Origin of the sequence: Streptomyces sp. Je 1-369 (assembly GCF_026810505.1) — a bacterium.
GTDB lineage: Bacteria > Actinomycetota > Actinomycetes > Streptomycetales > Streptomycetaceae > Streptomyces.
In genome coordinates this window covers 399,564-455,745 of the sequence record NZ_CP101750.1, presented here as the reverse complement: position 1 = coordinate 455,745, position 56,182 = coordinate 399,564, and the positions used below count along the sequence as shown (strand labels likewise).

Here is a 56,182-nt window from a genome sequence, read left to right as displayed (position 1 = left end):
GAACCGCAGGATGCGCGGCGCGAACGTACCCTCCGGCCCGGCGGCCCTGCCGACCGCCCAGACCGACTCCGTGCCCGGCACCGGCGCCAGTTGCAGCACCGAGGAGTCGCCCTCACCGGCCACCGCCGGTTCGCTGTACTCGGCGAAGGACTCCCCGTCCCAGGCGAGGAAGTCCGGCCCGGGCACGAGCGGAGGGTACGTGCCCGGCGGGCCCCACTTCTGCGAGCGGGCCACCGAGACCCAGCCCAGCTTGCCGGACGCGGACGGTGCCAGTGAGGTGATCGTGCCGAAGTTCGTGGGGACGGTCACCCTGCTCCACGACTCCCCGTCCCACCGGACCAGCAACGGCGGAATCGGCTTGCCGACCGGGCCGCCGACGAACCCGGCCGTGCCACCCGCCCACACCTCCGTCGGCGAGGTCGCGAGCACCGTGCCCACGCCCGCCCGCGGAAACCCGTCCACGACCGTCTGCTGCCACGCCTTGCCGTCCCAGTGCGACACGGTCGCCCCCGACCCGCTGGAGCCCGCCGCCCAGACGTCGTCAGCCGCCAGGATGTGCAGGCCGTACACCGCCCCGGGCGGCACCGGCAGGTCCCGCCAGCCGCCGCCGTCCCGGCGCAGCAGCACCTGCGCGCCCTCCCGCGAACCGAGCAGCCACGTCTCGCCGCCCCCGGCCACGACCTTGGTCAGCACGACACCGCGCGGCGCCCTGCTCTCGCGCCACTCCTTGCCGTCGAATCGGAGCAGCCGTGCGCCGCCCGCCGAGTCCCGCCCGACCGCCCAGGCCGCCGTCGCCGAGTTGGCGGCGATGGACAGCAGCTCACCCTGCCAGTCCACCCCGGGCAGGCCCTGGCGCTGCCAGGCGGTGCCGTCCCAGCGCAGCACCAGCGGGAACCCCGGCGCCTCACGGCCGACGGCGTCGGCGCCCACCGCCCACGCCCGGTCAGGGCCGAACGCCACGGCCTCGTTCAGGCCGGCCTGCGGACGCACCTGTGCCGGGACCGGCACGTGCTGCCAGGAGCGGAGCTCCGCCGCGGCCGATGACATGACGGCCACGCCGGTCATGGCGACGGCGAGGGCGGCGACAACGAGACGGCGGCCCAAGGGGAGTTGACGTCTGCCGGTCATGGTCGGCCTCCCAGCCGCTCGCTCATCGGATTCGGTTTCGAGCCGTAGATCTCCACGGTCCCGAAGGAGAGCAGTGAGGCCCCCGCCGTCGCCAGCGCCCGCGGTTTGACGTCGATGGCGTTCGTCCGTTCAGGGCCGTAGGAGAAGGTGATGCGACGGCCGTCCACCCGCGCGTACTTCGACTGGAACGCCCGGTCGCTGCGCACCGGCAGCCACAGCGCGCCGTCGGGGCCGCGCACCATGGCGGAGGTGTACGCATCGCCCAGCGCCGGGTACGTCGTGCGCCAGTCGTGCCCGTTCCAGGCCATGAGGTAGGTGCGGTTCACGCCGTCCGTGTACTGGCTGCCGACGATCGTCATCCTGCCGGACGGTTCGAGCAGCATCGTGTGGACGTTGCTGTTCGTCGGCAGCGGCACCTTCGCGTCCCGCCACTCCGTGCCGTCCCAGCGCAGAACGGTCGTCCCGGCTCCGGTGCTCGTGTCGGCCCACGCCCAGGCGTCGGTGGCCGTACGGGCGGTGATCCCCATCAGGAACAGCACGCCGTCCGGGGTGGGCTGCACTGTCCAGCGGACACCGTCGTAGTGCAGCACCTTCAGTCCGGTGCTGTCCTCGCCGACCACCCACGCGGCACCCGGTACGGCGACGAAGTCCTGGTACGTCCACAGGGTTTGGGGCAGCGGTACGGTGCTCCACCCGCCCGCCGCCGACCGGCGCAGAATCTCCCCGGCCCCGTCCCGCGTACGGAAGATCCACGTCTCCTCGCCGACGAACTGCACCTTCCCGAGGCGGCCTGGCTCACCGGCACCGGGGAACGTCGTGTCCCGGCTCCATGTCGCGCCGTCCCATCGGTACAGCATCGGGCGCGAGACGTCGGCGGCCTGCTCGGCCCCGGTCGCCCACGCCTCGCCCGGCCCGCGTGCGGCGAGATCGGACACGGACACGGGCGGGGCGGCCGCAGGCACCGGCAGCGCCGACCAGGCCGCGTGCGCCGCCGCGCCGGGCTCCACGGCCACGGCCGGCGACACGACCGCAGCCGGTGACACCACCGCGGCGCACGCGATCACCCCGCAGACGATGACCGTTCGGAGAGTGCGAAGAGTACGGAGACCATTCACGAGACCCCCAGGACGCGAAGGTCGCACAGCTTATTGGCATGCACACGCCCGTGGGTAGGCGGCATTCGGCCGACCCGCCGTCAGCGCAGAACAGCGGCACCCCGCGACTTCCCGCGGCATATGCGAACGCCGCGTCGGCGCAGGGGAATGCACACCCCGCCACCCGTGACCCGTGACCTCCCGTGCGGTGGCGCGTTCCCCAGTCGACCATCGCGACCAAGGAGCGGTACCGACGTGGAAGCAACTGAGCGTGTGACGGTTCTTTTGCAGAAGAACTTCGGGGTCCGTCTCGACGACGTGTCCTCGGACGCCCCCCTTTACCAACTGTCCATCGACTCCCTCGCGCTGGAGGAACTACTCCTGCAGATCGAGGACGAGTGCGCCATCGATCTGGCAGACAAGACCCTCTCCTCGCGCGACACCGTCGCCACGCTCATGGCTGTCGTACGCCAGAGGGCAGGGTCGGCATGACAGCACTGAACGCGAACCCGCATGCGAACGCGGCTGCGGCTGCGGCGGCGACACGGGAACCCGCCGCGGTCGCCGTCACCGGTGTCGGTCTGGTGACCGCCGCCGGCGTCGGCGTGAAGCACACCTGGCATCAGGTCACCAACGCCACCACGCCCCAAGGAGTGCGGCGGCCGGACTCGTTGCAGGACCTGCCCTGCGACTTCATGTACACCATCGACGACGGCGACCTCGACGTCGACGCCGTGCTCGGCGTGGCCAGTCACCGGCTCATGGACCGCTTCGCCCAGCTGGCCGTCGTCGCGGCCCGGGAGGCCGTGGCGGACGCAGGGCTCGGGCCCGACGTGTGGGACAGCGCTCGCGTCGCGGTGGTCGTCGGCTCCGCCCACGGCGGCCTGACCTTCTACGACGAGCAGCACCGCGTCCTCACCGAGCGCGGCCCCCGCCGGGTCTCCCCGAGGATGGCGCCGCTGACCGTCGTCAACGGGGCGGCGGGCAGCATCGCCCGGGACCTCGGCACCCGCGGGCCCAGCCTCGCGGTGGCCACGGCCTGCTCCTCCGGCACCGACGCGATCGGCACCGCCCTGCAGTTGCTGCGCGCGGGAGCCTGCGACATCGCCGTCGCGGGCGGCGCGGAGTCCATGGCCTCCCGGGCCGTCTTCGCCGGTACGTGCAACGCGAAGGCGCTGTCCACCCGTACGACGGACCCCGCCGCCGCCTGCCGTCCCTTCGACGTCGACAGGGACGGGTTCGTGGTGGGGGAGGGGGCCGGGATCCTCGTCCTCGAACGTGCGGAGCACGCCAGGGCCCGCGGCGCCAAGGCTCGTGCCACCGTCCGCGGGTACGGGGCGGCCACCTCCAGCGAGGCTTCCTCGCCCGTCGCCCCGAGCGAAGCAGGCATCGAGCTGGCGCTGCGCGCCGCGCTGACCGACGCGGACGTGGCTCCGCGCGACGTCGGCCACGTCAACGCCCACGGCACGTCCACCGTCATGAACGACCTCGTGGAAGCCGCCGTACTGCACCGCGTCCTGGGCGAGGGCCCGTTGGTGACCTCCACCAAGTCCATGACCGGACACACGCTGGGCGCCGCCGGCGGCATCGAGGCCGTGTTCACCGTCCTCGCTCTGGAGGAGCAGCTGGTGCCGGCCACCGTGAACCTCCGGACGCAGGACCCGCGCGTGCCGGTCGAAGTGGTGGCCGAGACCGCCAGGCCCGCCCGCCTGGACTGTGCCGTCAGTACGTCGCTCGGCTTCGGCGGGCACAACTCCGTACTCGTCCTCGCCCGAGACTGATCGCCCGAGACTGAACCGGAAAGAAGCATGATCGAGGAATACGTCCGCACAGTGACTGCCCACGGGGTGCCGTACACCTACCGTGTGCTGCGGCAGTCGGACCCCGCCACGGAGATGCTCGGCGAGCCGTCCGCCGAGCCCGTCATCGCGCTGGGCGGAGTGCTGGAGGGCCTGTACGACTGGGCGTATCTGGAGGGGGTCGTCCTGCCGAGGGCGAGCCTGGTCACCGTGGACCTGCCGGGCCTCGACCCCGCCGCGTTCCAGGGCGGGGACGGCCTCGACCTCCTCTGCGAAGGACTCGCGAGCATCGTCGAGGACCTCGGCGCCGCCCGCGTCAACCTGTACGGCTACTCGCTGGGCGCGGCCGTCGCGCTCCAGTACACGCAGGGCCACCCCGAGCGCGTCGCACGGCTGCTCCTCGGCGGCGTCCCCGGCGACGTCACCGAAGAGATCGGGACTCACCTGCGCACCGCCGTCGGCTGCGCCAGGGCCGGCGACGCCGACGGTTTCGCCGCCCTGATGGCCGACGGGCTGCTGTGCCTCGACGAGAGCCACCATGTCCACCGTCGCGAACTGACCCGCAGGTATCTGCGGCGCTTCATGCGCAACGCGGCACAGGTGCCGCGCAAGGTCGACCTGCTGGCCACCGCTCTGATCACCCGGCACCGCCCCCTGCACGGCGGCTTGTCCGGGGTTCCCACGCTGGTCTTCAGCGGCGACCACGATCACCTCAACCCGCCCGAGCGGCAATTGGTCTTCGCCGCGACGATCGAGGGCAGCAGGTTCGTCACGTTTCCCGACTGCGACCACATGCTGCCGTTGCAGCGCCCCGAGGTGGTCACGTCCCTCGTGGCCTCGTTCCTCCTGGACGAGCCGGCGGCCCACGCCTCCGGCTGAGGAACGTCTCCCACCGGTGTTGTTCCTAGAATGGCCAGGTGGAGGACATCGACGCGATCGCGGCGCTGCAGGATCCGGTGCGGCGTCGCCTGTACGAGTACGTGGCGGGGCAAGGCCGTGAGGTCGGGCGCAACGAGGCCGCGGAGGCGACCGGAGTGGCCCGCACGCTCGCGGCGCACCACCTGGACAAGCTGGCCGCTGCTGGGCTCCTGGAGAGCGGCAGCCGCCGCCTGACGGGCCGTTCGGGGCCGGGGGCGGGCCGCCCCGCCAAGGTCTACACGCGGTCGCGGGCCGAACGGTCCGTCTCGCTGCCCGCCCGCGACTACCGCACCGCCGCCGAACTGCTCGCCGAGGCCGCCGAAGAGGCCGGTCTGGACGCCGGGCTCTGCGCGGCGGCCCGCCGTCGGGGCGAGGCCCTGCGCGGCTCGGCCGAGCCCTGCGACGACCTCGACGCGGCCATGGAGCTGCTGGCCGCGCGCGGCTACGAGCCGCACATCGAAGGTTCGGAGGACGAGGCGGGCGGCGGGGCGGCGGCCCGCGTCGTCCGCATGCGCAACTGCCCCTTCCACGCTGTCGCCGAGCGCTTCCCGCCGTTGGTCTGCGGCATGAATCTCGCGCTGCTCGAAGGGCTGATCGGCGCGGACGGGGCCGTGCGCGCGCGGATGGACGCCCGGCCCGGGGAGTGCTGCGTGATCCTCGAACCTTCTAAAAACAATATTGATTGACATAGAAAAGCGGCTCGTGCTGGGATGAGGGCATGACCTCAGCCACGCCTGCCGCCCACCTCGCCGAGCTCAACCTCGCCAAGCTCCTGCACCCCCTGGACGACCCGCGCACGGCGTCGTTCGTCGAGCAGCTCAACCCCGTCAACGCCGCCGCCGACGGCGCGCCCGGATTCGTGTGGCGGCTCGTCGAGGAGGGGGCGCCCGACGCCACCGCGCTGCGTCCGGCGGGCGAGGACGTCATCGTCACCATGTCGGTCTGGGAGACCCCTGAGGCCCTGTGGGAATTCACGTACCGCAGCGGGCACTTGGAGGTGATGCGGCGGCGACGCGAATGGTTCGACCGGCACGTCGAGTCGGACCTGGTGCTGTGGTGGGTGCCCGCCGGACACGTCCCTACGGTGGACGAGGGGCTGGAGCGGCTGGCGCACTTGCAGGCGAACGGTCCTTCTCCGCGGGCGTTCACTTTCGCCTCCAGCTACACGGCGGCCGAGGCCGCCGAATCCCTGGAGGCCGCGGCCGTCCCGACCGCCTAGGGACCGGCGGGCCCGCTGTTCGCGCACTACCGGACGTAACGTCAAGGCACGGAAAAACCGTGGCAGTTGCACGGGCGCAGCTGCCACGCTCGACCCATGGTCTTGGGGGCGGGTTCCGTGGACGCGGTGAGCCGCGCCGTGCCGGAGGCGGCGGCGCGAGCGCGGACCGTGGCGGAGCTGGGCAGCGTACTGTCACAGCACCTCGGCAGGGTCCTGCCGCACGACGGATACCTGCTCTCCGGGTTCGACCCCGTCACGGGCGCGCGCTGCTTTCTCGCCTGCGAGAACAGCTACAGCAGCCGCGCACGGCGCCGGATGGACCGGGCGAACGCCCTCGGCCGGACCCGCAGGCCCGTCGCCGATCTCCTCCACGGCCCCTGCCCGGCCGTCGTGCTCGGCGCGGGAGCGCAGGATCCGTGCCCCGACACGCGTCGACTGCACGGCATCATGGCGGCCGACGACTACGGCAGCGAGCTGTGCATCGCCCTGTCCCGACGCGGCGTCGCCCGGGGCGCGTTGGTGCTGCTGCGGGAGCGGGGCGCCAGACCCTTCTCACCGTCGGAGACCGTACGCGCCGCGGAACTGGCGGAGCCGCTCGCCTCGGCCGTGACGCGGTACGTGACGGACAAACCGCTGCGACCCCGGGAAGTCCATCTGCCGCCGGCCATCGTCGTCATCGGCAAGAACGACGAGATCGCCGGGGCGACGCCGACAGGACGCGACGCGCTGCGCGGGATCCTGCCCGGCGTCTACCCGGCCAGTGACCAGGAGCTGTTCAGCTTCATCTGGCACATCACCTACACCGCCCGGCGCACGGGCATGCCCGCGATCACACGAGCCCCCACGCCTCTGGGCTGGTTCTCGCTCCAGGCGCACCCGCTCGACGGCGCGATGACGGGCGACGTCGTGGTCACCCTCCAGCCCGCCCCGGCCGCGGAACTGCTGCCCGCGCTCGCCCAGTGGTACGGCATCTCGCCCAGGGAACGGATGGTCGTCGAGCAGGCGCTTCGAGGACTCGCCGCCAAACAGATCGCACGCCGCCTCGACCTGTCACCGCACACCGTGAACGACCACTTCAAGGCGGTCTACCGCAAGACCGGCGTGACCGGCAGGGAGGAACTGATCGCCTGCCTGTGACGACGGAGAACAGGGCCGAGCAGTGGATGGGCGCGTGGTCCCCGGTTACGCCTTCCTCGGGGCGGTGGGGTCGGTGACCCGCGTGCGGTCGTTCGACTCGGCGTAGATCACCAGCGTCTGGTCGGGGCGTCCGGCCACGTGGAACGCCGTGTACGCGTACGTGATGACGTCGCGCCCCGGCGGCCGCAGTCGCTTGTGGCCGCCGCGGCGTTGCTCGACGTCGAACCGCGGCCACCACGCCCGCACTTCGGGGCTGCCGGTGTGCAGTTCCTCGATGAGCCGCGTGTACCGGGGGTCGCCCGGGTGGGCGCCGGTGAGGGTGCGGAGCCGGGCGAGCAGGCCCTGGGCCTCGGGTTCCCAGTCGACCAGGACTTCGCGGGCCGCGGGTTCCAGGAAGACCCAGCGCGCGAGGTTGGCCGGCCGGTCCGCGCCCGTGCGCAGGTGCGGGAACAGCTCCTCGGCCGCCGGGTTGTGGCTGAGTACGTCGTACGTGCCGTCGATGAGGTACGCCGGGTGCGGCTGGAGCAGCAGAGGGACGGCCGCGACCTCGGCAGCCAGTGATTCCGGCTCCGACGGCACGGTTGTGGGAGCGCGTCCGGCCAGCCGGAACAAGTGGTCGTGTTCGTGCGGGGCGAGGCGCAGGGCGTCGGCGATCGCGCCGAGTACCTGGTCCGAGACCCGGATGTCCCGGCCCTGCTCGAGATACGTGTACCAGGTGGCGCTCATCCCGGCGAGCAGGGCCAGCTCCTCCCGCCGGAGCCCGGGCGTGCGGCGCCGCCGCGTCGACGGCAGGCCCACCTCACGAGGCGTGACGCGCTCCCTGCGGCTGCGCAGGAACGCGGCGAGCTCCGTGCGTCGGTCCTGCGTCTCGCCCATGGGTACCACCTTTGATTCCAGGATAAGTCCGTTCTGGATACCAGATTAAGGGCCCCGCAGAGTGTGGGTGAACCGAACGAAGAACGGCACCACATGAGCGGAGTCCAGCGCATGACAGGCAGCATCAACGGCAAGGTCGTGGCCATCACCGGGGCGAGCAGCGGCATCGGCGAGGCGACCGCGCTGCTCCTGGCGGAGCGCGGGGCACGTCTCGTCCTGGGCGCACGCCGCACCGAACGGCTGGAGGAGCTGGCCGGGCGGATCACGGAAGCGGGCGGGGAAGCCGTCTGCCTGCGCACGGACGTGACCCGCGGCGACGACCTGCACGCCCTGGTCGCGCTCGCGCAGGAGCGGTTCGGTCGCCTCGACGTACTGGTGAGCAACGCGGGCGTCGGCACCGTCTCGCCGCTGGACGATCTCCGCACCGACGAGTGGGACCACATGGTCGACGTCAACATCAAGGGGCTGCTGCACGGCATCGGCGCGGCGCTGCCGGTCTTCCGCGCCCAGGGAGGCGGCCAGTTCGTCACGACCGCGTCGACGGCGGCGTACCGCGTCGTACCGTCGATGGCCGTGTACGCGGGGACGAAGGTCGCCGTCCGCGCCATCTGCGAGGGGCTCCGTCAGGAGGCCGGGCCCGCGCTGCGCGTGACCACCGTCTCGCCCGGGGTGACGGCCACCGGATTCGCCGACGCGTCGAGCAACGAGCGGGTCCGTGCGGACATCGCGCGGATGCGCGACGAGCTCGCGATCCCGCCGGTCGCGATCGCGCGGGCCATCGCGTTCGCCGTCGAGCAGCCCGCCGACGTCGACGTCAACGAGATCGTCGTACGGCCGACCGCGCAGAGCTGATCCGCGTGGGAATCGGCGGGTCAGGGCAGCGGCGGGGACGAGCCGGGTGTGACCAGCCCGCACTGGTAGGCCGCGGCGACCACCTGAGCCCTGTCCCGCATGCCGAGCTTCAGGAGGATCCGCCCGATGTGGGTCTTGACCGTCGCCTCGCCGATGAACAGGTGGGCCGCGATCTCCGCGTTGGAGAAGCCGTGCGCCACCAGGACGAGGACCTCGCGCTCCCGGCCGGTGAGCGCCGCCAGCTCCGCGGGAGCCGGTCTGATCCTCTCCGGCCGGGCGGCGAACTCGGCCAGCATGTCGGCGACCACCGCCGGGTCCAGCCAGCCGTCCCCCTCGGCGAGCGCACGGACCGCGCTCACGAGCTCGCCGGGCGCCGCGTCCTTGAGCAGAAAACCGGAGGCCCCGGCGCGCAACGCCTGATAGACGGCTTCACTGACGTTGTACGTCGTCAGGACCAGCACCCGGGCCTCGCCGGGAAAGGCGTCGGAGGTGATCTGCCGGGTCGCCTCGACACCGTCCGTACCGGGCATCCGTACGTCCATCACGACGACCGTGGGACGCAGCTCGGCGACGCGCGCCACCGCCTCCGCGCCGTCAGCGGCCTCGCCGACCACCTCGATGCCGTCCTCGCCGGTGAGCAGCATGGCGAGCGCGGAACGCACCATCGCCTGATCGTCGGCGATCAGTACCCGGATCACGCTCCGACCTCCTGCGGGGAGAGTTTCGCCGTCGGCAGCTCCGCGGCGACACGGAAGCCGTCGTCCCCGACCGGACCTGCTTCGAACGTGCCGCCGCACACCGCCACCCGCTCGCGCAGCCCCAGCAGGCCGTGACCGGTGGACAGGTCGGAGCGGGTGGCCGACGGGAAGCCCCGCCCGTCGTCCTCGACCGCGATCGCGAGCCGACCGTCCGCTCCGTGCCAGTCGAGGCGTACGACCGTGACCGCGCCGGGGCCCGCGTGCTTGGCCGCGTTGGTCAGGGCCTCCTGCACCAGCCGGTACGCGGTCAGGTCGACGTTCCTGGTGAGCGGGGCGGGGACGCCGGTGACGCGCAAGTGCGCGATCAGACCTGCCTGGCGCACCCCGTTCAGGAGCGGGTCCAGGTCGGCGAGGCCGAAGCCCGGCCCCTCGGCGGCGGCCCGCTCGCCTTCGGTGCGCAGCACCAGCAGCATGTGCCGCAGCTCGGCGACGGCGGTCTTGCCGCTCGACTCGATCTGGTCGAGCGCGTTCTCGACCCGGTCCGGGTCGGTCCGCAGCACATGGCGGGCCCCGCCCGCCTGCAGCACCATGACGGTGACCGCGTTGGCGACGACGTCGTGCAACTCCCGTGCCGTACGCGCCCGTTCGGACAGCACCGCCTCCTCCGCGCGGGCCACCGCGAGTCGGTCCCGGACCGCCGCGGCGCGCCCCGCACGCACCCAACGGCCGACCGCCCACACCTCCAGATTGAGCAGCCCGTAGAAGCAGGCGACCCCGAGCAGGGACGTGAGCTGCTCCGCATCGGGTACGTCGGCGAGCGCCGCCCGCACCGAGAGCGCGACCGGCACCGCCACGGAGACCAGCGCCAGCACGGCAGGCCGGGCGTTTCGCAGCGCCGCGACGGTGTAGAGCGCGGCGAGCAGGGCCAGGGTCGGGCTGTAGTCGAACGTCCCTGCGGCGGTGAGGAGTTCACCGCCGAGTGCGTGCGCCCACACGCAGCAGAACACCGCGCCGGGTGCTCGCCGCCGTACCGCGAGTGCCGCGTAGCCGAGGACCGCGTACCCGACCGTGAGCAGCCGGTCGGCCACTCCGACGTGGGGGAGTGCGAAGTCCGAGAAGAGAAACAGGTCGGGCAGCAGGAGGGCCGCGGCCAGCACCGCGTCCTGTACGACGGGCGCTGCCCGGTACAGCCTGCCGAGGACGGTTCCGGGGCCGGTCATCACGGTCCGGTCGGCGGGTGCGGCGTGTCGGGGTGCGGCGGGTGGGGCAGGCAGGTGCGGATGACGCGGCAGGGTCCGGCCGCGAGCGCGTCGAGCCGGTCCTCGCTCAGTGCCGTCAGGCTCGCCTTCCTGGGGCGGGTGGGCACCGGCGAGTCGTAGCCGAGCTCGCGCATCGCCGCCCACAGGTCGCCGTCCTCGGTGCGCAGCGCCTCGGCCAGCCGTTGCTGGGTGGCGGGCTCGGCACTGACCACATAGCGCGAGGGGCCGGAGAGCCGGACGACGCTGGCCAGCACGCCCGACGGGGGTTCGTCCTGGCCCTGCCCCAGGTCGAGGCCCTCGTCCCGGTCCTGGTCCTGGCCCTCGCCCTGGATGAGGTGCTCGATGTCGGCCACCCCGATCCGCTCCACGGGGCCACTTCCTTCGGGCACCGGCGAGATCACCGCGACCAGTGCCCCCGGCGGCTCGACGAGGAGCGGCGGCGGATCGGGGACGAGGAGCACGTCCCGGTCCACGAGGAGCGCTCGGGCGCCGATGGGTTCGAGGACGACGTCCGCGGCTTTGACCAGCGCGGTTGACGTATCCATGGGGTCGCTCGAGTCGCTCATGGGTCCATCAAACGTGCTCGTCTCCACGCAGAAACGTACACCCAGGGTCGTACACCGGTAATCCACTCCAGAGTGGACGCGATGGTAGTCCTGATGCGCGCATTCTCGTGGGTGTCGGAAACCCGTCCGACGAGGAGAAGGATCAGGGAGAAGGACATGGGATACCAGGTCAAGTTCTACCAGCTGCGGTGCATCGAGACCGAGGACGGCAGCGAGGACGAAACGTGGGTGGACTTCCGCGGCGGCCGCGTCTGGGGGCGCGGGGACATCAACAAGGGTGACGTCATCAACGTCAACAACGGGCCGTTCACCCTGTCCAACAGCGCGGCGGACGTCGTCTCCGTGTGGGAGGAGGACACCCTCGACCCCAACGACCACCTGGGCGACTTCCACATCAGCTCCGCCGTCTCGGGCCGCGGCGAGCAGGTCGCCGTGTTCCGCGGTGACGGCGCCCACTACACCCTCACCTACGAGGTGCGGCCGGACAACTGGTAGTCCCGCTCACCGCCGGGTGCGCCCCCCCCACGACGCACGAAAACGCGCCGCCGAAAGGGAAGGTCGGCGGCGCGCTTGCTCCTGCCCACCGCGGGAGGCCGACGCACGGTCTCCGCGGCGCGGGGTGTCAGGTCAGTCGTTGACGCAGGTGTTGCCGAAGGCCGGGTTCAGCAGGCCGACGACGTTGATGGTGTTGCCACACGCGTTGACCGGGATGTGGATCGGGGCCTGGATGGTGTTGCCCGAGATGACGCCCGGCGAGTTCTGGGCCGCGCCCTGCGCGCCGGCGTCGGCCGAAGCCAGACCCGCAGCGCCCATCACCAGGGCGCCGGTGCCCAGGACCACGCTCAGCGTCTTCTTCGTTGCGGACATGGTGGATCTCCTTGCAGTCGAATGTGCCTGAGGGCGCCCGGTCGGGTCACGACACGCCGTGCGCGACCGGAGCAGCACAACTCTGGGCGCCCGCGGTGATCAACGCGCGTTCCCCTTGTCGGACACGCGTCCTCGCCCGAATGCCGCAACGGCCGTCATGCGCCGCGTGATCCTCACCGCCGCCGAAGAGCCCGGCCGGATCACTCGCCCGCGGTCTCCCGGCACTCGACGTGGCCCCAGCCCTGTGCGTTCTTGGCGATCTTCTCGCCGGCGGCGTACGGCTTCTGGCAGTGGCAGCGGCCGGGGTACTTGGCCTTGATGACGGCGCCCGAGGACGCCTTACCCGAGCTCGCCCTCTTCGTACCGGCGGTGGCCTTGCGGGGTGCGCGGCTCGCGGGGGAGGAGGTCATGCGTTCCGCCCGCGGCTCCGGGATCTCCGTCGCGCCGTGGGCCGTGCCCGCGGGCTGCTGGCTCGTCGCGGCGTCGCTGGCCGCGACGTCCGCGATCGCGTTGAGGTGGTCGCCGTCCACGCGGTGCGCCGCCACGTGCCGGAACGTCACCTCGCGGCCCTGCAGCAGTGCGTCGATGCGTACGACGAGCTCCTTGTTGGCGACCGGCTTCTTCGCCGCGGTCTGCCACCCGTTGCGCTTCCAGGACGCGATCCACTTGGTGACCGCGTTCATCGCGTACTGGCTGTCCATCCGTACCTCGATCGGCACGGCGGGGTCGGTGGCCTCCAGGAGTTCCGCCAGCGCGGTCAGCTCGGCCACGTTGTTCGTGGAGTGGCCGAGCGGACCGGCTTCCCAGCGCTGCGGGTGGCCGTCCGCGTCGGCGACCACCCAGGCCCAGGCCGCGGGCCCGGGATTCTTCTTCGCCGCTCCGTCACAGGCGGCAATGATCAAGTCAGACATCCCCCGATCGTTTCATCCCGCGCCGACGGGCAGGAAACTGCAGGTCTCCGACGTCGCTGACACGGCCACCCGATGTCTTGTCGAGGAAATGCCGGGCACACGTACGTTCTGACCGAGCCGTGGCGGGGGGCGTGGTACTCCTGCGGTAGCCCTCGAGGAGAACGACACTCCATGAACGTGAACGATCACTCTCCCGTCGCCTGCGGCCGGCCCGGGCCCGGCGACCGGACCACCGTCGCCGACGGGGCCTGGCTCGCCGTCGCCTGCCAGCTCGCCACGGCGAGTCCGCCCTCGGAGTCGGAGCTCAGCGCGGGTGCCGTCGTCGTGGCCGACGACGGCACCGAACTCGCCCGCTCCTACTCCCGCGAGAGCGGCGCGCACCACCACGCCGAGGAAGGCGCCCTGGCCAAACTCCGGCCGGACGACCCGCGCCTGGCCGCGGCCACCCTCTACGCCTCGCTCGAACCGTGCGCGGAAGACGGCTCCGGGCGGCGCTCCTGCGCCCGGCTGGTCCGCGAAGCGGGGGTGCGCCGGGTGGTGGTCGCCCGGCGGCGGCCCGAGACGTCCGGCACCGGTCGCATCGAGGACGCCGGTGTCACCGTCATTGAATTGTCCGAGTACGCCGACGCTGCCAGATCCCCGAATTCTCATCTGATGTGATTGCCGGGTAGCCCGTCACTCGTCCTTCGCCTCCTTCTCCCAGACCTCTCAGAGCATGATGAGCAGACGCGTATTCGGCTTGAGTTTCCTGTTCACCGAACGACTCTGCACGTACACCTCCAACTTGGGATTGTTGCCCGCCTTGACGGAGACGGTTCCGTGAATACCCGTACCGAACAGAAGGCTGCGCGCCGCGTCGCCCGTATAAGCGCGGTCGGTGTCCTTCTCGACGACGATGACTTCCTTGTTCTGCTGTACCTGGGCCCGGGCACCCAACTGGTAATAGCAGGCGCCCCTTTCGTAGGCGACACCCGGATGCGAGTTGACGAAGGGGCGGATCTCTGCCTCCTTGTCGACCTTCAGGAGACGGTATTTGTCGGCCGGTATCGGTTCGAGGTTCGCGCGCACCTCGTCGACCGATATGTCCTGGCCGACGGCGAACAGGTTCTTCGTGCCGCGCACGCCCTGCTCCCGTCCGCGGAGGAAGCTGGTGGCGGCGGCGCGCACGGTGCCGATCGCGTCCTCGACGCCCTTCTGGGAGTCGGCGTCCCAGATGGCGATGTTGCCCGCCGGGAAGCCGTAGTTCTGCGCTGTACGCTTGGCCAGCGAGTTCGGGACGAGGATCGCGGACGTCCAGTGGCCGGGCAGCCCGCCCATCTTCGCCGTGATCCGGTCGAGCCACGGGCCGAGGATGCGCATGTCGCCGTCGTGGCGCCGGTCTCCGCCGGAGGCGTTCTCCTCGCCGTCCGTGACGACGATCTGGAGGAAGCTGTGCTCGCCGTACTCCTCCCAGATGTGCCCCAGGTCGTCCAGGGACTTCAGGGAAGCCTCGATGAGCGCCGTCGCTCCGTTCTTCACCCGGTACAGCCCACGCATGGACGGGAGATGCTTCACATCCATGTCCCAGACCAGGTTCTCCACCTTGTGGTCGAAGGAATAGAGGCTGATACGGGTCTCGTGACCGAGGCTGTCCGACTCGGCCTTCAGGCCCGCCACGAACTCGTCCACCACGCGAATGAGTTGGCTCTGGTGCGGCTGCATCGAACCGGAACAGTCCACTACCAGCGCGACGTGATTCACCTTGTGCTGAATCCTGTTTGCGGACACGTCAGTGTTCCCCCTCCGAGGTTCCCCGAGTGATGTTCCCCGAGTGATGTATTCACTCTATGTGGAGGCACTGACAACGGCCTTTGACGCTCAATCACCCACCCCGTCCGCGCAGCGCCGGGTGACCGCCCACAGGGCGAGACCGAGGCAGCTGAACGTCGCGCCGAGTGCACACACGGCACCCCAACCGCCCACCGTGTAGAGGGTGGTCGCCGCGATGGCGCCGGTGGCGCTGCCGATCGAGTAGAAGACCATGTAGCCGCCGATCAGCCGACTGCCCGCGTCGGGGCGCAGAGCGTAGATCAGGGTCTGGTTGGTGACGTGGACCGCCTGGACGGCGAGGTCGAGGAGGATCACCCCGACGATCAGGGCGGCGGGAGAGCTGCGAGTGAAGGCCAAGGGCACCCATGAGACGGCGAGCAGGGCCAGCGCCGTGCCGGTGGTCTGCCGGGAGAGTCCGCGGTCGTTGAGGCCCCCCGCCACCGACGCGGCCAGGGCGCCGGCGGCACCGATCAGTCCGAGCGCGCCGATCGCGCTGTGGGACAGGAAGTACGGCGCCTCGCTGAGCGGCAGCGCGACGCTGCTCCACAGGGTGCTGAAGGCGGCGAACACCAGCAGGCCGAACAGCGCGCGGAGCCGCAGCAGCCGCTCCCGGGCGAACAAGGTGACGGTGGACCGCAGAAGTTCGCCGTAGCGAAGGGACGTCCGCGGAGTGCCGCTGCCACGCGGGAGCACCAGGTGCAGGACCAGCGCGAGCAGGGCGGTGAGTATGGCCGAGGCGAGGTAGACGGAGCGCCAGCCCGCGAGATCGGCCATCACCCCGGACGCGGTGCGGGCCAGCAGGATTCCGACGACCACACCGCTGGTGACGAGACCGACGACCCGTCCGCGGTTCGCGGCGGGCGCCAGTGATGCCGCGAAGGCCACCAGGGTCTGCGTGACGACCGCGAGGAGCCCCGTGGCGGCCATGCCCGCGAGCAGCATTCCCGCCGTGCGGGCGGTGGCCACCACGGTCAACGCGCCGACCAGGAGCAGCAGTTGGAGCACGACGAGACGTCTGCGGTCGGCCGTGTCGCCCAGCGGCACGAGGAAGAAGAGCCCGAGGCCGTAGCCGACATGCGTGAGCGTGACGACGCTGCCGATGAGTGCCGGGCTCATGGCGAGGTCATGGCCCATGGTCACCAGGAGCGGCTGGGAGAAGTAGACGTTGGCCACGGCTGCCCCGCAGGCGACGGCGAAGAGGAGCACGATGCCGCGGGAGAGGGGGAGCGCGGCTTCTGGGGCCGTTTCGCATTCCGGGGCCGTTTCGAACTGTCGTCGCGTCACAGCCTGGCCGTCGCAGGGCATTCGCGTACACCTCCGCCTGTTTGTGCTCATGCTCACACCTGGTTGCAAGTTGCTACCAGATGGGGATGGTGACGGTAGCGGTCGCTGGTAGCATGTTGCAACTAGGGTGGAGAGCGGGAGGCGGACGCCATGGTGACCAGGACGCGTTTCGACGACAGTGAATGCCCGGTGGCCCGGTCGGTGGACGCCATCGGCGACTGGTGGTCGCTGCTGATCGTGCGGGACGCCTTCGACGGGAGCCGGCGCTTCGGTGAGTTCCAGCGCAGCCTCGGCGTGGCCAAGAACATCCTCACCGCGCGCCTGCGCACCCTCGTGGACGGCGGCGTCCTCGAATCCGTCCCCGCCTCGGACGGCAGCGCCTACCGCGAGTACGCCCTCACACCCAAGGGCAAGGCACTCTTCCCCGTCATCGTGGCGCTGCGGCAGTGGGGCGAGCAGAACTTCTTCGCGCCCGGTGAACCGCACTCTCAGCTGGTCGACCGCCGACAGGGGCAGAGTCTGCGCGCCCTGGAAGTGCTGTCCGCGGACGGGCGGCGACTGAGTCCCGACGACACGGCCGTCCACAAAGTCCCCGCCAGGACGTCAGCCCCATGACCGCTCGTCGCCCCGCTTCAGGAGTCACTCCCATGCCAGAGCTCGAAATCGATGCTGTCGTGTTCGACGTCCTCGGCACGCTGGTCGACGAACCCGCCGGGATCCACGCCGGCATCGGCGCCTTCGCCCCTTCGCTCGACGACTCCGAGGTCGAGCGGCTCCTGTCGCTGTGGCAGACGCATGTCGAGCGCGAGCAGCAACACGTGGTCGACGGCGTACGGCCCTACCTCACCAGCGACGCCCTCGACCTGGAAGCCGCGCAGCTCGTCGCCGCCGCCGCGCAGGTCGACGACGCGCATGCGGTGGCGGCACTCGCCGCGGCGGGACGCAGGCTCCCGCCGTGGCCCGACACGGTGGCAGGGCTGGCCCGGCTCGCCGAACGGTTTCCGCTGATGGGGCTCTCCAACGCGAGCAGGTCCGCGCTGCTGGAACTCAACGCGTACGCCGGACTGCGCTGGCACCAGGCGCTGTCCGCCGAGGACGCCCGGACCTACAAGCCCGACCCGGCGGTCTATCACCTGGCTGTCGCCGTTTCCGGGCGCCCGCCGGAGCGGCTGTTGATGGTCGCCACGCATGCGTGGGACTTGCGTGCCGCGCAGAGCCTCGGCCTGCGCACGGCTTACGTGGCACGCCCCGTCGGGGACCCGCCCACCTCCTCGGATACGTTCGACCTCTACGCCGATGACTTGCCCGATCTGATCAAGCAGCTCGACCGCCGTAGGGCGTAGGGCGTAGGGCGGGGAGATGGGCGGTAGGGGGTAGGGGGCTCAGCGGGTGAGCAGGTCGCGTATCGCCGCGCTGACCACGGTGGGCTCCTCCTCCGCCATGAAGTGGCCGCAGGACACGGTCCCGTGACGCAGGTCCGGGGCCCAGGCGCGCCACAGCGCGGCGGCGTCGAAGCCGAGCGCCGCGCCCCAGTCCTGCTGGAGCACGGAGACCGGCATGGCGAGCCGGTTGCCCGCGTCCCGGTCGACCTGGTCGTGCCGGACGTCGACGTGGGCCGAGGCGCGGTAGTCGGCGACGATGGACGGCACGGCTTCGCGGCACGCCATGAGGTAGGCGGCGCGTACGTCGGCGGGGATCGCCGCAGGATCGCGCGTCCAGATGTCGAGGAAGTGGCCGAAGAACGCGTCCGGGGCGCCGCCGATCAACTCCTCCGGCAGGCCGGGCGGTTGGGCCATCAGGTACAGGTGGAAGCCGACGGCGGCCGTGGTGCCGTGCATGACCTCCCACATGTCGAGGGTCGGCAGCACGTCGAGGGACAAGAGGTGCGTGACCGCTTCCGGGTGGTCGAGCCCGGCCCGTAGGGCGACGAGGGCGCCGCGGTCGTGCCCGGCCAGGGCGAACCGGTCGTGACCGAGGGCACGGGCCAGCGCGACGACGTCGGCCGCCATCGTGCGCTTGGAGTACGTTTCCCCGTCGAGGTCGGCCGGTTTGTCGCTGGCGCCGTATCCGCGCAGGTCGGGGCAGATCACGGTGTGCTCCTGGGCGAGGTCGGACGCGACGTGCCGCCACATGAGGTGCGTCTGCGGGAAGCCGTGCAGCAGCACGACGGGGCTGCCGGAGCCGCCGACGGCGACGTGGAGACGTACGCCGTCCGCGACAGGGACGTGCTGGTGATCGAAGCCGGGGACGGTCGGTGTCATGGTGAGCTCTCCGGGAGGATGGGGTGAAGCCGATGGGGCGAAGCTGATGGGGCGAGGCCGCTGGGGCGAAGCCGTGGCGGCGGACGCCTTCAGCCTGCCGCCGGTGAATCAGCAACCGATCAGTGAGCGGAAACGCACGGTCCGGACGGAATGGGCGGGACGGGCAGGACGAGTAGGACGGACAGGACGGGTGGAGTGGTGGTGACAGGAACGGAGTCTCCGGAACCGTCGGAACAGGTGCGGTTCGGGGTCCTTGGTCCCGTGGCGGCCTGGGGTTCCGGCGGTCCGCTCGCCCTCGCGGGGCCGCGGCAGCGGGCCGTCCTCGCCCGTCTGATCGTCGCCCGCCGCCACGTCGTGCCCGTCACGCGCCTCATCGACGACCTGTGGGACGACCCGCCGGAACGTGCCCTGGGGACGGTCCGGACGTTCGTCGCCGCGCTGCGCAAGGCCCTGGAACCCGACCGGCCGCACCGCGCACCAGCCCGCCTCCTCGTGACCGAGGGCCCGGGCTACGCGCTGCGCGCCGCGCCGGACGCCGTTGATGCCTGGCGGTTCGAAGCGGCCGTGAGTGAGGCCCGGCAGGTGCCGCCACCGGATGCGCTGCGCCGCCTCGACGAGGCGCTGGGGTGGTGGCGGGGTCCTGCCTACGCCGATTTCGCGGACGAGGAGTGGGCGCGTACGGAGCGTTCCCGGCTCGCCGAACTGCGCGCGCTGGCCGTCGAGCGGCGCGCCGAGGCCGCGCTCGCGTGCGGCGGGGCGGCCGATGTCGTGCCCGACCTCGACGCGCACGTGACCCGCCATCCGTGGCGTGAGGACGCTTGGCGGCTCCTGTCTCTCGCGCTGTACCGGGCGGGCCGGCAGGGCGACGCGCTCGCGACACTGCGCCGCGCCCGGGCCACGCTCGCCGATGAGCTGGGGCTCGACCCGGGCCCCGGCCTGCGCCGCCTGGAGGCGGACATCCTCGCGCAGGACGCGGCGCTGGATCCGGGGGAGGGGCGGCCGGAGGCAGTGAGCACGACGGCGGCGGCTACGGCGCTCTCGGCGTCCCGGCTCTGGAGCGAGGCGGCGGCGTCGTACGACCGCACCGTCGAGGCAGGCGCCCGCGCCCGTCTGGAGTCGACCGTCGGCCTCATCCGGAACCTCGCCGTGACCGGAGCCGGGGGACTGGAAGCCGCCCGGGGCCACCGCATGGCGGTGATCGAGGCCGCCGAGGAGCACGGCGACCCGGAGCTGACCGCCCGCGTGATCGGCGCCTTCGACGTACCGGCGATCTGGACGCGCGGCGACGACCCGGAACTCGCCCGGCAGATCGTCACCGCCGCGGAACGGACCCTCACGCACCTGCCGCACGACGCGTCCGACGCGACGCGCTGCCGTCTCCTCTCCACCGTCGCGGTGGAGACGCGCGGCGCAAGGACACCGCGCGGACCGCGGGCCGCGCGCGAGGCGGAACGGCTCGCCCGGCACCTCGACGACCCCGCGCTGCTCGCGTTCGCGCTCAACGGGACGTACATGCAGTCCTTCACCCGTGCAGGCCTGGCCCCGCGGCGCGATGCCATCGGCGCCGAACTCGTCGAACTCGCCGCGCGTCAGGGCCTGGTGACGTACGAAGTACTCGGCCACCTCATCCGCCTCCAGGCACGCGCCGGACTCGGCGACTTCCCGGGGGCCGACGCGCACGCGGCCGCCGCGACGCGACTCTCGGAGCGTCACGAACTGCCGCTGGTCGACGTCTTCACGCGGTGGTACGACGCCCTGCGAGCGGCGGCGTCCGGGGAAGTGGCACGTGCCGAGACCGCGCTGCGCGTCGCGGCCGCGCACCTGGACGAGGCCGGGATGCCGGGGATGCGTACGGGGCTGCTGCCACTCGCACTGGTGACCCTGCGCCTGGCGCACCTGCTGCCGCCCGAGGTCGACCTGTCCGCGGACTGGGGCCCGCACCGCCCCTGGGCCGAGGCGCTGGCCCTCGCGGAGACGGGGCGCCACGCCCAGGCGCACGCGGCACTGCGAGCCCTCCCCGAACCGCCGCCGGACCTGCTCTACGAGGCGCTGTGCTGTGTGGAGGCGGAGGCGGCACTGCGTTCGGGGGACCGGGCGGGGCTGGAGCGGGCCCGCTCGCGGCTGCTACCGGCCGCGGGGCAGCTGGCCGGTGCGAGCAGCGGGGTGCTCACGGCCGGGCCCGTGGACCGGTGGCTCGCCCGCGTCGCGGGCGCGCTTGCTTGACACATCGGGGAGGGCGGCCTCTGGCCGAGGCGTGAGGCTGAGGCGCGAGGCTGAGGCATGCGGATGAGGTGCGCGGCTGAGGTGCGGCAGGCGAAACGTTCTTGCCGTGCCCGGCCCCTCGTACCGACACTGTTCCCATGAACAGGGCGACGAGGGAACCACTGCCGGGAGGCGGGCTCGTCCTGGCCGTACCCGAGGCCGAGCCGGGCCCGCCATCGTCTCCGGCCCCAACCTCGTCCTCGTCTCCGTCCCCGCCCCCATCCCCATCTCCGTCCCCGCCCCCGCAACTTCGCTTCGAGCGGGTGACGCGCCGCCGCTGGACGCTGCTGCAGAACGAACGGCCGCTGATCCAGGCCCGGCTGGCGGGCGACGGATGCTGTCACGACCTCTACCTGCGCCGCCTGCCCGGCCACCGCTCCCCGCTGCCGCCCCTGTCCGCAGCGGCGATGCGGGCCGGGGGCGACTGGCCCCACCGGTACGCACGTTGGCTGGAGGATGCGGCGGAGTACGGTCCGCTCCGGCCCGGACGCTGGCGGTTGTCCCCGCGTACGACGTTCGCTCCCGGCATCTGGAGCTGCGACCTCGTCCAGGACTGGCCCGACGCGAAAATCGAGCTGCTCTGCGGGGGAGGCTGGCACGGCGTTCTGCCGCTGCGCCCGCTCCCGGCGCCGGACGCGCCGCGCGTCAAGGCCCTCCGCAAGCACGTCCGCGAGGGCAGCCTCGCGCCCGTGCTGCTGTGGTGGGTGTCCTTCCTGGACGGCTGGCTGCTCCTCGACGGTCACGACCGCGCGGCCGCCGCGCTGGCGGAGGGGACGGCCCCGGCCTGCGTGGAGCTGGTCCGCGTACCGGACGACGCCGACTGGCGGGCGACCGCAGCGGACATCACCCAGGGCCACGAGGAACGCATGGCGCGCCTGGACAAGCACCCCGCGACCCCGCACACCGCCCGCCAACGGCGGGCCATGGAACGGGGTTACGCCGACGCCCTCTCCACGCTCCCGTACGACGCGGCCGCCACGCCGCTGGACCCGAGGGACGCCTAGTTCACCTGCGGACGCGCCGCGGGGGTGAAGAAGTTGACGAGGTTGCCGTCGGGGTCGCGGAGGAGCAGGGAACGGTTGCCCCAGGGCATGGTGGTCGGACCGCTGACGAAGTCGGGGACCCAGTCGGTCAGGGCGTTGTGCAGTCGATCGACGTCGTCCACACGGAACTCGATGATCACGCTGTGGTTGTCGGCCGGGCGCGCGGACCCGGGGGCGAACAGCGGAACCGTGCGTGTGCCCGCTATCGCCAGGGTCGCGGTCGGGGTCCTGAGCTCGGCGAAGTCCTCGGTGGCCCAGGTGGCCGGGGTGCCGGTGGCTTTCTCGTAGAAGTCGACGAGACGTGCGACGTCGTCGGTGATGATGCGGACGGAGACGAAGTCGGTCGTTTCGGTCGTTTCTGTGGCGTGCATGCTGCTCTGCTCCTCGGCTGAGTGTTGCGTGGCGCCGCGCCGCGACGTGTCGTGCTGCGCTGCGGTCCGTGTGTGCTGCACGCTAGGACAAATAGTGGACAGAATCGGTCCTGTATTCGCGTTAGGGTGCGGATATGTCTCGACCGGTGGGCCGCGTGCTCACGCTCCTGGAACTTCTGCAGTCGGGCGGCACCCGCACGGTGGCCGAACTGGCCGACCGGCTCGGTGTCGACGGGCGGACCGTACGGCGCTACGTGGACCAGCTGACCGACCTCGACGTGCCGGTCGAATCCGTGCGCGGCCGCTACGGCGGATACCGCCTCGCCCCCGGCACGGCGCTGCCCCCACTGATGTTCAGCGACGACGAGGCGCTCGCTGTTCTGCTCGGGCTGGTCGCGGGACGCCGAGCGGGCCTCACGCCCGACGGCACGGCAGGCGAGACCGCGGCGGCCAAGATCCGGCGCGTGCTGCCCGTCCGCATCGCCCGCAGGCTCGACGTGGTCCTGGACTCCCTGGCCTTCACCGACGAGCCGGGCGCGTTTCCCGCGCCGGACGCGGAGGTGCTGCTCGCCCTCGCCGACGCGGTACGCCACCGTCGGGCCGTCGCGCTCCGGTACACGGACCGCAAGGGGCGGCGCGGTGACCGCACCCTGCACCCGTACGGGATCGTCGCCCACACGGGCCGGTGGTACGTCACCGGCAAGGACCCGGAGATCGACGAGTACCGGACCTTCCGGCTCGACCGCATCACGTCCGCACGGCCTCTGGCAGGCGGTTCGTACGAGGTACCGGACGGGTTCGATGCGGCGGACCGCGTGCTGACCGGGTTCGCCACGGCCGCGTACCGGTATGAGGTGACGCTGCGGATCCAGGGCACGGTCGAGCAGGTCCGGGCCCGCCTTCCCGCGAGCGTCGCGAGTCTGGAGGAGTGTGCTCCCGGCGACGACGAGGGTGACCGGGGAGGCGAGGGTGACGAGGGAGCCGAGGGCGAGGGGCGGGGCGGACGTGAATCCTGGCTGCGGGCCGAACTACGGGCGCAGAGCCTCGACTGGCTGCCTCCCGTGCTCGCGTCCCTCGACCGGCCGTTCGTCATCGAAGGCCCTGAAGAACTGCGCGGTCTCGTCGCAGAGTTCGCCGAACGCCTCGCCTCCTTCGCCCGCTCGGCCTGATCGCGGCGGTCGGTGGCGGTCCGCGGCGGTCCGTGGCGCTAGGCGCGCGTCGGCGGGACCGGTGTCAGGCGGTACGTATCCCCGTCGGACACCACGCGTCCGGCCGTCGGGTCGGGGAAGTGGGTGCCGAGGAGCAGCGTCTCCGTGTCGGCGAGCGAGGCGAGCAGGTCGCTGCGGGTGGCTTCGGCCTGTGCGGGGTCGATGTCGACGCAGCTTCCGAGGTGGGGGTGGGGGAGTTGTACGGGGTGGTGGAGCAGGTCACCCGTGATGAGGGCTGATCGGCCGTGGCTGCTCACCTGGACGGCGAGGTGTCCGGGGGTGTGGCCGGGGGAGGGCACGAGGCGCAGGCCGGGGGCGACTTCGGTGCCCTGGGCCGGGACGTCGACGAGGTCGAGCAGCCCCGCGTCCTCGATCGGGTACACGGAGTCGCGGAACATCTGCTGTCGCGGTTCGTCCATGTCGTACGCGGCCCAGAACTCCCGCTCGACGCGGGAGGTGACGTAGCGGGCGCGGGGGAAGGTGGGCACCCAGGACCCGTCCTCCTCACGGGTGTTCCAGCCGACGTGGTCGGTGTGCAGGTGGGTGAGGATGACGAGGTCGACCGAGTCGGGCGGGAAGCCCGCGTCGGTGAGGCGTTGCGGGTAGTCGGTGCGGAGGTCGTGCCAGGCCGGATTCGCGCGCGTCTTGCCGTTGCCGATGCCGGTGTCGACGAGCACGCGAAGTGTGCCCACGGTGAGCGCGAAGGTGTGGCTGTCGAGGTGCAGGGTGCCGGTGGCGTCGGCGAAGTCCGGTTGCAGCCACGGGTGTTGGGCTACCACGTCGGGCGTCGCGGTCGGGAGCAGCCAGGGGCCGGTCTCGGGCGGCAGGGGGATCTCGTCGACGCGGTGGATGGTGACGTCGCCGACCGTCCAGTGGGGGGCTTGGGTTCGGAGCGGGGGCGAGGTCCGGGTCTGCATGTGTGCTCCCTGGTGGGCGTTGACTGGTTAAGGCTAAGCGTTTGCGTTAAGTGAGCGTAGGCCCTACGTTGGGTCTAACGCAAACGCTTAGCTTTAAGTGCGAGTGCGGGGCTCGCCCGCCTCCCTCCGCTTCCCCGCCGAGAAAGGGACCCCCATGCCCGATACCGAACCGCCCCTCACCCCGCCCGAGGCCGCCCGATGGGCGGCACGTTCCGGACTTCCCCTGGCGAGTGACCGGGCCCAGGCGGTCGCGGCCACGGCCGACCACATCCACTCCGTCGTAGCCGTCCTGCGGGAACTGGACTTCGCCGACACCCCGCCCGCCGCTCACCGCGCGGCAGAGGAGACCCACGTAGACGTAACCCACGAAGGCGAAACCCACGAAGGCGAAAACCACGTAGAGGAGACCCGCAATGCAGCCGTATGAGTTGACCCTCGCCGCCGCGGCCGAGGAGATCCGCACGCGTCGGCTGTCCCCCGTCGAGCTCGTGGACTCGGTGCTCGACCGGATCGCCCGCACAGAACCCGCCCTCCAGGCCTACGTCACCGTGACGGCGGAGCGGGCGCGCGACGCGGCGCGAGCGGCCGAACGGGCAAGCGCAGCCGACGCCGCGAGCCGCACGTCTTCGCACGGCCCGCTGCACGGCATCCCCATGGCGCTGAAGGACCTGATCGACGTCGCCGGTGTCGCGACCACCGCGAGCTCCCGCGTCCGGGCGGAGCACCCCGCGGCCGCCGCCGACAGCACGGTCGCCGCACGCCTGGCCAAGGCGGGCACCGCCCTCGTGGGCAAGACCCACACCCACGAGTTCGCCTTCGGACTCACCACGCCCCAGACCCGCAACGCCTGGCACCCGGACCGTGTGGCGGGCGGTTCCAGTGGCGGTTCTGCCGTCGCCGTCGCGGCCGCAGCGGCGACCTTCGCCCTGGGGACCGACACCGGAGGGTCGATCCGCGTGCCGGCCGCGTTGAACGGCGTCGTCGGCCTCAAGCCCACGTACGGCCTCGTCCCCCGGCACGGCGTGACGTCCCTGTCCTGGTCGCTGGACCACGTGGGCCCCATCACGCGTACCGTCGAGGACGCCGCCCTGGTGATGTCCGTCCTCGCGGGGCATGACCCCCGCGACCCCGCCAGCCTGCCCACCCCGTCCTCCGTGGACTACCGGCCGCCGGCGGGCGCGGACCTGACGGGAGTACGGGTCGGCGTACCGCGCAACTACTACTTCGAGCACGTCGACCCCGAGGTCGAGACGGCGGTGCGCGGCGCCGTCGAGCAGCTCGAAGCCCTCGGCGCGACGCTCGTCGAGGTCGAGATCCCGATGACCCGGTACGTCCAGGCCACCCAATGGGGCCTGATGGTGCCCGAGGCCACCGCCTACCACGAGCAGACCCTGCGCTCGGCGCCCGAGCGGTACGGCGCCGACATCCGTGTCCTGCTGGAGGCCGGTGCGCTCATGTCCGCCGGCGACTATCTGCGTGCCCAGCGGGCCCGGACCCTCATGCGGCAGGCGTGGCTGCGCATGCTGGACGAGGTCGACGTGGTCGCCGCGCCGACCGTTCCCTTGACCGCGGTACATACGGACCAGGAGGTCATCGTCTGGCCCGACGGGACGAGCGAGAGCGTCTCCGACGCGTATGTCCGCCTGTCGGCCCCCGCGGACATCACCGGCGTTCCGGCGCTGTCCGTGCCGGTCGGCCGCGACGGCGCGGGGATGCCCATCGGCATGCAGCTGCTCGGACGGCCGCTCGCCGAGGCCACGGTGCTGCGGGTGGGGCACGCGTACGAGGAGGCGGTGCCCGCGCGTGGCTACGCTCCGGTGCCGGTTCCAGCGCCCCCGGCGATCCCGGCGGTCCCGGCCGTCCCGGCGGACCTGCGCGTGGACGCGCTTTAAGGTGATGTCGTGAGTCGTAGACCGATGGCGCGCCCCGGCGGGCGCAGTGCCCGCGTCCAGGAAGCGGTGCACACCGCCGTACGTGAACTCGCGGAGGAGGTGGGCCGCGACGCGCTGACCGTTCCCCTGATCGCGGCCCGCGCCGAGGTCACCCCCTCGACGGTCTACCGTCGATGGGGCGATCTCCAGGCGCTGCTGTCCGACGTGGCGGTCGAGCGGCTGCGTCCCGAGGCGCCGCCGGAGGATCTGGGGGACCTCAGGAACGATCTGCGGTCCTGGGCCGAGCAGTTCCTCGACGAGATGGGCTCGCCCGCCGGCCGCGCGTACATCCGCGACGCCCTGCTCGGCGACCCGGACGGCAGCAACGCGGGCCAGTGCTCCGCCTACGCGGCCGAACAGGTCGACGTCATCCTCGCCCGCGCGGCGGACCGCGGCGAGACCGGACCCGACGTCGAGACGGTCCTTGACCACGTCGTCGCGCCGATGATGTACCGCATCCTGTTCCGCCCGTCCGGACACGACGCGGCGTACGCGCGACAGCTGGTGAGCGGAGTGCTCGACGCGCCGACGTAGGTGACCGGACCCCTCACTCGTCCCCGTAACCCGGCCGCGCGCACGCCACCACCCCGTCCACCGCCACGAAGCGCGCCGTCAGCGTGTCGCCGTCGCCGCGGCCCACCACGGCCAGGAGCACCTCGACCGTGTGTTCCGTCTCGTCGCCGTAGGCGCCCTTGGGGACGGAGGCGCTGAGGGTGCGCACTTCGGCGATGTCGTAGCCGGCGCGGGCGCACTCCGCGAACAGGTCGGGCAGCAGGCCCGGGCGTTGCAGGTAGGTGATGCGGTAGTGGACGGGGACCGAGCGCAGGAGTGAGAGGCGCCGGGCCAGGGGGCGGACCGCGTACGCGACGAGGAAGTACGAGGCGGTGGCGAGCACCGCGAGCAGGGGCAGACCGGCTGCCGCCGCCGAGCCGACGGCGGCCGTCAGCCAGATGGTGGCCGCCGTGGTCAGGCCCTGCACGGAGCCCCGGTGTACGAAGATGACCCCGGCGCCGATGAAGCCGAGACCGGAGACGATCTGCGCGGCCACCCGGGACGGGTCGAGGGTGACGGTGCCCGACTGCAGCACGTCGGTGAACCCGTACTTGCTGACCAGCGTGAACAGGGCGGCGCCCACGCCGACGGTGGTGTAGGTCCGCAGGCCCGCGGCCTTCTGCCGGATCTCGCGCTCCAGGCCGATCGCGGCGGACAGGCCGAAGGCCACGGCGAACTCGGCCAGCTGCACCCAGCCCTGGCCACTCGGTTCCATCACTCGTCCTCACCCCGGCCGTACGGTCTTCCGACCTTCCTCGTGCCCACTGTTGCCGATGGGACACACCTCCGCGATCGGGGCGGCGTCGAGCGGGATCGTCGCGAACCGGCCATAGTCCGGACCGGACGGCTCCGCCAACGCCTGCTCCGAGTCCCGGAGGTGGCGGTGTCTGCGTACGTAATTACCCTCTGTCGCGCATTGATGTACGTGTCCGTCATGGCGTCCCCCGTGTCACAGGTGACGCTCAGGTCCCATCCGTCTCGTGCGTCATGTCGGAACTCGGGCCTCCCCTTGTGGTCGTGCCGAGGGTCCGCCTTGCGCTCCCTCCGCCGCGCTTTTCGGACAGCGGATCCCGCACCTTGTAGCCCGCTCGCGGCGCTGGCTACGATCCCGCTCTCGTTTCACTCCCATCCCAGTTTCTTCACATCTCTTCACGGCTGCTTCATGTGCATGGAGGAAATGCGTGGAGTCGTTACCCCTCTCTTCCGCAGGCACCTCCGCCCGCGACTTCCGGCTCTTCTGGTGGGCCAACGCGGCCGACGCGCTCGGCACCCAGGCATCCGGTGTCGTACTCCCACTGCTGCTCCTCTCGCTCGGCCACTCCGCGCAGACCGCGGGGCTCGTCGCCGGCCTTTCGCTGGCCGCCGGAATCCTGCTCGGACCGCTCGCCGCCGTCCCCGCCGACCGCGGCGCCCGCAAGACGATCATGTTCTGGTCCGCCGCGGTCTCCGCGCTCGCCATGGGCTCCGTCGCCCTGGTGCTCGCCCTCGGACACCTCACGCTCACGCACCTCCTCGGCGCCGTCCTCGTCGAACGCTTCGCCACCGCCACCCACGACGCCGCCTCACGCGGCACGGTCGCCCTGGTCTGCCCGCCCGACGACCAACCCCGCGCCTTGGCCCGGCTCGCCGCCGCCGACCAGGGCGCCCTCATCCTCGGGCCCGCCATCGGAGGCGCCGCCTACCAGCTGTCGCGTGCGCTGCCGTTCCTGGCCGACGCCGTCTCGTACGCCGTCGCGGCCTGCTGCGTACGCGGCATGCGGGCCGAGCTGAAGGCCCCGGCGGAGCAGCCCATCGGGGGAGGGCTGCTCCGCGAGGCGGCCGCCGGGCTGCGCCTCGTGCGCCGCGAACCGCTGCTCCGCCTCGTCCTGGTGTGGATCGCCCTCGTCAACGGCGTCGCCGTCGCGCTCTACTACGCCGCCGTCTTCGCCCTGGAACGCTCCGGCTCGGGCGCCCTCCCGCTGGGCGTCGTCCTCGCGGTCTCCGGCGCCGCCGGTCTCGCCGGGGCGCTCGCCGCGCCCCGGGTCGCCGTACGGGTCGGCGCCGCCCGGGTCCTCGTCGGCGTGACCTGGCTGCTCGTACCGCTCACCGCGGCCCTCGCCACCGCCGCGGGGCCCTGGACGTACGGCCTGCTGCTCGGCGCGGTCTGCCTGCTCGTGCCGCTGCCCGCCGTCGTCCTCCAGGCGCGCGCCCTCCTCGTGACGGAACCCTCGGTGCAGGCGCGCGTCGGCGCGGTCCTCGCGACGGCGTCCGGTGGCGCCGCCGCCCTCGCCCCCGTCCTCGCGGGACTGTGCGCGGACCGGGTCGGCACCGCCGCCCCCGCACTGGGCTGCGCCGCCCTGCTGACCCTGCTCGCCGTGCACACCACCCGCCGCGCCGCCCTCGCGGAGGCCGCCGCGTGAGCCGCTTCCAGGTCTACCGCGCCGCACTGCCCGAGGTGTGCGCCGCCGACCCGCGCCGGATGGTCTACACCGCCGACGCCGAAGGCCGCTGCGAGGTCTGCACCTGGGACGCCGCCACCCGCACCTCCCGCCGGGTCACCGACCGGCCCGGCGGCACCCTGCACGGCGCCATCGACCGGGACGCGCGAGTCTGGTGGTTCGACGAGGACGCCCGGGGTGTCGGCCTGTGGCGCCAGCAGGCCTTCACCGGCGGACGCGACCGGCCGGGACTCACCGGCGTCCCGGACGGCACCGCCCGCGGCCTCGCCGTCATCGGCGGCCCCATCGCCACCCTCGGCATCGGCCTCGACGACAGCACCACGATCCGCATGGGCAGGCGCGGCGGCCCCGGCCGCGAGGTGACGCGCGTCGATGGACCGGCCGCCCTCGCCGGAATCGCCCCGGGCGGCGACCTGCTGGCGCTCACCCGCACCGCGGACTCGCCCGCAGCCGTCTCCCTCCTCACCCCCGACGGCACCGTGGTCGCCGTCCTGCCCGGCGACGGCCCGTACGGCAGACTCTGGGCCCTCGGCTTCGCACCCACGGGACCACGCCCCACGCTCCTCCTCGTCCGCGAGTACGAGGACCGCTACCTGCTCGCCACCTGGACGCCCGCCACCGGCGCCGCCACCCACGACTGGTGCGCCTTCGACACCCAGATCACCGCCCGCTGGTACCCGGACGGCCACTCCGTCCTGATCCGCCAGGACCGCCACGGCCGCTCCCTGCTCCACCGCGCCCACCTCACGACCCGCACCCTCACCCCCGTACCGACCCCGCCAGGAACGCTCCTGGACGCCGCCCCGCGCCCCGGCGGCGACCTCCACACCCTCTGGACCGACACCACGCACCCGCCGACGATGACCTCCAGCACCGGCACCCCCCTGCCCCCGCTCGGCACCGTCACGTGCCACGTCCCCGGGACCGTGCGGGACATCCGCACCCCCGGCCCCGACGGCCCCGTACACACCCTGCTGAGCCTCCCCGAGGACGGCCAAGGACCGCACCCCGCCGTGTTCCTCGTGCACGGCGGCCCCGCCGACCACGACCGCGACGCCTACGACGGCACCCTGCACTCACTCGTCGCCTCCGGCTTCGCCGTCGCCCGGGTCAACTACCGAGGCTCCACGGGCTACGGACCCCGCTGGCAGCGCGCGTACCGCGACGGCGTCGGCCACACCCAGGTCGCCGACCTCGCCGCCGTGCACGCCGACCTCACCGCGCGTGGCCTGATCCGCCCGGACGCGACCGGCCTGTGGGGCACCTCGTGGGGCGGCTACCTCGTCCTGCTCGCCCTCGGCACGCGGCCCGGCCTGTGGCGGGCGGGCGTCGCCGTGAAGCCCGTCGCCGACTACGCCGCCGCCCACGCGTCCGGCACCGTGGCCCTGCGCGCCCTCGACGAGCGGCTGTTCGGCGGCACACCCGACCAGGTGCCCGCGCGGTACGCGCACAGCTCCCCGATCCGGTACGCCGCCCGCGTACGGGACCCGCTGCTCGTCGTCGCCGCCACGCACGACACCAAGTGCCCGGCGCAGCAGGTCCGTTCCTACCTCGGCGCCCTCGCCGCCGCCGGTGCCCGGCACGAGTCCCTGTGGCTGGACTCCGGGCACGACGGCTACGACGGAGGCGACCACATGACCGTACTGCGCCGCGCGGTGCTCTTCCTCGACCGGGAGCTCCGCGCACCCAGACGCCCCGCTCCGAGAGGTGAGGGGTCAGTGCACCACACCGTGCAGCACTGAATCACTGAACTACCGAGAGGAGAGAGCCCATGCAGAAGGACGTCATCCACAACGACCCGCTCGCGGAGGACGAGACGAACCGGAGGCCGAGCGTCGGCATCACGGTCACCGTCCCGTTCCGCAACGCCGAGGACGGCGAAGACAGCGTCGAGGACTGATCCCCACCGGCCGGCCCCCGGGCACACCCCGGGGGCCGGCCGGCCCATACCCCCGGAGGAGCGCCCATGCGCGTACTGCTGGTCAACATGCCCTGGTCGCCCATCGACCTTCCGTCGCTCGCCCTGGGCATCCTCAAACGGAGCGTGGACGAGCGCGTCCCCGGCGCCACCGCCGAGGTGCTGCACGCCAACCTCGCCTTCACCGACTGGATCACCGAACGCACCGAATTCTCCGGTGACGACTACGAGTACTACGCGCTCTCCTCGTACTTCATGGGCTGCGGCGACTGGGTCTTCTCCTCCGCGCTCTACGACGACCCGGAGTGGCGGGACGACGAGTTCACCACCGTCATGACCGGCAAGCTGAAGGCCGCGCGGATGAAGATGACACGCGAACTCCACCGTGTCGTCCCCGAGTTCGTCGAGATGATCGCCCGGCAGGTCGTGGCGAGCGAACCCGACGTCGTCGGCTTCACCTCCACCTTCCAGCAGAACACCGCGGCCCTCGCCTGCGCCCGCCGCGTCAAGGAACTCGCCCCGCACCTCGTGACCGTCATGGGCGGCGCCAACTGCGACGGAGAACAGGGCGCGGCCGTGCACCGCAACTTCCCCTTCGTCGACCACGTCGTCCGCGGCGAGGGCGAGGCCGCCTTCCCCGCGCTCCTCACCGCGCTCACCGAGAAGACCCCTCTCGACGACATCCCCGGCCTCTGCCACCGCGACGCCGAGGGAAGGAGCGTCGCCAACGCCATGGCCACCCGGCCGCTGCCGCCCGCCGCGATCCTGCCGCCCGACTACAGTGGCTACTTCGAACGCCTCGCCGCGTCCGTGGCCCGCAACTGGGTGGAGCCCAAGCTCGTCGTCGAAGGCGCGCGCGGCTGCTGGTGGGGTGAGAAACACCACTGCACCTTCTGCGGGCTCAACGGCTCGTTCATGGAGTTCCGCTCCAAGAGCCCGGACACCTTCTACGACGAGATCATGGACCTGGCACGCCGCCACCGGGTCCTGGACATGTACGTCGTCGACAACATCCTCGACATGCGCTACCTCACCACCGTGCTGCCCCGCATCATCGACAGCGGCTACGACCTGCGCCTGCACATCGAGATCAAGGCCAACATGAAGCGCAGCCAGCTGCGCACCCTCGCCGACGCGGGACTCATCTACGTACAGCCCGGCATCGAAAGCCTCAACAGCCGGGTCCTCGACCTGATGGACAAGGGCGTGAGCGGCTGCCAGAACGTCCGGATGCTCCGCGACGGCGCCGAGACGGGACTCTCCGTCGCCTGGAACTACCTCCACGGCTTCCCGGGCGAGAGCGCCGAGGACTACGACCCCGTCATCGCGCAGATCCCCGCCCTCGAACACCTCGACCCGCCCGTCGACCTCTCCGCCCGCATCGCGATCGAACGCTTCAGCCCCTACTTCGAGCGCCCCGAACTCGGCTTCACCGGCCTGCGGCCCGAGGGCCACTACCGCTTCACCTACGACCTGCCCGAAGAAGAGCTGTACGGCATGGCGTACGTCTTCGAGGCCCCGGCCCGCGGCATCGGCGAACCCACGGTGAAAGCCCTCAACGAGGCACTCGCCGACTGGCGGAAACACCACACCGACGCCCGCCTCACCCACGACGACCACGGCGACCGCATCGTCCTCGTCAGCCGCCGACGCACCTTCTCCTGGCGCGCCATGGAGCTCACCGACCCCTTCGAGCTGGCCGTGTTCCGCCTCCTCGACCAGCCGCACAGCGTCCAGGCGCTCCTGCGGAAGGCCGCCGCGCGGGTCTCCGACATGACCCTCGACGAGACCAGGGTCCAGGCACTCCTCGACTCCTGGCTCGCCCTCGGCATCGTCTTCGCCGACGCGGGCCAGTACGTCCACGTCGCACCGGCCGCGGTCAACGAGGACCTGCTCCGACTCGACTTCATGCGGCACATCCACACGGAGGACACGGCGCTCACGTCCGTTTCCACGCCCGTGCCCGTGCCCGAGCCCGCCCGATCCGGAGGAGCACAGTGACCGCGACCCTCGCCACGCCGACCCTGCTCGCCTGGCGCGACTACGACCCCGACGCGTGCGCGCTGCCCGGCATGTTCCTCGGCGAGGTGCCGCTGCCCGGACCGCCCCGCGGCCAGGCCGAACGCCTCTGGCAGCTCGGCGCGCGCCGGGTGCGCCTGCCCGACCCCGTCGACCTCACGGTCACCGCGGACCCGGCCGCCGCCCTGCACGGCCTCGGCCTCGTACGGGACCTGACCGCGCGCGCCGTCATGGTCGAGTGGAGACTGCGGCTCGACCCGGACTCGGAGGACAGGTGGCGCATGCTCAGCCACCTCCAGCCGCCCGCGGTGCTGCTCGGCCCCGAGGGCGCCGAGGACGCGCTGAACACCTGGCGGCGCGGCCACTACCTGTGCAAATGCCTGTGGCGCAAAGGCCCGGGGTTCATCCAGATCCGCGACCGCAGGTGGGGCGAGCTGCGCCGCTTCACCGCCGACGAACCCGAGTACGAGACGGCCATCGACCGCCTCGACCACGGCGCCCTCGCCGACACGGTGCCCAAGGCGGTCCTGGACGACTTCCGTGCCGAACAGCTCGTCATGGACATCGGCCCGTACGCGTGGTGGCTGCCGTACCGCGTGAGCCGCTGGCTCCAGCAGTCGATCGCGATCTGAGGGGGGAGCAGACAACAGAAGAGGGGGAGTAGAGGACAGAAGCTGACCGCGTCGCCTGCGACTGTGGTGCTCGGCCGCACAGAACCGAGCACCAAGCACCAGCACCAAGCACTGAGCACACAGGAGCAGCCGCATGTCCGCGAACATGACCGTCCTCGACACCCGGACCCTGAACCGCGCCACACTCGCCCGGCAACTGCTCCTCGACCGCGCCGACATGCCGGTCCTCGACGCGGTCGGCCACCTCTGCGGACTCCAGGCGCAGGAGCCGCAGGAACCGTTCGTCGGACTCTGGTCGCGGCTGCGCGCCTTCGAGCCGGGCACACTCTCCGGCCTGCTCGTCGAGCGGCGCGTGGTCCGTACGCATCTCATGCGCCGTACGGTCCACCTCGTCACCGCCGACGACGTCCTGGCCTGGCGTACCCGGCACGACGCGATGCTGCGACAGCGGGTGCTCGGTGTCTACCGCCGCGAGCTCGACGGCGTGGACCTCGACGCACTCGCCGCGGCGGGCCGGGAGACGATGGCCGACGGGGAGCCGCGCACCATGGCCGAACTGACGCGGGCGGTCGCCGACCGCTGGCCGGGCGTGCCGCCGCGGGCGCTGGGGGAGATGCTGATCGCGGGCCTGGTGCCCATGGTGCAGCTGCCACCGCGCGGCCTGTGGCGGACGAAGGGCGGCGTACGCAACCTCCCGCTCGCCGCATGGCTGGGCAGGCAACCGGACCTCGACCCGTCCTCCCCGAACGCCTCCTCCCCGGACGGCTCCGATCCCGTCGGACAAGCCCTCCTGCGCCGCTACCTGGCCGCGTTCGGCCCCGCCGCCACGGCCGATCTGCGCGCCTGGAGCGGCCTCGCCGGGCTCCCCGCCGCGGTCGCCGCCGCCCGCCCGGAACTCGTCTCCTTCCGCGACGAGCGCGGCCGCGAACTGCTCGACCTCCCCGACGCGCCCCGGCCGGACCCCGACACCCCGGCGCCGGTCCGCTTCCTGCCCGCCTTCGACAACGCGATCCTCGGCTACCAGGACCGCGGCCGCATCATCGACGACGCCCATCGCGGACTGTCGGTCGCCGGGGAACGAGTCGTCCTGGTCGACGGGCGGGTCGCGGCGAAGTGGACCGTGGAGGAGGGCACCGTGGTGGCGACACCGCTGCGCCGCTTCTCCCGTACGGAGCGCGCGGACGTCGCGGAGGAAGGGCGGGCGGTGGCGGCGTTCCTGTCGGACAGGACGAGCGAGCGCGTGCGGGTGAACTCGTTCTGACGGGGCCCGGCCCCGTCCTCCCGAGCGGTCACGCGAAAGTTTCGCGCCCCGGTTGTCACACCCGTGGGCGCGCCGGTGTCTTCATGTCGAACGGCCCAACAGGGCCACGTGAGACACATACAAGGAGATCACCGTGACGCTGCGACTTCCGAAGGCGGAGCTTCCCGTCGAGTTGAGGACCGGCATGATCGAGCAGTTCGGTACCGTTCCCGAGAACGTCGAGGTGGTGTGGCACAGTCCGCAGGTCGCCCAGGACAGCCTGGAGTTCGGCGGCAAGGTGGGCGCGTGGGGTGCGGCGGACACGAGTCTGAAGTCGTTCGCGCACATGGCCGTCGCCGCTCAGGTCGGTTGCAGCTGGTGCCTCGACGTCGGCTACTTCCTCGCGCAGAACGAGAAGTTGGACCTCACCAAGGCGAGCCAGGTGCCGCGTTGGCGGGCCTCGGACGTCTTCACGCCGTTGGAGCGGGACGTCATGGAGTATGCAGAGGCCATGACCAGCACACCCATGACCGTCACCGACGAACAGTACGCGAGCCTGCTTGACCGGCTCGGTCCCGCCGCGATGGTGGAGTTGACCACGGTGATCGGCTACGTGAACTTCGCGACCAGGGTCAACGTGGCCAACGGCGTCTCCTCTCAGGGTTTCTCCGACGCCTGCGAGATTCCGCTGGCCCGGCGTCCCGAGACGTCCGCTCCGGCGCCCACGGCATGACCGAGGACCCGTACGTCGTCCACCGCAGCCTCCTGTTCACCGTCGCCTACGAGATGCTCGGGTCGGCGGCGGACGCGGAGGACGTGCTCCAGGAGTCCTGGCTGCGGTGGGCCGCCGTCGACCGCGCGCAGGTGCGCGATCCGCGGGCGTACCTGGTGCGGATCGTCACGCGGCAGTCCCTCAACCGGCTGCGTACGCTGGCACGCAGCCGCGTCGACTACGTCGGCGAGTGGCTGCCGGAACCGCTCCTGACCAGCCCCGACGTCGCCGAGGACGTCGAGCTCGCGGAGAGCGTCTCGATCGCGCTGCTCACGGTGCTCGAGACGCTCGGGCCGACCGAGCGGGCCGTGTTCGTGCTCCGCGAGGTCTTCGAGACGCCGTACGACGACATCGCCGAGGCCGTCGGCAAGTCCGCGGCCGCGGTGCGGCAGATCGCCCGGCGCGCACGCGAGCACGTGGCGGCGCGGCGGCCCCGGATGCAGGTGAGCCGGTCGGAGCAGCAGACGGTCGTGGACCGGTTCCTGGCGGCACTGCGGACCGGGCAGGTACAGGACCTGATGGAGGTCCTGGCGCCGGACGTGGTCCTGATCGCCGACGGCGGCGGAGTGGTGGCGGCCGCCGCGGCACCCGTGCACGGGGCGGAACTGGTGGCGGCGCTGCTCGCCCAGCCGGGCCGGACGGTCTCGACCGTGTGGCTCAACGGCGCGCCCGCCGGCCGCGTCGAGGTCGACGGCAGGCCGGCCGCGGTGAGCCTCGTGGTGGAGGACGGCCGGGTCACCCGCATCCACGCGGTGGCCAACCCGCACAAGCTGACGCGCCTGGACGAGCCGGCGGAGCTGGCGAGGTAGGGCCCGTCGGATCCGCTCGACGGGACCGGAGAGAGGCCCGTCAGCCGAGCGGGTGCCGCCGCCCACGTCCAGGGGACGGACGAGGGCGGCGGCACCGGCGAGAGGGTCAGGGCCGAGCCGGCTCCGGCACCGCACCCGGCTCCGCACCGTCGACCCCTCGGTCGGCAGCCGCGCCCTCCGGCCGCGGGGTGTTCATCAGGACGGCGACGACCAGCGCGCCGCCCAGGATGATCCCCGCGGCCCACGTGCTCGCCGTCTCGAACCCTTCGAGCACCGCCTTCCGCGCGAGCGCCGGATCGTGCCCGCCCCGCGAGACGTGTGACGTCAGGTAGTCCGCCGTCGCGCTCGTCGCGATCGTGTTCAAGAGCGCTGTGCCGATCGAACTGCCCACCTGCTGTGCGGTGTTCACGCTGGCCGAGGCGACTCCCGCGTCACCCGGGTCGACGCCGTGCGTGGCGTAGTTGAAGGCCACCGGCATGATCATGCCCGCCCCGAAGCCGAGCATGAGTCCGGCGACGAGCACACCTTCCGCGTACGAGGTGCCCGTGTCGATCGTGAGGAACCACAGCATGCCGGAGGCCGCGAGGAGCATGCCCGGCACGATCAGCATCCGCGGTGCGACCTTGGGCAGGAGCCGGGTCGCGAGCCCGCCTGCCGAGAGCAGGACTGCCACAGTCATCGGCAGGAACGCCACGCCGGTCCTGATCGGCGAGTACCCCTTGATGCCCTGCAAGTAGTACGTCATGAAGAGGAACGCCCCGAACATGCCGAGGATGGCCAGCCCCGCGCCCAAGTAGGCGCCGCCCCGGGTGCGGTCGGTGACCAGACGCATCGGCAGCAACGGCTGCGGCACCCGGTTCTCGACGACGGCGAACGCGGCGAGCAGCACCGCGCCGGCACTCAGCAGACCGACGACCGTCGCCGAACCCCAGCCGTCGGCCTCGGCCCGACTCGTGCCGTAGACGATCGCGACGAGCCCGCTCGTCACCAGCAGTACGCCGAGGACGTCGAACCGGGCGCGTTCCCGGCGCCGCGACTCGGCCAGCACGCCGTACCCGCCCACCGCCGCGACCAACGCGATCGGGACGCTGATGTACAGGCACCAGCGCCAGTTCAGGTACTCGGTCAGCGCCCCGCCCGCCAGCAGCCCGAGCGCACCGGCCATCGCGGTGATCGCGCCCCAGATCCCGAACGCCTTCGCACGCTCCTTGGGATGCGTGAACGTCACGGTCAGCAGCGACAGTGCCGACGGCCCCAGCAGTGCGGCGAACCCGCCTTGCAGGGCACGGGCGACCAGCAGCATCTCGAAGTTTCCGGCCGCCCCGCCGAGCGCCGACGCGGCGGCGAATCCGAGCAGTCCGATGAGGAACGCCCGCTTGCGCCCCGTGTAGTCGGCGATCCGGCCGCCGAGCAGCAGCAGACTGCCGAACGCCAGGGTGTACCCGGTGATGACCCACTGCCGGTCACCGTCCGAGATCCCCAGGTCCTGCTGGAGCGACGGCAGCGCGATGTTCACGACCGTGCCGTCCAGAACAATCATGAGCTGGGCCAACCCTATGAAGAACAGCGCGGCCCACCGGCGCGGATCAGCCGCGGGATCCTGCGGCTTCGTGGTTGCCATGACTTCGTCCTCACTCGTGGTGGTGCGCGCCGCGCGGATCGTCCGCGCGGCGTCCTGACGCCCACAAGACGCCGCCACCCCCGACGCCATGACAGAACGCGTGTGTGACGTGGGTCATCGCCGGGGGATGTCACAGAACGGCGGGCACCGGTGTCTTGTGCGGGTAAGGCAGTCGAGAGGCACAGGAGGGAGCCGACCATGAGTGAGCACGGTGCGGAGAGCGGCACGAGGGGAACGGGGGGCACGGGTGGCGGGCGCCCGCGGCATCTCGACCCGGCCACCGAGGCGTTCGTCGCCCACCGGAACCTGCTGTTCACCGTGGCCTACGAAATGCTCGGCTCGGCCGCCGACGCCGAGGACGTACTGCAGGAGAGCTGGCTGCGCTGGGCGGGCGTCGATCTCGACGCGGTGCGCGACCGGCGCGCCTATCTGGTCCGGATCGTCACCCGGCAGGCACTCGACCGGCTGCGCACGCTCGGCCGCCGCAGGGAGTCCTACATCGGGCCCTGGCTTCCCGAACCCCTGCTCACCGCGCCCGACGTGGCCGAGGACGTCGAGCTGGCCGACAGCGTGTCGATGGCGATGCTGCTGGTGATGGAGACGCTCACCCCGACCGAGCGTGCCGTGTTCCTGCTGCGCGAGGTGTTCCAGTTGGAGTACGAGGAGATCGCCGAAGCCGTCGACAAGAGCCTGGCCGCGGTCCGTCAGACCGCCCACCGGGCGCGGGCGCACGTCGCCGCGCGCCGGTCGCGCGGTCTCGTGTCGCAGGCGGACGGCCGGGCCGCGCTCCGCGCCTTCCAGCGGGCGATCGACTCCGGCGATCTGCAAGGGCTGGTCGACATACTCGCACCGGACGTCGTCTACCTGGGTGACGGCGGCGGCGCCCAACGGGCCACGCTGCACCCGGTGGTGGGCTCCGACAAGGTCGCTCGGCTGCTGGCCACCGGGCTCGTCAGGTTCCACACCGGCATCACCGCCGAACCGGTCCAGGTCAACGGCTGGCCCGGATTCCTGCTGCGGCGCGACGGCGGGATCGACGGTGTCGTGGCGCTCCGTACCGAGGACGGCCTCATCACCGGGCTGTACTCCGTACGCAATCCGGCGAAGCTGTCACGCGTCGAGCGGGAGACCGCGCTCAGCCGGACGTGAGCACCGGCCTGCCACGTCCTCGCGGAGCCGGGCGAACGCCGCGCACACCACCGGCATGATGACCGGAGGCAGCAGGAGCAGGGCCACGACCGTGGGCAGAACCTTGACGAGCACCCCCGTGATCCACACGTTGTCGTCGCTGAGCCACAGCATGCCGAGTCCGGCGCAGTGGACGAGGGGCGCGGCCGCGTACTGGGCCAGCCGGACGAAGAGGACCGCGGCCGCGGTGACCGCCGCTCCCACGCCGAGGGTGCGCAGGCGCGCGCGGCGGGTCAGTACCCAGGAGCGGCACAGCGCCGCGAACGGGGAGCGGTGCGCCAGCACCGTCTCGGCCGTGGCCAACGCCAGCCGGGAGTACAGCAGTGGGCCGAGGCACCCCACGGCGATCGGCAGCACCCACCCCACCAGCGTGTACTGCGGGGTCGCGGTCTCGCCGATGGGCGTGGGCTCCACACCGGGAACCCCGCCGCTCTCGACGTACGCCCACAGCATCAGTGCCGCCCACACCGCCGCGCCCACCGCGAGCCCGGTCAGCGCGTTGACGGCGAGCGCGGCGGGCAGACGCCGACGGGCGCGGCGCCACACCTCGTGGGCGGAAAGCGGTCCGTCGTCGTGCGCGGTCTGCGCGGCGCCGACGGCGTAGGCGGCGTGCAGGACCGTGAGGACGAGGAGGGCGAGCACCAGCAACGCGGGAATCATGACGAAAGCGACCTTCGCCAACTCGGGCATGGCGTCCTCGGCGTAGGCCACGTAGGAGTCCTCGTTGGCGATGTTGCGGTCCGCGTACGCTCTGACCCCCGCGAAGGTGTCCCACGCCGCCGCGAACCCGCCGGCCAGGACGGTGCAGCCGAGCACGGCGGTCAGGGCGGAGACGCGGAGAGTGAAGCTGTACACGCCGCGCGGCTGATGTCTGACGGCGCCGAGCGTCTCACCGAGGTTCCCGCGAGCCGTCTGCTCGGCGGGGCGGCCGTCGATGTCGGCGGCCGCCGGGTCGGTCGGCTGGTTTCCGTCGTGCGCCATGCTGGGATCAGACCTCCGCGCGGTTCCGTGGTGACTGCATCCAAGACGCCGCGCGGGGCGTGCGGGGTTCCAGGGACCCGCGTTATCGGTGGCGGCCCGCTCCCTTCCGGGACCCGCAGAACTCGGCCTCGATCACCGCGTCGCTGTCGCCGGTCCAGTCGGCGTTGAAGTTGAAGGAGAGCGCGTGGCGACCGTCCGTGGTCGCCACCGACTCGGTGGTGGAGCCGAGGATGCCGCCGTGGTGGCCCCAGACCTCCTGACCGCAGCTCAGTTTGCGTACGGCGATGCCGAGTCCGTAGCGAGCGGCCTCCGGATGCTCCGCACTCATGGGGACGGTCGTCGTCATCTCGGCGAGTTGCCGCTCGGGCAGCAGCCTTCCGCCCAGCAGGGCCGCGTGGAAGCGGTTCAGGTCCGCCGAGTCGGAGATCATGCCGCCGCTGGTCCAGGCGGCGGACGGGTTGAACTCCGTGACGTCGTACGACGGTCCCGTGCTGTCGTCGGAGAGCTTCGAGTACGCGCGGCTGCTGGGCCGCGGCATGCCCGCGCCGGTACGCGGGATCGTGGTCCCGCGCAGTCCGAGCGGCTCGATGATGCGCGTGCGGACCTCGTCGGCGTACGCGTGCCCGGTGACCTTTTCCAGGATCATTCCGGCGACGATGTAGTTCGTGTCGGAGTAGTGCCAGGTCTTGCCCGGCGTGGCGGAGGTCGGCTCGTGCCGCATGGCGACCGCCACCAGCTGCTCCGGGCGCCACGTGTCGTAGCGGTGCTCGAAGAAGCCGTCGCGCAGGCGGAAGGAGGCCGCGAAGTCGTCGTCCGCGTAGTAGTCGTAGATGCCGCTGGTGTGGTTGAGGAGCTGGCGGACGGTGATGTGTTTCCCGTCGTGGCCGTTGCCCCGCACGAGGCCGGGAAGCCAGTCGTCCACGGTGTCGTCCAGGTCGAGCTTTCCCTCTCCGGCGAGTTGCAGGAGGACCGTCGCCACGAAGGTCTTGGTGACGCTGCCGATGCGGTAGTGGTCCCGCGGGCCGCGCGGTCTCCCGGTCGTGAGGTCGCCGACGCCCGAGGTGCCGTTCCAGGTGCCGTACGCGTCCTTCGCCTGGCCCGTCACTCCGGGGACGCCGTCCTCGACGGCGGCGTCCATGGCCCGCTGGGTCGGCGCGTGCCGGCCGCCGGCCGCGCCGTGCGGATGCGGAGGCGCGGGGGCCGGGGCCGCCACGGCGGGTGCCACGAGAGCCCCCGCCGTCACCGCCGCCACGGCAGCCAACGCGGCCATTCCTGCCAGAGAGGTCCGTGCTGACATGCGCTGTCCCTTCGGTCGACGGGTTCGTCGAGGGTGGGGGACCGGGCGACATGTGACGGGGTTGCTCGTCGTAGGGGAGTTGAGCGATTTTCGGCCATACGCGGTGCCGGGGTCAGATGTCGAGGAAACGGACGTCCTTGGCGTTGCGCTGGATGAAGTGGCGGCGTGCGTCGACGTCCTCGCCCATCAGGACGGAGAAGAGGTCGTCGGCGACGGCCGCGTCATCGAGGGTGACCCGGCCGAGTACCCGGTGGTCGGGGTCCATGGTGGTGACGCGGAGCTCCTCGGCGTTCATCTCGCCGAGCCCCTTGAAGCGCTGGATGGAGTCGTCCCTGACCCGGCGCCCGGCTTGCCGTCCCTGCTCGATGAGCATGTCGCGTTCGCGGTCGGAGTAGGCGTACTCGACGTGGTCCCGGCTCCATTTGACCTTGTACAGCGGCGGGCGGGAGAGGTATACGTGCCCCTCTTCGATCAGCGGGCGCATGAAGCGGAAGAGGAAGGTCAGCAGCAGGGTGTTGATGTGCTGGCCGTCGACGTCGGCGTCCGCCATCAGAATGATCTTGTGATACCGGAGCCCGGCGATGTCGAAGTCCTCGTGTACGCCCGTGCCGAACGCGGAGATGATCGCCTGGATCTCCTGGTTGTGCAGGATCTTGTCGATGCGCGACTTCTCCACATTGAGGATCTTGCCGCGGATCGGGAGGATGGCTTGATACCGCGGGTTGCGGCCGGATTTGGCCGAGCCCCCGGCGGAGTCGCCCTCGACGATGAAGATCTCCGACAGCGCCGGATCCTTCGACTGGCAGTCGGACAGTTTGCCCGGCAGCGCCGCCGTCTCGAGCAGCCCCTTGCGGCGGGTCAGGTCGCGCGCTCTGCGGGCCGCGACCCGGGCCGTCGCCGCCTGGACCGCCTTGCGCACGATGTCCGCGGAGTCGTTCGGGTTCCGGTCGAACCAGTCGGTCAGATGCTCGTGGACGACCTTCTGTACGAAGGTGCGCGCCTCGGAGTTGCCCAGCTTGGTCTTGGTCTGGCCCTCGAACTGCGGCTCGCCGAGCTTGACCGAGATGATCGCGGTGAGGCCCTCGCGGATGTCCTCGCCGGAGAGGTTCGCGTCCTTCTCCCGCAGCAGCTTCCTCTCCCGCGCGTAGCGGTTGGCCACGGTGGTCAGGGCCGTGCGGAAGCCTTCCTCGTGGGTGCCGCCCTCGTGGGTGTGGATGGCGTTGGCGTACGAGTACACGCTGTCGGTGTACTGGCCGTTCCACTGCAGGGCGACCTCGACCGAGAGGAGCCGCTCCGGATCCTCGGCGGCGAGGGTGATGACGGACGGATGGACCGGCTCGCCCTTGCGGGCGTTGAGGTGGGCGACGAAGTCGGTGATGCCGCCGTCGTAGCGGTACGAGACCGTCCTCGCGGCCGGGGTCGCGTCGGCTTCGTCGGGCGCGGCGGTCGCCCGAGCGGCGCGCCGTTCGTCGCTGAGGGTCAGGGTGAGTCCTCGGTTGAGGAAGGCCGTCTCCTGAAAGCGCCTGGCCAGCGTCTCGAAGGAGTACGCGGTGGTCTCGAAGATGTCGCCGTCCGCCCAGAACGTCAGCGAGGTGCCGGTCCGCGAGGTGGCCTCGTGGCGGGCGAGCGGGGCGACGGGCACACCGTCCCTGTAGTCCTGCGTCCACCGGTGACCGTCGGTCCATACCTCCGCCGACAGCCGGGTCGACAGCGCGTTGACCACGGACAGGCCCACGCCGTGCAGACCGCCGGAGACCGCGTACCCGCCGCCCCCGAACTTCCCGCCCGCGTGCAGCACGGTCAGCACCACCTCGACGGCGGGCCGCTTCTGCACCGGATGCATCCCCACGGGGATGCCGCGGCCGTTGTCGACGACCCGCACGCCGCCGTCGGCCAGGATCGTCACGTCGATGCGGTCGGCCACCCCCGCGAGGGCCTCGTCCACGGAGTTGTCCACGAGCTCCTGCACCAGGTGGTGCAGCCCCCGCTCTCCCGTGGAGCCGATGTACATCCCGGGCCGCTTGCGCACGGCGTCCAGGCCGTCCAGGACGGTGATCGCGTGGGCGTCGTACGAGCCGGTGGCGAGGCGAGTGTCGTCGTAAATGGTCACGAATGCTCTCTTTCGGGCATGGCAGCGCAAATAGGACCCCGGGGCTCGTGAGCCTCGGGATCGTCGACTGCTGGGACGCTGTCCAGAATACCGAGAGTGAGGTTCGCCGAAGGGGTGTGAGTACCCCTGAGTGGCCCTGTAAGGCTCAAACCCCCCGGGAGCCCATCCCCCCTGCGTCAAGTCCCTCAAAACGCCCCAGAGGTGCGCCTGCGGGGTTTCCTGGCACCTTGCTGCGACGTGAAACAAGCACTGTTTCGGGCGGTAGGGAGGCTCTCGCCCCGCCCGCCCGGCAAGGGCATGAACGGCGCGCAGGCCACAGCCGCCATCACCGCACGTCCGCCGTTGTCGCGGGCGCACAGCTCGGCCTCATCCGACGGGGACGACGCCGCCTTCTCCGGCGAGCAGCCGCGACAGCTCGACGCGGGACCGTACGCCCAGCGCGGCGAACACGTTGCGCAGGTGATGGTCGACCGTGCGGTGGCTCACCGAGAGGCGCACCGCGACCTCCCGGTTGGTGGCGCCCTCCGCGACATGGCGGGCGATGCGCTGCTGCTGCGGGGTCAGCGTGGCCAGCGGCCCCGGGCTCGGCTCTCCCGCGACCGCCTCGCCCGCGGCACGCAGTTCGGCACGGCTGCGGTCCGCCCAGGCGCGGGCCCCGCACCGCTCGAAGGAGACCAGCGCGTCGCGCAGCGGCCCGCGCGCCTCGCGGGTACGGCGACGGCGTCGCAGCCACTGCCCGTACAGGAGTTGCGTACGGCCGCGTTCGAACTCGCCCGGCAGGCGGTCGTGGTGTGCGACCGCGCTTTCATAGGCTGCCGCTGCCAGCTGGGCAGGTGCCAACAGGGCGCGGCAGCGGGCGAGTTGAGCCGTTGTGAGCCCGTCCGCGGTCGTCTCGGACCAGTGGGTGAACTCCGCGGTGGCGCGCCGGGCCTCCGCGACGCGCCCCACCTGGACGGCCGCCTCCACGAAGCAGGGGACGGCCAGCATGCGCACGGCGAAGTGACCGCGTCGCGGCCCGGGAGCGACCAGCGGGCCGAGCCGCGCCGCCGCGTCGGCGGGACGTCCCGCGGCGAGTTCCGTACGGGCGACGGCCCAGACGGCGAGGGTGGCGGCCTGCGTGAGACCGTGCGGCCCTGCGCCCGCCGCCGTGGCCGCCGCGTGCGAGGCGCAGGCTTCGGCGTCCCCTTCCACGGACGCGGCGAGCGCGAGGACGGCGTGCAGCGACACGGCGACGTTGGGCTGCCCGATCCGGTGCGCGGTCCTGAGTCCTTCGAGGGCGTGTGCGCGGGCGCTGGTGTGGCGTCCCGCGCGCAGCTCGCCGTAGGCCAGGTGCTCCAGCGCGCGTGGCAACAGAACCTCGGGTCCGTAGGCGCGCACGACCGCGAGCGCCCGTACCCCGGCCTCGCAGGCGGTCTCAACCTCCCCGACCACAAGAGCGGCGGCCCCGGCCCGCAACAACCCCCCGGGCAAGCCTGCCCCGTAGGCCTCTCGTGTCCGAGTGGCAGCACCAAGGGCGCCCGCCCCCCGCAGCACGCCCAAGCAGCGGCGCAGCAGAGCGTGTCCTTCTGCCGTGCGGCCCGCTAGGACCGCGCACATTCCTGTGCGGTACGCCTCCAGCGTCGGGTCGTCGTCGCAGACCGGTAAGCGCGTCATCGCCTCCCGGTACGCGGCCGCGTCGCCCATCGCCCACGCCGCCTCCGCCGCACCGATGAGCGCGCGGCGGGCCCGTGCGGGCGGTAGCAGCGCCGCCGCGGTGAGCAGGGACTCCCTGGCGTCGTCGGCCGGGCCGTCGGCGAGGGCGAGCAGTCCGCGTACCCGGTGGACGCCACCGTGCGCGGGGACGGCGCCTGCTCGCGCCAGCAGCGCGCGGGCCCGTACGGGATCCCCGGCGAGGCGGGCCGCTTCCGCCGCCTCGGCGAGCAGGTCCGTACGCGACTCCGTGTCGGCGGTGAGCGCCGCGGCGCGGGCCAGGGCCGTGGAGCGCTCGGCGTGCGGTCGGTGCGCGGCGGCCGCGGCGGCGAGAGACGCGGCGAGCCGCGCGTTGTGGTCGTCCGCCGCGCAGGCGAGCTGGATCAGGCGCGGGAGACGGTCGCGACCGGCACGGGCGAGGCGGAGGTGGGCGGCTCTGCGACGGGCCAGCGGGGCACGCCGGAGCACCGCCCGGCGCAGCAAGGGGTCGGTGAAGTGGAGCCGTCCGCCCGCCTTGACCACGATCGCGGCCGCTTCGGCGGGAGGGAGCCCCCCGGGGTCGCCGCCTGCCCGCAGCACCAGGGCGAGGTCCGCGCCCGCGCCGTCGGGCTCGTGCTCCGCGGCCGCCGCGGCGAGCAGCAGCAGGTCGCGTGCGGGGCCGGGCAGCTCGTCGACGCGGAGTGCGTGGTCGCCGAGGAGGTCCTCGCCGCCCGGCAGGGGGTCGGGCAGCGGCGTGCGGCCGGTCAGCTGGCCGGGGGTGAGGGCCGCGACGAGCGCGGTGAGCAGTCGCGGGTTCCCGGCGGCCTCGCGGACCAGCCAGGCACCGACCACCGGGTCGCCGGTGCCCCGGGTGAGCCGGTCGAGCAGCGCGGCGGCCGCGCCGTCGTCGAGCGGCCCCAGCCGCAGCGTCGCAAGTCCCGCGAACTCGTCCGCTCCGACGCGGTGTTCCGCGAGCGTCAGCAGTACGGCCACGGGGGGCGAGGTGGACGCCCCGCGGAGGTCCCTGGCGAGAGCGGCACGGGACGCGGGATCCCAGCGGTGCACGTCGTCGACACAGACCAGCCGCGGCCCTCCGGCCTCGTTCGTGAGCCGAGTCGGCACGGTCGGCCGCACCGATGGGACAGGGCCACAGATCGCCCGCGCGTACTCCACCAGCGCGGTACGCCCGAAACCGGGCTGCGCGGTCAGCACGAGCACACCACCGTGGCCCGCCCGTACGCGTCCCACCAGGGACTCCACGGCGGCGATCTCCTCGCGGCGGCCGAACGGTTCGGGCGACATCTGTAGGGTCACGCCCGCACGTTACTGTCGCGTAATACCGCCCGGAAGCCCCACGTCCGCGGCTCTGGGCACGTCACCAGCGGCGTCCGCGCCACGGTGTGCACGGGCACAAGGGCGGCCGCCGCCCGGCACCGGACGACGGCCGTCATGACGCTGGGGGAGGGGCAGGATCAGGAGGTGTGCGGGCAGTTGCCGCGGTACTCCTCGATCGTGAGGCTCGGCTTCGGCAGCGGACAGAGGAACTGCTCGTAGCGTGTGTCGCTGTCGATGAACCGCTTCAGCCAGGAAATGCTGTACTTCGCGATCGTCGTGTTGGACGTGTTCGGCGTGAGGTGACTCGCGTTGTTGAGCTCCAGGTACGCTTTGTCCAGGGAGCCCGGCAGCGACTGGTAGAACGGCTCGGAGTGGCTGGAGACCGGGGCCACGGTGTCCCCGTCCGCGCCCACGACCAGCGTCGGCGTCCGCAGCTCGGGCCAGGTCGTGTCGAGGTTCCAGCCGGTCAGCGGGATCGCCGCCTTGAGCGACGTACGGCTCTTGGCCGCCTCCAGCGTGCCACCGCCGCCCATCGAGTGGCCCATCACGCCGAGCCGGGACGCGTCGACCCGGTTGCGCACCGAGCTCGACTTGGTCAAGTAGTCGAGCGCGGCGAGGAGTTGGCGTCCCCGGCTGGCGGGCTGGTCGAGGGTGGTGAGGGTGTCGATGGTGAAGACCACGAAGCCCTGCGAGGCGAGCCGCGGCCCGAGCCACGCGATGCTCGACTGGTAGGCGGTGAACCCCGGCGAGATGACCACCGCGCCGAACGTGCCGTCGGAGGTCGAGGACGGGTAGTAGACGGTGCCGCCGCCGAACCCGGACACCCCGAGCGAGGAGACGGTGGTCTGCGAGACGGCGTAGGAGCCGCGCGGCGCCTCGATGCTGGAGACGGTCGGGTCGGGGCCGCGCTCGTAGGGGTTGTCCGCGGCGGCCTGGGCCCCCGGCGCGAGGCCGGTGCCGAAGAGTGCGGCGGTGGCGGCCGCGGCGGCCAGACAGGCCCGCACCACGGGGCGGGAGAAGACGTGCAGCTGCACGGGGGGTCCTCTCGGTCGTGGCGGGAACCACCCGGGGCAGCATGCGGGGCGGCATGCGGAGAGAGGAAAGCGCCCTGGTGGGGACCGCCGTTTCGTTGGCGGTCCCCACCGTGGCGCTGATGACGGTGTACAGACATCGGCGAAATCACCGGTGCCGTCACATCGGCGACATCACCTCAGAGCGCCGTGCCGAAGGCCTGCGTCCACCACGGGCCGCCCGAGCCGTTGTGGATGCCCACGCCCAGTTCCTTGAAGTCGCAGTTCAGGATGTTGGCCTTGTGGCCCGGGCTCTTCATCCAGGAGTCCATCACCGACGCCGGGCTCTGCTGGCCGCGGGCGATGTTCTCGCCGTACGTGCTCCAGCGGTAGCCGGCCGCGGTGATGCGGTCTCCGGGGTCCGTGCCGTCGGGGCTCGTGTGGTCGAAGTAGTCGCGGGCCGCCATGTCGGCGGAGTGCTTCGTGGCCGCCGTCGCGAGCTTGGCGTTGGAGCGGACGGGGCCGCAGCCCGCCTTCGAACGCTCCGTGTTCACCAGCGCGACGACCTGCTCGGCGGTGCCGCTCGGCCGCTGTGGCGCGGGCTTCGGATCGGGCGCCTCGGGCTTGGGCTTCGGCCTCGGCTCGGCCGAGGTGCGGGTCGGCGAGGGCTTCGCCTTCTTCTTCGTCTTGCTCGGCTTCGGCTTCGGCTTGGCGCTGGGGGACGCGGAGCGCTTGGGGGAGGCGGAGGGGGAAGCGCTCTTCGACGCCGAGGGGGTGGTGGGTGAGGCGGGTGCGGCGGCGGTGGACGGCGTGCTCTCGTCCGCGTCCGGGCTCGTGAGGAGGTGTACCGCGGCGCCACCGATGCCGAGAGCCACGACCGCGGCGGCCACTCCCGTCGTACGACGGCGCCGCCTGGCGCGGTCACGGCGGGCCCGCGCCCGCGCGGAGACCGGAGCGGACGAACCGTCGCCGGACGCCGCGGACGCCGAGCCGACCTCGATCAGATCGGGCGGCACGACCGGACCCGCGAGCGCGTAGCCCACCGGCACGAGCCCCAGACCCACCAGGAGCCCCTCGGCGGGCACCAGGTTCGACCAGTGGCCCTCGCAGACCGCGCAGTCGCGGGCGTGACGGGCCAGCCGCTTGCGCCACAGCGCCGACGGGACCCCGTCCCAGCCCGCGGTGATCTGCCGGAGGCCCCCGCACGGAGGGTTGGCGGACAGTGCACGTACGACCACGCGTGCCGTCTCCAGCTGGGCCTTCATGCGCTGTACCCGTACCGCCGCGTGCTGCGGGGACAGCTCCAGCGCCTCGGCGACCTCCGGCCGCGTGAGCTCGCCCGCGGACTCCAGCCACCACAGCGACAGCAGCGCCCGGTCGTCCTCGTCCAGCCAGCGCGTGGCCTCCGCGGTCTCCCTGCGCTGCCCTGAGAGTCCGAGCCGCGTGATGGTCAGATCGACGAAGTCCGCGCCCGGGTCCACCACGTCGTACGCGTCGGCGAGACCGCCGCCGGTGGGTATCGCGCCGGAGGCGCGCTCGCGCCAGTGCCCGCGTATCTGGTTCATGGTGATGGCGACGAGCCAGCTGCGGAACGTCTCCGGGCCGCGCAGGCCGTCCAGGCCACCGAGGACACGGAGCATGGTCTCCTGCACCACGTCGTCCACGTCCGCATGGCCGTTCAGGGCCCGTCCGACGATGTTGTAGACCAGCGGCAGGTACTCCGCCACCAGCGCGTCCTGCGCCTGCTGGTTCCCGTCCTGCGCTGCCCTGATCATCGCGATGTGGCGTTCGCTGCTCACGCTGTGTCCACTCTCTTTGTGGGGGGCCTGTCTCCTCCGACACAGGGGAGACGCCCTGCGCCCGCCTCGATAACAGAAAACGCGCACAGAATGTGCACGGATTCTGTCGAAGCCGGTCCGCTGACCGTATCGAGTCCGTATCGAGTGGAGTACGACGCTCTACGTGAGGTGGAGGTCGAAGGTTCAGGAACCCGCCGAGACCGGCGAGTCCGTCCTGTCGCCCACCGACTGCTCGGTCGCGGACTTCGGTATGGGCTCGTCCTGGCGCAGCGCGTTCCAGACCCGGTGCGACGCCTTGTCGAGCGGCAGGACCCGGCCCGCGTCCTGTGCGTCGTAGGTGACGGGCATCGTCACCATGTTGGTGTCGTCGGGGCTGATGCCCTTCAGCTCCTTGGCCAGACCGAGCAGCTTGTCGGCCGACGCCAGGTCGGAGTCGGCGCTGACCGTCTTGGTCGCGGTGTCCGCGAGGTCGTAGGACTTGGCGGGGCTGCTCAGCGGGTCGACGGTGTTGGCGCGGTGGATCAGCGCCTTGATGAAGGCCTGCTGGAGCTGGATGCGTCCCAGGTCGCTGCCGTCACCCACCCCGTGCCTGGTGCGGACGAGCGCCAGGGCGTCCTCGCCCTTCAGGGTGTGCTTGCCCGCGGTCAGCGAGAGACCGCTGTTGGGGTCCTTGATGGCCTTGTGGGTGGTGATGTCCACGCCGCCGAGCTCGTCGATGAGCTTCTGGAACCCCTTGAAGTCGACTTCGAGGTAGTGGTCCATGCGCAGGCCCGACATCTGCTCGACCGTCTTCACGGTGCAGGCGGGCCCTCCCACCTGGTACGACGAGTTGAACATGGCCTGCTGGGCGCCCGCGCCGCCGCCGTGGGACGTCGTGCACTGGGGTCGCTTCACCATCGTGTCGCGCGGGATGCTGACGACCGAGGCCTTCTGGTGGGTCTTGTCGACGTGCAGGACCATCGCCGTGTCGGCACGGGCCCCGCTCACGCCGGTGCCGTACCGGCCGTGGGTTCCCGCCCGTGAGTCGGATCCGAGCAGGAGGATGTTCATGGATCCGTCCCGCTGCTGTGCGGGCCTGTCGTGGCCGAGAGCGGCGTCCACGTCCGTGCCCTGGATGTTGCCGTTGAGGTGCTGCCAGGCGTAGGCGACGCCTCCGCCACCGGCGAGCACCAGGCCCAGGGCGCCCCACGCGACGTACCGCAGGGCCTTCTTCCGGGGCTTGCGCCGCGAGCCGCGGACCCGGGCGGGCCCGTAGGCGGGCACCGTGGGGCCGTCCGCCGGGTGTGCCGGGTGCTCGTGCTGGCTCTCGTGCGGCATGCGCTGCCTCTCTTCGCGAATCAGGTGTCCGGGAAACTCAGGGGTCCGGGACTCAGTACGCGGAGTCGACCTTGTCGATGGAGCCGTACTTGTCGGCGGCGTAGTTGGCGGCCGCGGTGATGTTGGCGACCGGGTCGGTCAGGTTATGGGGGGTGCCGTCGACGTGGTAGGCGTCGAAGGTCGGCTGGATGACCTGCAGCAGGCCCTTGGACGGGGTGCCGTTCTGGGCGTTCACGTCCCAGCCGTTCTGCGCGTTCGGGTCACCGGCGGACTCACGCATGATGTTGCGGTGCAGACCCTCGTAGGAGCCGGGGATGCCCTTGGACTTCATGATGTCGAGGGACTCGCGGATCCAGCCGTCGAGGTTCTCGGGGTACTTCTTGTCGCCCGCGGCGGCGTGCGGCGCGGCAGCGGCGGCCTGCGCGGGCTCCGCGGCGTGGGCGGGGGAGGGGACGAGGGTCAGGGCGGCGGCGGCCGCTCCCGCGGCGGCGATGCCGGCGACGGAGAACTTGCGGGTGCGGGCGGTGCGGGGCTGGGACATGCGGGTGCAACTCCTGGATGGGGACGAGATGGGCGCCGGACCGAGCAGGCGACTGCCTGATGTGCGATCCCGGGCGTCCCGAAGACTCAACCAGGGTTAGCGGCGCCCGAGATCGGACGCAATGATGTGACGTACTACCGCGGTACGAAGAAGCCCTGGTGAGACCCTGCCCCGCGCGGCCCGAGGCCCCTGACGGAGGCCTCGGGCGGCTACTACCGTCCTTAGCATGTGACGTGGCCCCTATGAGGGGCTTCACAGCCGCGGACCCCTCGAAGTGGCCTGGGTCACCGGTTTTCCGGACTCCGGTCGGGGCCCGGCCGGGCCCCGTAAGGGTGCCGTTGTCAGACCCCGAAGCGTGCCCGCGGCGGGCCTCAGATGCCGGTCGGAGCCACGTTGCCGCCGGTTACGCGGACGTAGTCGACGACCAGCTGCTTGGGGAAGGTCGTGCTGCCGTCGGGGTCGCCGGGCCAGTAGCCGCCGACCGCCAGGTTCAGGATGAGGAAGAAGGGCTTGTCGAAGACCCACCGGTTGCCGTGGAGGTCGGCCGGGGTGCGGGTCTGGTAGACGTGGCCGTCCACGGACCAGGTGACCTTGTTCGGCGACCAGTCCACCGCGAACGTGTGGAACTTGTCCGCGAACGCCTCCCCGCCGGGCAGCGTGTACCCCGCGCCGATCCCGCCCGACCCCGAGTAGCCGGGGCCGTGCAGCGTGCCGTGGACGGTGGACGGCTCGAAGCCGACGTTCTCCATCACGTCGATCTCGCCGCTGTTCGGCCAGCCCACGTTGCCGATGTCGGCGCCGAGCATCCAGAACGCGGGCCACATGCCCTGGCCGCGCGGCACCTTCATACGGGCCTCGACGTGGCCGTACGTGCTCGTGAACTTTCCTGAGGTGTTGAGCCTGGCCGAGGTGTACTCACAACGGCCGTACCAGCACTGGTAGTTGCCGGGGTTCTCCTTGCGGGCGGTGATGACCAGGTTGCCTTGGCCGTCGAGGGCCGCGTTCTTGTTGCCCGACGTGTAGTACTGCCGCTCGTGGTTGTTGACGTTGTCGCCGGTCTCGATCTGCCACTTGCCGCCGTCGACCCCGGCGCCCGCGGGGCCGTTGAAGTCGTCGCTGAAGGTGGCGGCCCTCGGTGCGGCGGAGCGGGTCGAGGCCGAGGGCGCGTTCTCCGCCGAGGCGGTGGGGAGTACGCCGAGGCTCGCGGCGCCGCAGACAAGGGCCAGCGCGCCGAGCTTGGTACGGCGGCTGAGGGAGGTGGGCACTGTCATCACATCGCTTCGCGTGGGGGGCGGGGGTGCGTGCATGGGGCATGTGCATGACAAACAAGTATCGAGAAGTGAACGCGGCGCACGATCCGTCGCGTTCACTTCGTTCAGTACTTGATTTAAGGCAGACTCCGGGGCCGCGTCAAGGAGTTGGTGCGGACCAACCTCGCCTGCGTCAGCGCGTGGGCATCGAGCGGTACATGCCGATCGAGTCGTGCGTCGCGGTGTCCGCGAAGCCGAACTTCTCGTAGAGGAAGCGTGCGGGGCCGTCGGCGATCAGCGAGACGTAGGCGGTCGCGGGAGCGCGCCGCTCCAGTTCCTCGGTGAGCGCGGTCATGATGCGCCTGCCGAGGCCCCGCCCCTGGTGGGCGGGGTGTACGCAGATGTCGACGAGCTGGAACGCGGTGCCGCCGTCGCCGATGATCCGGCCCATGCCGATCGCCTCGCCCTCGTGGTGCAGCACCACGCCGTGCCAGGTGTTCGGCAGGGCGAGCGCGACGGCTTCGGGGGCCCTGTCGGAGAGGCCGGCGCCGGTGCGCAGGCGGCGGAAGGTTTCGACGGACGGCACTTCCGCGCGCAGCTCGTAAGGGTCAGGTATCTCGTTCATGTGTTACATGCTAGCCGTGTGCCGCCGGGGCCTCGCCCGGCCCGGCGGCTCACGATGCGCGGCCTGCACCCCTTGGGGCGGCCCGTCAGCGCCGCTGGAAGGTCACCTCGGGATTCCCCGACGTCGGCCCATCGAGCAGCGGCTGAGGGGTGCCGCGCAGCTGCTGCTCGTAGAACGCGCCGATATAGGCCCGCGTGATCTGCTCGGAGCGCTCACCCGACAGCGGCACCTCGGGGTCGTCCACACCCGCCTGCCCCGCGAGGACGGGCACGTCGGTGAACGTGAAGTGCCCCGAGCCCTCGACGGTGAGCCACCGCTTCCAGCCGTCGAGCCCCTCCCAGGTCTCGTCCCAGTTCTTGCCGTCCTCGACGCCCGGCGTGTGCGTGGTCTCGGTGCCGAGCATCAGGAACGGGCGGCCATCGAGGCCGGTGGGGCCGGTGTGGAAGTGACCGTCCATGTTCATGCCGGCCCGCACGCGCCGGTCGGACGTCATGGCGGCGAGCGCGGCGGACCCGCCGATGGAGTGCCCGCCCGCGCCGATCCGCTTCCCGTCGATCACGCGGGCGTGCCGCCAGGCGTTCTTGCCGCCGGTCAGCCGGTCGATGACGTACGAGATGTCCTTGGCCCGCCCCTTCGTGGCGAGCTCGCCGCCGCCCGGCTCGTCGACGGGCGCGCAGGCCTGGCAGGTGAGGACGCGCCCGCCGGGGAACGCCGTGCCCGCCGACTCGTAGGCGTGGTCGACGGTCGCCACGACGAAGCCCCGGCTCGCCAGGTCCTCCGCGAGGTGCGTCAGCGTGGAGCGGGGGGCGGTGAACCCGGGGGAGAGCACGATCAGCGGGAACCTGCCCGGCGCGGGACGCACCCCGGTGCGCGCGAAGGTGCGGGTGGCGGCGTACGCGGCGGGGGGCAGCAGCTCCTCCTTCTTCCACCACTCCAGCAGGAGCCGCGCCTCCTTCTCCGACGTGTACGCGGTGGGGTGCCCGCCTCCGTGCCGCCCGGGGTAGTACACGGACGTCATGAGCTCACGCGCGCCCGCCGACGGCACCCACGGGTCGGGACGGCTCCTGTCGACGAGGTGCAGGGTGTCGCGTCCGACCGCGTACGGGCCGGTGGGGCGCGGCAGCCGGAGTGCGGCTGTCGACTTGTCGTTCGACTCGCTGCCCGACGGGGCGGCGCCCGCCGAGGCGTGGCCGGAGCCGTCCGGCGTCGCGGCGAAGGCGGTCGCGCCGCCCGCGAGGGGAACGGCGAGAGAGAGGGCGAGGGCGGTGGCAAGGGCGCGTCTGCGCGCGGTCCTCCGTGATGCTGTCATGCCAAAGGACGCTAGTGCGGGGGAAGTTGCCGCTGCGTCGACCCCTGGTACCGCGCGCTGCCAGACTCTGGGGGTACGCGCGCGGGAGACGTCAGCTCCAGGGCGTACGTCACCACCCCGCCGCCTCCGTTGTTCACCTCGCCGACCTCCCTCCGTTCACGTCCCCAACCCCCCTTTGTGACGTGCCGGGCCCTCCCTTCGTAGAGTCACCGGGTGAACGAACACCACGCACCAGATCCCCACCTGCCGATGCTGACCTTCCCGCAGGCCGAACGCCTGCGGAGCCTGACAGCCGATCACCTCCTCACCCGCCACGGGATACGCCCGCGGATCGAGGGCGACGCCGTGCTGTGGGGCGACGGACGCCGCAGCCCGCTGCCGAACCTGGCGCACCAGTGCCGTGCCACGGCCGAGGAGCACTGGCCCCGCCTGGTAGAACAGCACTTCACGACGCTGGAGAACGGCTCACGGGGCAGGGAGAGCGCGCAGGAACTGCTCGAAGCAACCGTGCTGCGGCTCCTGCCCGACGACGCCTTCCCCGGCGAGATGGCGAACAGCTTCCGCTACACGCGCCCGGTCGCCGAAGGCCTGCTCCTGGCGCTCGCCCTGGACACCCCCGCCTCCGTGCGCATCCTCACCGACCAGGACGTGGCACGCGCCGGACTGGACCAGCTCTGGGTGGCGGCCCGCAACAACCTGATCCGCGAACTCGTCGAGCACGACGAGGTGACAGGACCGCAGGGCGCGCGGCTGTGGACCGTCTACGGAGACTCCCACTTCGTGGCGAGCAAAGCACTCGTGCTCCCCGAACTGGCCCGCGCGACCACCGGCAGCGAACTGCCGGAGGCCGGCGCGCTCGTCGTCCTGCCCAGCCGCAACCTGCTGGCGTTCCACCCCATCGAGGACGGCACGGTGGTGGACGCGGTGAACGACCTGAGCGCGTACGCACTTGGTGCCCACGAGGACGGGCCGGGCGCACTCTCGCCGCGACTGTACTGGTGGCACGAGGGACAGATGACCTCCCTCACCGTCATCGATCACGAGACCCGCTCCTTCTCCGTGGTGCCGCCGCCCGAACTGATGGAGCTGATGAAGAAGTTGCACGCGGAGAGCGCGCCCGCTCCCGCGGAACAGCAGACCGCTTCTCCCGCGGTTCCCGGCGGTGAACCGGTCGGAGCGGAAGCCGACGCCGCCGACCTCGACCCCGCCGCCGCGGCCGAGGGCATCGCCCGACTCGCGCAGAGCCAGGCAGGCGTCGCCCACACCTTCGCCGCGACGAAGCGGCTGAGCGACGTCCGCTTCGCCGCCGACCCCGACGGCGCCCGCCTGGAGACCTGGGAG

At 72.0% G+C, this 56,182-nt stretch carries 53 protein-coding genes (2 of these 53 only partly in view); 27 read left to right on the top strand and 26 right to left on the bottom strand.

Annotated elements, in window-relative coordinates; all coding sequences use genetic code 11:
- Both NOO62_RS02075 and NOO62_RS02070 read right to left on the bottom strand, forming a co-directional pair.
- A protein-coding gene (locus NOO62_RS02075; protein ID WP_321170647.1) for a hypothetical protein crosses the window boundary here: on the bottom strand, positions 1–1,104 show its 5' portion. The gene continues 6 nt to the left of window position 1, outside the view; only the first 1,104 of its 1,110 coding nucleotides appear in the window; its start codon is at positions 1,102–1,104; its stop codon lies off the left edge, out of view.
- A 20-nt stretch (positions 1,105–1,124) separates the two neighbouring features.
- The gene (locus tag NOO62_RS02070) at positions 1,125–2,192 is read right to left on the bottom strand and encodes a hypothetical protein (RefSeq protein WP_268769157.1); all 1,068 of its coding nucleotides are present in this window, start codon (positions 2,190–2,192) and stop codon (positions 1,125–1,127) included.
- Between the two features lie 285 nt (positions 2,193–2,477).
- Between NOO62_RS02070 and NOO62_RS02065 the strand changes: the two genes are divergently transcribed.
- From NOO62_RS02065 to NOO62_RS02040, 6 genes are all read left to right on the top strand, one after another.
- Positions 2,478–2,714: an acyl carrier protein gene (locus tag NOO62_RS02065; RefSeq protein ID WP_268769156.1), complete on the top strand. Its 237-nt coding sequence runs from the start codon at positions 2,478–2,480 to the stop codon at positions 2,712–2,714.
- Positions 2,711–4,003, top strand: a complete 1,293-nt coding sequence (locus NOO62_RS02060) for a beta-ketoacyl-[acyl-carrier-protein] synthase family protein (RefSeq protein WP_268769155.1) — start codon at positions 2,711–2,713, stop codon at positions 4,001–4,003. The genes NOO62_RS02065 and NOO62_RS02060 overlap by 4 nt, the downstream gene beginning before the upstream one ends.
- Before the next feature lie 27 nt (positions 4,004–4,030).
- Entirely contained in the window at positions 4,031–4,900 is an 870-nt protein-coding gene (locus NOO62_RS02055; RefSeq protein WP_268769154.1) for an alpha/beta fold hydrolase, read from the top strand.
- Between the two features lie 38 nt (positions 4,901–4,938).
- The gene (locus NOO62_RS02050) at positions 4,939–5,625 is read left to right on the top strand and encodes a helix-turn-helix transcriptional regulator (RefSeq protein WP_268769153.1); all 687 of its coding nucleotides are present in this window, start codon (positions 4,939–4,941) and stop codon (positions 5,623–5,625) included.
- A gap of 32 nt (positions 5,626–5,657) precedes the next feature.
- Entirely contained in the window at positions 5,658–6,158 is a 501-nt protein-coding gene (locus tag NOO62_RS02045) for a DUF3291 domain-containing protein (protein WP_268769152.1), read from the top strand.
- A 96-nt stretch (positions 6,159–6,254) separates the two neighbouring features.
- The gene (locus NOO62_RS02040) at positions 6,255–7,295 is read left to right on the top strand and encodes a helix-turn-helix transcriptional regulator (protein ID WP_268769151.1); all 1,041 of its coding nucleotides are present in this window, start codon (positions 6,255–6,257) and stop codon (positions 7,293–7,295) included.
- Positions 7,296–7,340: 45 nt separating this feature from the next.
- On the opposite strand, the gene NOO62_RS02035 is transcribed toward NOO62_RS02040, so the two are convergent.
- A complete protein-coding gene (locus NOO62_RS02035; protein WP_268769150.1) occupies positions 7,341–8,171 on the bottom strand; it encodes a helix-turn-helix transcriptional regulator in 831 nt (276 codons plus the stop codon).
- Positions 8,172–8,282: 111 nt separating this feature from the next.
- Here NOO62_RS02035 and NOO62_RS02030 point away from each other — a divergent pair, with 111 nt between their 5' ends.
- Positions 8,283–9,023, top strand: a complete 741-nt coding sequence (locus NOO62_RS02030) for an SDR family oxidoreductase (protein ID WP_268769149.1) — start codon at positions 8,283–8,285, stop codon at positions 9,021–9,023.
- Positions 9,024–9,043: 20 nt separating this feature from the next.
- Here NOO62_RS02030 and NOO62_RS02025 read toward each other — a convergent pair whose 3' ends face one another.
- Genes NOO62_RS02025 through NOO62_RS02015 form a run of 3 tightly spaced genes read right to left on the bottom strand, consistent with a single transcriptional unit; the run spans position 9,044 to position 11,546 of the window.
- Positions 9,044–9,721: a response regulator gene (locus NOO62_RS02025; RefSeq protein ID WP_268769148.1), complete on the bottom strand. Its 678-nt coding sequence runs from the start codon at positions 9,719–9,721 to the stop codon at positions 9,044–9,046.
- Positions 9,718–10,941, bottom strand: coding sequence for a sensor histidine kinase (locus NOO62_RS02020; RefSeq protein ID WP_268769147.1), 1,224 nt, complete (start codon positions 10,939–10,941; stop codon positions 9,718–9,720). Before NOO62_RS02020 ends, NOO62_RS02025 begins: the two co-directional genes overlap by 4 nt.
- The gene (locus NOO62_RS02015) at positions 10,941–11,546 is read right to left on the bottom strand and encodes a hypothetical protein (protein WP_268769146.1); all 606 of its coding nucleotides are present in this window, start codon (positions 11,544–11,546) and stop codon (positions 10,941–10,943) included. The genes NOO62_RS02020 and NOO62_RS02015 overlap by 1 nt, the downstream gene beginning before the upstream one ends.
- 156 nt (positions 11,547–11,702) lie before the next feature.
- Here NOO62_RS02015 and NOO62_RS02010 point away from each other — a divergent pair, with 156 nt between their 5' ends.
- Entirely contained in the window at positions 11,703–12,041 is a 339-nt protein-coding gene (locus NOO62_RS02010) for a hypothetical protein (RefSeq protein ID WP_268769145.1), read from the top strand.
- A 132-nt stretch (positions 12,042–12,173) separates the two neighbouring features.
- Here the strand turns inward: NOO62_RS02010 and NOO62_RS02005 are convergent, their stop codons facing one another.
- Together NOO62_RS02005 and NOO62_RS02000 are read right to left on the bottom strand one after the other, a co-directional pair.
- The gene (locus tag NOO62_RS02005) at positions 12,174–12,413 is read right to left on the bottom strand and encodes a chaplin (RefSeq protein ID WP_268769144.1); all 240 of its coding nucleotides are present in this window, start codon (positions 12,411–12,413) and stop codon (positions 12,174–12,176) included.
- Positions 12,414–12,613: 200 nt separating this feature from the next.
- A complete protein-coding gene (locus NOO62_RS02000; RefSeq protein ID WP_268769143.1) occupies positions 12,614–13,324 on the bottom strand; it encodes a ribonuclease H family protein in 711 nt (236 codons plus the stop codon).
- Between the two features lie 171 nt (positions 13,325–13,495).
- Between NOO62_RS02000 and NOO62_RS01995 the strand changes: the two genes are divergently transcribed.
- On the top strand, positions 13,496–13,984 hold the full coding sequence (locus NOO62_RS01995) for a hypothetical protein (RefSeq protein ID WP_268769142.1): 489 nt from the start codon (positions 13,496–13,498) through the stop codon (positions 13,982–13,984).
- Between the two features lie 48 nt (positions 13,985–14,032).
- On the opposite strand, the gene NOO62_RS01990 is transcribed toward NOO62_RS01995, so the two are convergent.
- Positions 14,033–15,091 carry a vWA domain-containing protein gene (locus NOO62_RS01990; RefSeq protein WP_268769141.1) on the bottom strand — a complete coding sequence of 353 codons (1,059 nt, stop codon included), beginning with the start codon at positions 15,089–15,091 and terminating at the stop codon, positions 14,033–14,035.
- 90 nt (positions 15,092–15,181) lie between these two features.
- The gene (locus NOO62_RS01985; RefSeq protein WP_414930754.1) at positions 15,182–16,438 is read right to left on the bottom strand and encodes an MFS transporter; all 1,257 of its coding nucleotides are present in this window, start codon (positions 16,436–16,438) and stop codon (positions 15,182–15,184) included.
- Between the two features lie 129 nt (positions 16,439–16,567).
- Between NOO62_RS01985 and NOO62_RS01980 the strand changes: the two genes are divergently transcribed.
- Both NOO62_RS01980 and NOO62_RS01975 read left to right on the top strand, forming a co-directional pair.
- Positions 16,568–17,032: a winged helix-turn-helix transcriptional regulator gene (locus tag NOO62_RS01980; protein WP_268769139.1), complete on the top strand. Its 465-nt coding sequence runs from the start codon at positions 16,568–16,570 to the stop codon at positions 17,030–17,032.
- A 32-nt stretch (positions 17,033–17,064) separates the two neighbouring features.
- A complete protein-coding gene (locus NOO62_RS01975) occupies positions 17,065–17,760 on the top strand; it encodes a haloacid dehalogenase type II (protein ID WP_268769138.1) in 696 nt (231 codons plus the stop codon).
- Positions 17,761–17,799: 39 nt separating this feature from the next.
- Here NOO62_RS01975 and NOO62_RS01970 read toward each other — a convergent pair whose 3' ends face one another.
- Complete coding sequence (locus tag NOO62_RS01970; protein WP_268769137.1) at positions 17,800–18,678, bottom strand: alpha/beta fold hydrolase; 879 nt, start codon at positions 18,676–18,678, stop codon at positions 17,800–17,802.
- Positions 18,679–18,879: 201 nt separating this feature from the next.
- On the opposite strand from NOO62_RS01970, the gene NOO62_RS01965 reads away from it, so the two are divergent.
- Both NOO62_RS01965 and NOO62_RS01960 read left to right on the top strand, forming a co-directional pair.
- Entirely contained in the window at positions 18,880–20,901 is a 2,022-nt protein-coding gene (locus tag NOO62_RS01965; RefSeq protein ID WP_268769136.1) for a BTAD domain-containing putative transcriptional regulator, read from the top strand.
- 302 nt (positions 20,902–21,203) lie between these two features.
- Positions 21,204–21,944: a hypothetical protein gene (locus NOO62_RS01960; RefSeq protein ID WP_268769135.1), complete on the top strand. Its 741-nt coding sequence runs from the start codon at positions 21,204–21,206 to the stop codon at positions 21,942–21,944.
- Here NOO62_RS01960 and NOO62_RS01955 read toward each other — a convergent pair.
- Entirely contained in the window at positions 21,941–22,354 is a 414-nt protein-coding gene (locus tag NOO62_RS01955) for a VOC family protein (protein ID WP_268769134.1), read from the bottom strand. The two genes, NOO62_RS01960 and NOO62_RS01955, sit on opposite strands and share 4 nt — an antisense overlap.
- 134 nt (positions 22,355–22,488) lie before the next feature.
- On the opposite strand from NOO62_RS01955, the gene NOO62_RS01950 reads away from it, so the two are divergent.
- A complete protein-coding gene (locus tag NOO62_RS01950; RefSeq protein WP_268769133.1) occupies positions 22,489–23,523 on the top strand; it encodes a helix-turn-helix transcriptional regulator in 1,035 nt (344 codons plus the stop codon).
- Between the two features lie 38 nt (positions 23,524–23,561).
- Here NOO62_RS01950 and NOO62_RS01945 read toward each other — a convergent pair whose 3' ends face one another.
- The gene (locus NOO62_RS01945; protein ID WP_268769132.1) at positions 23,562–24,479 is read right to left on the bottom strand and encodes an MBL fold metallo-hydrolase; all 918 of its coding nucleotides are present in this window, start codon (positions 24,477–24,479) and stop codon (positions 23,562–23,564) included.
- Between the two features lie 154 nt (positions 24,480–24,633).
- On the opposite strand from NOO62_RS01945, the gene NOO62_RS01940 reads away from it, so the two are divergent.
- From NOO62_RS01940 to NOO62_RS01930, 3 genes are read left to right on the top strand one after another with little or no spacing between them, the layout of a single operon-like run.
- Positions 24,634–24,906 (top strand): hypothetical protein, encoded by a 273-nt coding sequence (locus tag NOO62_RS01940; RefSeq protein ID WP_268769131.1) that lies wholly within the window; start codon positions 24,634–24,636, stop codon positions 24,904–24,906.
- Complete coding sequence (locus NOO62_RS01935; protein WP_268769130.1) at positions 24,893–26,371, top strand: amidase; 1,479 nt, start codon at positions 24,893–24,895, stop codon at positions 26,369–26,371. The genes NOO62_RS01940 and NOO62_RS01935 overlap by 14 nt, the downstream gene beginning before the upstream one ends.
- A 24-nt stretch (positions 26,372–26,395) precedes the next feature.
- Positions 26,396–26,944: a TetR/AcrR family transcriptional regulator gene (locus tag NOO62_RS01930; RefSeq protein WP_268775436.1), complete on the top strand. Its 549-nt coding sequence runs from the start codon at positions 26,396–26,398 to the stop codon at positions 26,942–26,944.
- Positions 26,945–26,957: 13 nt separating this feature from the next.
- On the opposite strand, the gene NOO62_RS01925 is transcribed toward NOO62_RS01930, so the two are convergent.
- Positions 26,958–27,677 carry an MgtC/SapB family protein gene (locus NOO62_RS01925; protein ID WP_268769129.1) on the bottom strand — a complete coding sequence of 240 codons (720 nt, stop codon included), beginning with the start codon at positions 27,675–27,677 and terminating at the stop codon, positions 26,958–26,960.
- 466 nt (positions 27,678–28,143) lie between these two features.
- Between NOO62_RS01925 and NOO62_RS01920 the strand changes: the two genes are divergently transcribed.
- The 8 genes from NOO62_RS01920 (at position 28,144) to NOO62_RS01885 (ending at position 36,790) form a co-directional block, all read left to right on the top strand.
- Entirely contained in the window at positions 28,144–29,361 is a 1,218-nt protein-coding gene (locus tag NOO62_RS01920) for an MFS transporter (RefSeq protein WP_268769128.1), read from the top strand.
- Positions 29,358–31,142: an alpha/beta hydrolase family protein gene (locus NOO62_RS01915; RefSeq protein ID WP_268769127.1), complete on the top strand. Its 1,785-nt coding sequence runs from the start codon at positions 29,358–29,360 to the stop codon at positions 31,140–31,142. Before NOO62_RS01920 ends, NOO62_RS01915 begins: the two co-directional genes overlap by 4 nt.
- A gap of 29 nt (positions 31,143–31,171) precedes the next feature.
- Positions 31,172–31,300, top strand: coding sequence for a hypothetical protein (locus NOO62_RS01910; protein ID WP_268769126.1), 129 nt, complete (start codon positions 31,172–31,174; stop codon positions 31,298–31,300).
- A 66-nt stretch (positions 31,301–31,366) separates the two neighbouring features.
- Complete coding sequence (locus tag NOO62_RS01905) at positions 31,367–33,319, top strand: RiPP maturation radical SAM C-methyltransferase (protein WP_268769125.1); 1,953 nt, start codon at positions 31,367–31,369, stop codon at positions 33,317–33,319.
- Positions 33,316–33,969, top strand: coding sequence for a DUF5825 family protein (locus NOO62_RS01900; RefSeq protein ID WP_268769124.1), 654 nt, complete (start codon positions 33,316–33,318; stop codon positions 33,967–33,969). The genes NOO62_RS01905 and NOO62_RS01900 overlap by 4 nt, the downstream gene beginning before the upstream one ends.
- A gap of 145 nt (positions 33,970–34,114) precedes the next feature.
- A complete protein-coding gene (locus NOO62_RS01895) occupies positions 34,115–35,230 on the top strand; it encodes a winged helix DNA-binding domain-containing protein (RefSeq protein ID WP_268775435.1) in 1,116 nt (371 codons plus the stop codon).
- A 133-nt stretch (positions 35,231–35,363) separates the two neighbouring features.
- The gene (locus tag NOO62_RS01890) at positions 35,364–35,942 is read left to right on the top strand and encodes a carboxymuconolactone decarboxylase family protein (RefSeq protein WP_268769123.1); all 579 of its coding nucleotides are present in this window, start codon (positions 35,364–35,366) and stop codon (positions 35,940–35,942) included.
- The gene (locus NOO62_RS01885; RefSeq protein WP_268769122.1) at positions 35,939–36,790 is read left to right on the top strand and encodes an RNA polymerase sigma-70 factor; all 852 of its coding nucleotides are present in this window, start codon (positions 35,939–35,941) and stop codon (positions 36,788–36,790) included. Before NOO62_RS01890 ends, NOO62_RS01885 begins: the two co-directional genes overlap by 4 nt.
- 106 nt (positions 36,791–36,896) lie before the next feature.
- On the opposite strand, the gene NOO62_RS01880 is transcribed toward NOO62_RS01885, so the two are convergent.
- Positions 36,897–38,411, bottom strand: coding sequence for an MFS transporter (locus NOO62_RS01880; protein WP_268769121.1), 1,515 nt, complete (start codon positions 38,409–38,411; stop codon positions 36,897–36,899).
- A 198-nt stretch (positions 38,412–38,609) separates the two neighbouring features.
- On the opposite strand from NOO62_RS01880, the gene NOO62_RS01875 reads away from it, so the two are divergent.
- Positions 38,610–39,560, top strand: coding sequence for an RNA polymerase sigma-70 factor (locus NOO62_RS01875; RefSeq protein WP_268769120.1), 951 nt, complete (start codon positions 38,610–38,612; stop codon positions 39,558–39,560).
- Here NOO62_RS01875 and NOO62_RS01870 read toward each other — a convergent pair.
- The 11 genes from NOO62_RS01870 to NOO62_RS01820 form a co-directional block, all read right to left on the bottom strand.
- The gene (locus tag NOO62_RS01870; protein ID WP_268769119.1) at positions 39,522–40,580 is read right to left on the bottom strand and encodes a hypothetical protein; all 1,059 of its coding nucleotides are present in this window, start codon (positions 40,578–40,580) and stop codon (positions 39,522–39,524) included. The two genes, NOO62_RS01875 and NOO62_RS01870, sit on opposite strands and share 39 nt — an antisense overlap.
- Positions 40,581–40,662: 82 nt before the next feature.
- The gene (locus tag NOO62_RS01865; protein WP_268769118.1) at positions 40,663–41,877 is read right to left on the bottom strand and encodes a serine hydrolase domain-containing protein; all 1,215 of its coding nucleotides are present in this window, start codon (positions 41,875–41,877) and stop codon (positions 40,663–40,665) included.
- A 112-nt stretch (positions 41,878–41,989) separates the two neighbouring features.
- Positions 41,990–43,987, bottom strand: a complete 1,998-nt coding sequence (gene gyrB, locus NOO62_RS01860; protein WP_268769117.1) for a DNA topoisomerase (ATP-hydrolyzing) subunit B — start codon at positions 43,985–43,987, stop codon at positions 41,990–41,992.
- 366 nt (positions 43,988–44,353) lie between these two features.
- On the bottom strand, positions 44,354–46,957 hold the full coding sequence (locus NOO62_RS01855; RefSeq protein ID WP_268775434.1) for a LuxR C-terminal-related transcriptional regulator: 2,604 nt from the start codon (positions 46,955–46,957) through the stop codon (positions 44,354–44,356).
- A 170-nt stretch (positions 46,958–47,127) separates the two neighbouring features.
- Positions 47,128–48,024, bottom strand: a complete 897-nt coding sequence (locus NOO62_RS01850) for an alpha/beta hydrolase family protein (RefSeq protein ID WP_268769116.1) — start codon at positions 48,022–48,024, stop codon at positions 47,128–47,130.
- Between the two features lie 176 nt (positions 48,025–48,200).
- Positions 48,201–49,799 (bottom strand): sigma-70 family RNA polymerase sigma factor, encoded by a 1,599-nt coding sequence (locus NOO62_RS01845; protein WP_414930753.1) that lies wholly within the window; start codon positions 49,797–49,799, stop codon positions 48,201–48,203.
- A gap of 183 nt (positions 49,800–49,982) precedes the next feature.
- The gene (locus NOO62_RS01840) at positions 49,983–51,116 is read right to left on the bottom strand and encodes an LCP family protein (RefSeq protein ID WP_268769115.1); all 1,134 of its coding nucleotides are present in this window, start codon (positions 51,114–51,116) and stop codon (positions 49,983–49,985) included.
- Between the two features lie 52 nt (positions 51,117–51,168).
- A complete protein-coding gene (locus NOO62_RS01835; RefSeq protein WP_268769114.1) occupies positions 51,169–51,657 on the bottom strand; it encodes a transglycosylase SLT domain-containing protein in 489 nt (162 codons plus the stop codon).
- A 371-nt stretch (positions 51,658–52,028) separates the two neighbouring features.
- Positions 52,029–52,928, bottom strand: coding sequence for a glycoside hydrolase family 16 protein (locus NOO62_RS01830; protein WP_268769113.1), 900 nt, complete (start codon positions 52,926–52,928; stop codon positions 52,029–52,031).
- A gap of 172 nt (positions 52,929–53,100) precedes the next feature.
- A complete protein-coding gene (locus tag NOO62_RS01825) occupies positions 53,101–53,532 on the bottom strand; it encodes a GNAT family N-acetyltransferase (protein WP_268769112.1) in 432 nt (143 codons plus the stop codon).
- An 85-nt stretch (positions 53,533–53,617) separates the two neighbouring features.
- Positions 53,618–54,841, bottom strand: coding sequence for an alpha/beta hydrolase family protein (locus tag NOO62_RS01820; RefSeq protein WP_268769111.1), 1,224 nt, complete (start codon positions 54,839–54,841; stop codon positions 53,618–53,620).
- Positions 54,842–55,054: 213 nt separating this feature from the next.
- Here NOO62_RS01820 and NOO62_RS01815 point away from each other — a divergent pair, with 213 nt between their 5' ends.
- Positions 55,055–56,182 carry the 5' portion of an immunity 49 family protein gene (locus tag NOO62_RS01815; RefSeq protein WP_268769110.1) on the top strand. The gene runs 663 nt beyond the window's last position, so only the first 1,128 of its 1,791 coding nucleotides appear in the window; its start codon is at positions 55,055–55,057; the stop codon falls past the right edge of the window.

Excerpts from the sequence above, each read along its gene's own strand:
- NOO62_RS02060 (WP_268769155.1), top strand. The coding sequence starts at position 2,711 with ATGACAGCACTGAACGCGAACCCGCATGCGAACGCGGCTGCGGCTGCG.
- NOO62_RS02055 (WP_268769154.1), top strand. The coding sequence starts at position 4,031 with ATGATCGAGGAATACGTCCGCACAGTGACTGCCCACGGGGTGCCGTAC.
- NOO62_RS02045 (WP_268769152.1), top strand. The coding sequence starts at position 5,658 with ATGACCTCAGCCACGCCTGCCGCCCACCTCGCCGAGCTCAACCTCGCC.
- NOO62_RS02040 (WP_268769151.1), top strand. The coding sequence starts at position 6,255 with ATGGTCTTGGGGGCGGGTTCCGTGGACGCGGTGAGCCGCGCCGTGCCG.
- NOO62_RS02035 (WP_268769150.1), bottom strand. The coding sequence starts at position 8,171 with ATGGGCGAGACGCAGGACCGACGCACGGAGCTCGCCGCGTTCCTGCGC.
- NOO62_RS02030 (WP_268769149.1), top strand. The coding sequence starts at position 8,283 with ATGACAGGCAGCATCAACGGCAAGGTCGTGGCCATCACCGGGGCGAGC.
- NOO62_RS02020 (WP_268769147.1), bottom strand. The coding sequence starts at position 10,941 with ATGACCGGCCCCGGAACCGTCCTCGGCAGGCTGTACCGGGCAGCGCCC.
- NOO62_RS02015 (WP_268769146.1), bottom strand. The coding sequence starts at position 11,546 with ATGAGCGACTCGAGCGACCCCATGGATACGTCAACCGCGCTGGTCAAA.
- NOO62_RS02010 (WP_268769145.1), top strand. The coding sequence starts at position 11,703 with ATGGGATACCAGGTCAAGTTCTACCAGCTGCGGTGCATCGAGACCGAG.
- NOO62_RS02005 (WP_268769144.1), bottom strand. The coding sequence starts at position 12,413 with ATGTCCGCAACGAAGAAGACGCTGAGCGTGGTCCTGGGCACCGGCGCC.
- NOO62_RS02000 (WP_268769143.1), bottom strand. The coding sequence starts at position 13,324 with ATGTCTGACTTGATCATTGCCGCCTGTGACGGAGCGGCGAAGAAGAAT.
- NOO62_RS01995 (WP_268769142.1), top strand. The coding sequence starts at position 13,496 with ATGAACGTGAACGATCACTCTCCCGTCGCCTGCGGCCGGCCCGGGCCC.
- NOO62_RS01985 (WP_414930754.1), bottom strand. The coding sequence starts at position 16,438 with ATGCCCTGCGACGGCCAGGCTGTGACGCGACGACAGTTCGAAACGGCC.
- NOO62_RS01980 (WP_268769139.1), top strand. The coding sequence starts at position 16,568 with ATGGTGACCAGGACGCGTTTCGACGACAGTGAATGCCCGGTGGCCCGG.
- NOO62_RS01975 (WP_268769138.1), top strand. The coding sequence starts at position 17,065 with ATGCCAGAGCTCGAAATCGATGCTGTCGTGTTCGACGTCCTCGGCACG.
- NOO62_RS01970 (WP_268769137.1), bottom strand. The coding sequence starts at position 18,678 with ATGACACCGACCGTCCCCGGCTTCGATCACCAGCACGTCCCTGTCGCG.
- NOO62_RS01955 (WP_268769134.1), bottom strand. The coding sequence starts at position 22,354 with ATGCACGCCACAGAAACGACCGAAACGACCGACTTCGTCTCCGTCCGC.
- NOO62_RS01950 (WP_268769133.1), top strand. The coding sequence starts at position 22,489 with ATGTCTCGACCGGTGGGCCGCGTGCTCACGCTCCTGGAACTTCTGCAG.
- NOO62_RS01945 (WP_268769132.1), bottom strand. The coding sequence starts at position 24,479 with ATGCAGACCCGGACCTCGCCCCCGCTCCGAACCCAAGCCCCCCACTGG.
- NOO62_RS01940 (WP_268769131.1), top strand. The coding sequence starts at position 24,634 with ATGCCCGATACCGAACCGCCCCTCACCCCGCCCGAGGCCGCCCGATGG.
- NOO62_RS01935 (WP_268769130.1), top strand. The coding sequence starts at position 24,893 with ATGCAGCCGTATGAGTTGACCCTCGCCGCCGCGGCCGAGGAGATCCGC.
- NOO62_RS01930 (WP_268775436.1), top strand. The coding sequence starts at position 26,396 with ATGGCGCGCCCCGGCGGGCGCAGTGCCCGCGTCCAGGAAGCGGTGCAC.
- NOO62_RS01925 (WP_268769129.1), bottom strand. The coding sequence starts at position 27,677 with ATGGAACCGAGTGGCCAGGGCTGGGTGCAGCTGGCCGAGTTCGCCGTG.
- NOO62_RS01910 (WP_268769126.1), top strand. The coding sequence starts at position 31,172 with ATGCAGAAGGACGTCATCCACAACGACCCGCTCGCGGAGGACGAGACG.
- NOO62_RS01905 (WP_268769125.1), top strand. The coding sequence starts at position 31,367 with ATGCGCGTACTGCTGGTCAACATGCCCTGGTCGCCCATCGACCTTCCG.
- NOO62_RS01895 (WP_268775435.1), top strand. The coding sequence starts at position 34,115 with ATGACCGTCCTCGACACCCGGACCCTGAACCGCGCCACACTCGCCCGG.
- NOO62_RS01885 (WP_268769122.1), top strand. The coding sequence starts at position 35,939 with ATGACCGAGGACCCGTACGTCGTCCACCGCAGCCTCCTGTTCACCGTC.
- NOO62_RS01880 (WP_268769121.1), bottom strand. The coding sequence starts at position 38,411 with ATGGCAACCACGAAGCCGCAGGATCCCGCGGCTGATCCGCGCCGGTGG.
- NOO62_RS01875 (WP_268769120.1), top strand. The coding sequence starts at position 38,610 with ATGAGTGAGCACGGTGCGGAGAGCGGCACGAGGGGAACGGGGGGCACG.
- NOO62_RS01870 (WP_268769119.1), bottom strand. The coding sequence starts at position 40,580 with ATGGCGCACGACGGAAACCAGCCGACCGACCCGGCGGCCGCCGACATC.
- NOO62_RS01865 (WP_268769118.1), bottom strand. The coding sequence starts at position 41,877 with ATGTCAGCACGGACCTCTCTGGCAGGAATGGCCGCGTTGGCTGCCGTG.
- NOO62_RS01855 (WP_268775434.1), bottom strand. The coding sequence starts at position 46,957 with ATGTCGCCCGAACCGTTCGGCCGCCGCGAGGAGATCGCCGCCGTGGAG.
- NOO62_RS01840 (WP_268769115.1), bottom strand. The coding sequence starts at position 51,116 with ATGCCGCACGAGAGCCAGCACGAGCACCCGGCACACCCGGCGGACGGC.
- NOO62_RS01835 (WP_268769114.1), bottom strand. The coding sequence starts at position 51,657 with ATGTCCCAGCCCCGCACCGCCCGCACCCGCAAGTTCTCCGTCGCCGGC.
- NOO62_RS01830 (WP_268769113.1), bottom strand. The coding sequence starts at position 52,928 with ATGACAGTGCCCACCTCCCTCAGCCGCCGTACCAAGCTCGGCGCGCTG.
- NOO62_RS01825 (WP_268769112.1), bottom strand. The coding sequence starts at position 53,532 with ATGAACGAGATACCTGACCCTTACGAGCTGCGCGCGGAAGTGCCGTCC.
- NOO62_RS01820 (WP_268769111.1), bottom strand. The coding sequence starts at position 54,841 with ATGACAGCATCACGGAGGACCGCGCGCAGACGCGCCCTTGCCACCGCC.